At 63.9% G+C, this 57,671-nt stretch carries 42 protein-coding genes and 2 pseudogenes (2 of these 44 cut by a window edge); 30 read left to right on the top strand and 14 right to left on the bottom strand.

Translation table 11 applies throughout. The features are described from left to right. The 3 genes in view from JTE92_RS20750 to JTE92_RS20760 are tightly spaced (at most 24 nt apart) and all read right to left on the bottom strand, a layout consistent with a single transcriptional unit that may run on beyond the window. Positions 1-581, bottom strand: the 5' portion of a protein-coding gene (locus JTE92_RS20750; RefSeq protein WP_063238861.1) for an alkyl sulfatase dimerization domain-containing protein. The gene continues 730 nt to the left of window position 1, outside the view; 581 of the gene's 1,311 nt are visible here — the first part of the coding sequence; it begins with the start codon at positions 579-581; its stop codon lies beyond the left edge, outside the window. A gap of 24 nt (positions 582-605) precedes the next feature. Next, the gene (locus JTE92_RS20755; RefSeq protein WP_063238860.1) at positions 606-1,880 is read right to left on the bottom strand and encodes an alkyl sulfatase dimerization domain-containing protein; all 1,275 of its coding nucleotides are present in this window, start codon (positions 1,878-1,880) and stop codon (positions 606-608) included. Between the two features lie 23 nt (positions 1,881-1,903). After that, entirely contained in the window at positions 1,904-2,872 is a 969-nt protein-coding gene (locus JTE92_RS20760) for a Bug family tripartite tricarboxylate transporter substrate binding protein (protein ID WP_063238859.1), read from the bottom strand. Between the two features lie 133 nt (positions 2,873-3,005). Here JTE92_RS20760 and JTE92_RS20765 point away from each other — a divergent pair. Continuing rightward, a pseudogene (locus JTE92_RS20765) lies at positions 3,006-3,472 on the top strand (integrase); the annotation flags it as partial. A gap of 392 nt (positions 3,473-3,864) precedes the next feature. On the opposite strand, the gene JTE92_RS20770 reads toward JTE92_RS20765, so the two are convergent. Further along, on the bottom strand, positions 3,865-4,659 hold the full coding sequence (locus JTE92_RS20770; protein ID WP_084254555.1) for a bestrophin-like domain: 795 nt from the start codon (positions 4,657-4,659) through the stop codon (positions 3,865-3,867). A gap of 562 nt (positions 4,660-5,221) precedes the next feature. Further along, on the bottom strand, positions 5,222-6,211 hold the full coding sequence (locus JTE92_RS20775; protein WP_063239047.1) for a Bug family tripartite tricarboxylate transporter substrate binding protein: 990 nt from the start codon (positions 6,209-6,211) through the stop codon (positions 5,222-5,224). A 424-nt stretch (positions 6,212-6,635) separates the two neighbouring features. Here JTE92_RS20775 and JTE92_RS20780 point away from each other — a divergent pair, with 424 nt between their 5' ends. The 5 genes from JTE92_RS20780 to JTE92_RS30800 all read left to right on the top strand — a co-directional run bounded on the left by JTE92_RS20780 (position 6,636) and on the right by JTE92_RS30800 (position 11,362). After that, positions 6,636-7,199, top strand: coding sequence for a TetR/AcrR family transcriptional regulator (locus tag JTE92_RS20780; RefSeq protein ID WP_198065742.1), 564 nt, complete (start codon positions 6,636-6,638; stop codon positions 7,197-7,199). Between the two features lie 236 nt (positions 7,200-7,435). Then, the gene (locus JTE92_RS20785; protein WP_063238856.1) at positions 7,436-7,744 is read left to right on the top strand and encodes a recombinase-like helix-turn-helix domain-containing protein; all 309 of its coding nucleotides are present in this window, start codon (positions 7,436-7,438) and stop codon (positions 7,742-7,744) included. A gap of 41 nt (positions 7,745-7,785) precedes the next feature. Then, entirely contained in the window at positions 7,786-8,799 is a 1,014-nt protein-coding gene (locus JTE92_RS20790) for a Rieske 2Fe-2S domain-containing protein (protein WP_063238855.1), read from the top strand. A 403-nt stretch (positions 8,800-9,202) separates the two neighbouring features. Then, positions 9,203-10,303, top strand: coding sequence for a porin (locus JTE92_RS20795; protein WP_063238854.1), 1,101 nt, complete (start codon positions 9,203-9,205; stop codon positions 10,301-10,303). Positions 10,304-10,600: 297 nt separating this feature from the next. Next, a complete protein-coding gene (locus JTE92_RS30800) occupies positions 10,601-11,362 on the top strand; it encodes an IclR family transcriptional regulator (RefSeq protein ID WP_084254553.1) in 762 nt (253 codons plus the stop codon). Between the two features lie 853 nt (positions 11,363-12,215). On the opposite strand, the gene JTE92_RS20805 is transcribed toward JTE92_RS30800, so the two are convergent. Next, complete coding sequence (locus JTE92_RS20805; RefSeq protein WP_063238853.1) at positions 12,216-13,100, bottom strand: LysR family transcriptional regulator; 885 nt, start codon at positions 13,098-13,100, stop codon at positions 12,216-12,218. A gap of 128 nt (positions 13,101-13,228) precedes the next feature. Between JTE92_RS20805 and argC the strand changes: the two genes are divergently transcribed. After that, positions 13,229-14,158, top strand: a complete 930-nt coding sequence (gene argC / locus JTE92_RS20810) for an N-acetyl-gamma-glutamyl-phosphate reductase (RefSeq protein ID WP_063238852.1) — start codon at positions 13,229-13,231, stop codon at positions 14,156-14,158. 12 nt (positions 14,159-14,170) lie between these two features. Beyond that, positions 14,171-14,287: pseudogene (locus JTE92_RS30805) on the top strand (H-NS family nucleoid-associated regulatory protein); the annotation flags it as partial. A 155-nt stretch (positions 14,288-14,442) separates the two neighbouring features. On the opposite strand, the gene JTE92_RS20815 reads toward JTE92_RS30805, so the two are convergent. Then, complete coding sequence (locus JTE92_RS20815) at positions 14,443-15,495, bottom strand: AI-2E family transporter (RefSeq protein ID WP_063238851.1); 1,053 nt, start codon at positions 15,493-15,495, stop codon at positions 14,443-14,445. 79 nt (positions 15,496-15,574) lie between these two features. Then, positions 15,575-16,183 (bottom strand): glutathione transferase GstA, encoded by a 609-nt coding sequence (gene gstA / locus JTE92_RS20820; RefSeq protein ID WP_063238850.1) that lies wholly within the window; start codon positions 16,181-16,183, stop codon positions 15,575-15,577. Positions 16,184-16,751: 568 nt separating this feature from the next. Between gstA and JTE92_RS20825 the strand changes: the two genes are divergently transcribed. The 12 genes from JTE92_RS20825 (at position 16,752) to JTE92_RS20880 (ending at position 38,685) form a co-directional block, all read left to right on the top strand. Continuing rightward, positions 16,752-17,948, top strand: a complete 1,197-nt coding sequence (locus JTE92_RS20825; protein WP_063238849.1) for an efflux RND transporter periplasmic adaptor subunit — start codon at positions 16,752-16,754, stop codon at positions 17,946-17,948. Positions 17,949-17,975: 27 nt separating this feature from the next. Further along, complete coding sequence (locus tag JTE92_RS20830) at positions 17,976-21,128, top strand: efflux RND transporter permease subunit (protein ID WP_063238848.1); 3,153 nt, start codon at positions 17,976-17,978, stop codon at positions 21,126-21,128. Further along, a complete protein-coding gene (adeC, locus tag JTE92_RS20835) occupies positions 21,125-22,582 on the top strand; it encodes an AdeC/AdeK/OprM family multidrug efflux complex outer membrane factor (protein ID WP_063238847.1) in 1,458 nt (485 codons plus the stop codon). The genes JTE92_RS20830 and adeC overlap by 4 nt, the downstream gene beginning before the upstream one ends. A gap of 170 nt (positions 22,583-22,752) precedes the next feature. Next, complete coding sequence (locus JTE92_RS20840) at positions 22,753-23,889, top strand: zinc-binding dehydrogenase (RefSeq protein WP_063238846.1); 1,137 nt, start codon at positions 22,753-22,755, stop codon at positions 23,887-23,889. 521 nt (positions 23,890-24,410) lie between these two features. Beyond that, on the top strand, positions 24,411-25,223 hold the full coding sequence (locus JTE92_RS20845; RefSeq protein WP_084254552.1) for a phytanoyl-CoA dioxygenase family protein: 813 nt from the start codon (positions 24,411-24,413) through the stop codon (positions 25,221-25,223). 72 nt (positions 25,224-25,295) lie between these two features. Then, complete coding sequence (locus JTE92_RS20850; protein ID WP_063238844.1) at positions 25,296-25,787, top strand: hypothetical protein; 492 nt, start codon at positions 25,296-25,298, stop codon at positions 25,785-25,787. A 43-nt stretch (positions 25,788-25,830) separates the two neighbouring features. Further along, positions 25,831-26,541 (top strand): hypothetical protein, encoded by a 711-nt coding sequence (locus tag JTE92_RS30725; protein ID WP_151071788.1) that lies wholly within the window; start codon positions 25,831-25,833, stop codon positions 26,539-26,541. A gap of 8 nt (positions 26,542-26,549) precedes the next feature. Beyond that, on the top strand, positions 26,550-27,608 hold the full coding sequence (locus JTE92_RS20860; protein WP_063238842.1) for a hypothetical protein: 1,059 nt from the start codon (positions 26,550-26,552) through the stop codon (positions 27,606-27,608). A 4-nt stretch (positions 27,609-27,612) separates the two neighbouring features. After that, positions 27,613-35,706, top strand: coding sequence for an RHS repeat domain-containing protein (locus JTE92_RS20865; protein ID WP_063238841.1), 8,094 nt, complete (start codon positions 27,613-27,615; stop codon positions 35,704-35,706). Further along, positions 35,703-36,638: a prenyltransferase/squalene oxidase repeat-containing protein gene (locus JTE92_RS20870; RefSeq protein ID WP_063238840.1), complete on the top strand. Its 936-nt coding sequence runs from the start codon at positions 35,703-35,705 to the stop codon at positions 36,636-36,638. The genes JTE92_RS20865 and JTE92_RS20870 overlap by 4 nt, the downstream gene beginning before the upstream one ends. Then, the gene (locus tag JTE92_RS20875; RefSeq protein ID WP_063238839.1) at positions 36,635-37,516 is read left to right on the top strand and encodes an acyltransferase domain-containing protein; all 882 of its coding nucleotides are present in this window, start codon (positions 36,635-36,637) and stop codon (positions 37,514-37,516) included. Before JTE92_RS20870 ends, JTE92_RS20875 begins: the two co-directional genes overlap by 4 nt. After that, positions 37,513-38,685 (top strand): cytochrome P450, encoded by a 1,173-nt coding sequence (locus JTE92_RS20880; protein WP_063238838.1) that lies wholly within the window; start codon positions 37,513-37,515, stop codon positions 38,683-38,685. Before JTE92_RS20875 ends, JTE92_RS20880 begins: the two co-directional genes overlap by 4 nt. Before the next feature lie 32 nt (positions 38,686-38,717). On the opposite strand, the gene JTE92_RS20885 is transcribed toward JTE92_RS20880, so the two are convergent. Continuing rightward, positions 38,718-39,503, bottom strand: coding sequence for an enoyl-CoA hydratase/isomerase family protein (locus JTE92_RS20885; RefSeq protein ID WP_084254549.1), 786 nt, complete (start codon positions 39,501-39,503; stop codon positions 38,718-38,720). Between the two features lie 241 nt (positions 39,504-39,744). Between JTE92_RS20885 and JTE92_RS20890 the strand changes: the two genes are divergently transcribed. Together JTE92_RS20890 and JTE92_RS20895 are read left to right on the top strand one after the other, a co-directional pair. Further along, positions 39,745-40,713: a Bug family tripartite tricarboxylate transporter substrate binding protein gene (locus tag JTE92_RS20890; protein ID WP_084254548.1), complete on the top strand. Its 969-nt coding sequence runs from the start codon at positions 39,745-39,747 to the stop codon at positions 40,711-40,713. 96 nt (positions 40,714-40,809) lie between these two features. Further along, positions 40,810-41,424 (top strand): flavin reductase family protein, encoded by a 615-nt coding sequence (locus JTE92_RS20895; protein WP_063238836.1) that lies wholly within the window; start codon positions 40,810-40,812, stop codon positions 41,422-41,424. A gap of 85 nt (positions 41,425-41,509) precedes the next feature. Here the strand turns inward: JTE92_RS20895 and JTE92_RS20900 are convergent, their stop codons facing one another. The 4 genes from JTE92_RS20900 to JTE92_RS20915 are packed head-to-tail and all read right to left on the bottom strand — an operon-like array spanning position 41,510 to position 45,405. Next, on the bottom strand, positions 41,510-41,869 hold the full coding sequence (locus JTE92_RS20900; RefSeq protein WP_147318568.1) for a hypothetical protein: 360 nt from the start codon (positions 41,867-41,869) through the stop codon (positions 41,510-41,512). Between the two features lie 34 nt (positions 41,870-41,903). Next, a complete protein-coding gene (locus JTE92_RS20905) occupies positions 41,904-42,692 on the bottom strand; it encodes a citryl-CoA lyase (RefSeq protein ID WP_063238834.1) in 789 nt (262 codons plus the stop codon). Then, the gene (locus JTE92_RS20910; protein WP_063238833.1) at positions 42,689-44,245 is read right to left on the bottom strand and encodes an AMP-binding protein; all 1,557 of its coding nucleotides are present in this window, start codon (positions 44,243-44,245) and stop codon (positions 42,689-42,691) included. The genes JTE92_RS20905 and JTE92_RS20910 overlap by 4 nt, the downstream gene beginning before the upstream one ends. 11 nt (positions 44,246-44,256) lie before the next feature. After that, positions 44,257-45,405 carry an acyl-CoA dehydrogenase family protein gene (locus tag JTE92_RS20915; RefSeq protein WP_063238832.1) on the bottom strand — a complete coding sequence of 383 codons (1,149 nt, stop codon included), beginning with the start codon at positions 45,403-45,405 and terminating at the stop codon, positions 44,257-44,259. A 187-nt stretch (positions 45,406-45,592) separates the two neighbouring features. Here JTE92_RS20915 and JTE92_RS20920 point away from each other — a divergent pair, with 187 nt between their 5' ends. From JTE92_RS20920 to JTE92_RS20950, 7 genes are all read left to right on the top strand, one after another. Next, complete coding sequence (locus tag JTE92_RS20920) at positions 45,593-46,609, top strand: LacI family DNA-binding transcriptional regulator (protein WP_063238831.1); 1,017 nt, start codon at positions 45,593-45,595, stop codon at positions 46,607-46,609. Positions 46,610-46,749: 140 nt separating this feature from the next. Then, the gene (locus tag JTE92_RS20925) at positions 46,750-47,199 is read left to right on the top strand and encodes an acyl-CoA thioesterase (protein ID WP_147318569.1); all 450 of its coding nucleotides are present in this window, start codon (positions 46,750-46,752) and stop codon (positions 47,197-47,199) included. Positions 47,200-47,219: 20 nt separating this feature from the next. Then, positions 47,220-48,026, top strand: a complete 807-nt coding sequence (locus JTE92_RS20930) for an enoyl-CoA hydratase/isomerase family protein (RefSeq protein WP_063238829.1) — start codon at positions 47,220-47,222, stop codon at positions 48,024-48,026. Further along, positions 48,023-48,403, top strand: a complete 381-nt coding sequence (locus tag JTE92_RS20935) for a RidA family protein (protein ID WP_063238828.1) — start codon at positions 48,023-48,025, stop codon at positions 48,401-48,403. Before JTE92_RS20930 ends, JTE92_RS20935 begins: the two co-directional genes overlap by 4 nt. Positions 48,404-48,748: 345 nt before the next feature. Then, positions 48,749-49,084 carry a VOC family protein gene (locus JTE92_RS20940; RefSeq protein ID WP_169834808.1) on the top strand — a complete coding sequence of 112 codons (336 nt, stop codon included), beginning with the start codon at positions 48,749-48,751 and terminating at the stop codon, positions 49,082-49,084. Between the two features lie 113 nt (positions 49,085-49,197). Next, positions 49,198-50,427: a M48 family metalloprotease gene (locus JTE92_RS20945; protein ID WP_063238827.1), complete on the top strand. Its 1,230-nt coding sequence runs from the start codon at positions 49,198-49,200 to the stop codon at positions 50,425-50,427. Then, positions 50,424-56,003 carry an AAA domain-containing protein gene (locus JTE92_RS20950; protein ID WP_198065743.1) on the top strand — a complete coding sequence of 1,860 codons (5,580 nt, stop codon included), beginning with the start codon at positions 50,424-50,426 and terminating at the stop codon, positions 56,001-56,003. The genes JTE92_RS20945 and JTE92_RS20950 overlap by 4 nt, the downstream gene beginning before the upstream one ends. Before the next feature lie 16 nt (positions 56,004-56,019). Here JTE92_RS20950 and JTE92_RS20955 read toward each other — a convergent pair whose 3' ends face one another. Next, positions 56,020-56,817, bottom strand: a complete 798-nt coding sequence (locus JTE92_RS20955; protein WP_063238826.1) for a GntR family transcriptional regulator — start codon at positions 56,815-56,817, stop codon at positions 56,020-56,022. Positions 56,818-57,113: 296 nt separating this feature from the next. On the opposite strand from JTE92_RS20955, the gene JTE92_RS20960 reads away from it, so the two are divergent. After that, positions 57,114-57,671, top strand: partial view of an amidohydrolase family protein gene (locus JTE92_RS20960; RefSeq protein ID WP_232353284.1) — the 5' portion only. 831 nt of this gene lie beyond the right edge of the window; 558 of the gene's 1,389 nt are visible here — the first part of the coding sequence; the start codon lies at positions 57,114-57,116; the stop codon falls past the right edge of the window.

Below are 57,671 nucleotides of genomic sequence, written 5' to 3' on the forward strand. Positions count from 1 at the left end.
CGCTCCTGCGGCAGCCACACCGCAATCGCGTCGTCGGTCTCGGATGGCGCTGCGAGCAGTTCGACAGTCCGGCCTCCGCCGTCGATCACCAGCCGGCTGTCGAAGGTCTGGTCCGGCATCGGGAATTGCTCGGCCGGCGTGGTACGAAACGCCTTGCGGAACTGGCGGCTGTTCAGCCACGCCTGTAGGGGCGCCGTCTCGAGATAGCGCCGGTACCGCGCCGGCACGCCCGCCTGCCCGATCAGCAGCGGACGCGGCTCGCCACGCTCCGCGGCATGCTCGATCCACAGCGGCGCGCCAGCGTTGTAGCCCGCGTGTCCGTGGCTGTAGGCGATGGCGAACACCGGCGCGGGCGTCAGTTCGCGCAGGCGGGCGATCATGGCGCGCGTGACGCTGCCGCCCGGGCCGGCATCCACCACGATCACGCCGCGCGGCGTTTCGATAGCAAGGGAGTTACCCTGCCCGCCCAGCGTGTGCACGCCCGGCACCAGGTCTGTAAAGTACTCGCTGCGCACCAGCACGCCCAGCCCGGTATTCGGTCTGACGCGTTGCTCGATCGTGCGGTTGGTCTCTGCCTTCATGATTCTTCTCCGGATGGTGATGGTTCACTGCCACGCGTAGCCGGATTCCCCGCGCTCCCGCTCGACACTGCCGATGGAACGCCCCAGCAGCTCGTCGGCGGTGCTCAGGTACAGGTGGCGCGATACCACCGACGTCACGGTCTTCGCGCGGGCCTCGCAGAGTTCGGCCTTGAGTCGGCGGGCTGCCTGTGTTGCCGGGTCGGAGGTATCCGCGCCATCGCCGGCCAGCAGGTCGATCACGTGCAGGGCAAGCTGGACCTGCGCGTTGGCCTGCAGTTCGCGCGCGCGCGCCAGTATCGGGCGAGGATCGCCGAGCGCCCGGCGCACTGCCGCGGCCCGCTGGACCGGCGCCGCTGGATGCAGGTCACTCGCATTGCGGTTCCACCAGCCGTTTTCGCTGCGCCAGATGTCACGCATGATGTATTCGGCGCAGCCATAGGCGGGCTTCATGTAGCGGCTCCCAAAGAGCGCGTCCGGCAGCGGGACGTCGTGGATGATGTCGTCCACGTGCATGCCAGTGTTCATCCGCGCCACCACCTGCTCGCGCAGGTAGCGCAGCGCGCGGGCCGGCACGGTCAGCGCCTCGTCGATGTCGGCCGCCTCGGTGAGCGGCTTGCCGAACTCCGGGATCAGCACGGCCGGCGCGAGCGCGGCAAAGCGGTCGAGGGTCTGCGCCCAGCGGATCGGGTCACGGTAAATGCGATAGGGAGAGCCGACGTTGGGGCATGTCTTGATGAAGGCATTGGCGCCATACAACGTGCGCGCGTCCGGAATCCACATCGCCGTACCGTCATCGGTTTCGGACGGCGCGTGCATCAGTTCCACATGGCGCCGTGAGCCGTGCAACACCAGACTGCGCTCGTAGGTCAGCGTTGGCATCTGGAACCAATGCGCGGGCGGCTGTGCCGGATAGTCGGTGCGGAACTGCCGGGTGTTAGTGTAGGACTGCAGCCCGGCCGTCTCGCGATAGCGGCGGTAGCGGTCGGCGACCTTGGCGTGGGCGACCAGTTCCGGGGACGCATGACCGCGGGCGGCGGCATCGTCCAGCCATTGCCTCACGCCATTGTTGTAGCCCATATGGCCGTGGCTGTAGACGATATACGCGAGGGGCTGCTCCAGCACCGCACGCACCTCGGCAATCATGGTGTCGGTGAGCGGGCCGCCCGGGCCGGCGTCGACCAGCAGCAGCCGGTCGCCAAGGTCGGCCACGACCGAGTTGCCTTGGCCGCCGACCGTGTAGACGCCGTCCGTGTGCCGGATCAGCGTCGGCTTCGACATCAGAATGTCGTTATTGCTCATTTGCCTGTCTCCTGGGGTGACATTTATTCGAGTGCGATGCCCGCGCTGCGGATCACCTCCGACCACTTTTCGACTTCCGCCCTGATGAAGCGTCCAAACGTCTCACCAGTTCCGCCCTGCGGCTGCAGGCCAAGTGCCAGTAGCCGGTCGCGCCGGGCGCTGTCAGCCAGCACCTCCTGTACCGCCCGGTTTAGCTGCGACACAACGGCAGGCGGCGTGCCTGCCGGCGCAAGCAGGCCAAACCAGCCGTAGCCCACGATGCCCGGGAACCCCTGCTCGTTAAACGTCTTCGCATCGGGAAAGACGCTCGAGCGCTCGTTGGAGGCGACGGCCAGTACGCGCAGCTTGCCGGCCTTGATGTGGGGCAGCGCGGTGGAAATTGCGGTCAGCGTCGCGTCGGCGCGGCCCGCGAGCAATTCCGTATAGGCGGTGGCGTCGCCCCGGTATTGGACGTTTAGAACCTTGAAACCGGCTTTGGCGGCGAAGAGTTCGCTGGTCAAGTGCGGGGCGGCCCCGACCCCCGGCGACGCGAACGTCACGCCTTCCTTCTTCCCGCGCGCAAAACGGACAAAATCGTCCAGCGTCCTGATGGGCGAATCCGCATTGACCACCAGGAAGACCGGAGCAACCACACAGAGGGCGATCGGCTGGAAGCCCTTGCGGACGTCGTAGCGTGCCTTGATGCCGGCGGCCTCGTTGATGGCAAAGGGCGCCGCGGCATAGAGCAGTGTGTAGCCGTCGGGTGATGCCGCAGCCACCTGCTCGTTAGCCAGGCGCGTTGCTGCACCCGGCTTGTTCTCCACGACGAACTGCTGACGCAGTCGCTGTGTCAAGCCCTCGGCAATGATGCGGGCCGAGATGTCGTTGGAGCCGCCCGGGCCATATGGTGAGACCATCCGCACTGGGTGTGCCGGATAGCCTTGGGCGAACGCTGCGCCGCAAAGCAGAACTCCTGCCGCGATACCCACCCGCAAGACGCTCCGCAATGTCATGGCCCTCCTCCTTTCCTGTTCGGTGTGCCGGCAACCGGCGTGCATTCCACGATAGAGGGCGAGCGCACGACGCCGCAGCAAGATTTCGCATATCGAAACAGTGTGTGTACCTAGGCGGTTTCGCATATCGAAAATCAAAGTCCGCGGCCGCACGCAGGTCGCGGCAATCGATTCCGCACGCGGCTTTAGCGAGGGCGAATGGCTGCTGGTGCGGACCATTGCCGATGGCTTTGGAATGGTCGTATTGCTGGAACGCGGTCGCCGCGCGGCGCCTGCGCTTCATTTTCGATTTCGCCTACGCGACCGGTTTTCGGGCCGCCGAAGTTGGTTGGTCCCGTGCTGGTCGATATCCACACGGCTGAGCGCAACGACCGTTGGCTGCACCTGGTCGGCAAAGGTGGGCGGCCTGGTAAGGTGACGTCACCACCACTTGCACGCACGGCGCTCGATCAGTATCTGGTCCAGTTCGGATTGCCGGTGAAGGCAGCTCGTTGGGATCCGAGGGCGCCCCTAATCGCCAGCTTGGAGCCGGACAGCTCCACCTATATCACCGGCACCCGGCTGTGGGCAGTGATGCGACGCTTCTTCATCCAAGCCGCGGTCGGGCCGGAATTCGTGAAATTTACGCCAAAAATAGCCTAACCATTTGATTTGGAAATTGAATTTCGTATTCGTGTTCGCTCATCGTCAGCTCCACGGGCACTGCAATGGCTGATCGTGTCAAATCGTCCTGCCTCCGCCCCGCACATGCGTTCTGGGACCTGCCTCACGCTGCGCGCGGCAGATAACGTCATTCGGGCAGCGATAGTCGTGATAGGGTGGCCCTGCCAAGCCTCATCGCTGCCACGGGCATTTGTTGTGGTCGGCAGGGTCAGGGCATGGGGTGGATTGCTTTCCGCCGCGCGTTGACTTGGTGTAGCGTCAGCCCGGGACGCTCGAGCGCATCCAGGTGTCACTCAACCTATTTCTTGGCGCTGCCGAGTTGCTGTATTTCATCGCAATCCATTGCGGACCTCCTGCAACATCTCGTCGAAAGCATCAACGCGGATCAGGCCTAGCCGCGGAAACTCCAAGTCGACGATAACAGAGAGTGTCACCGTCAACGAGGCCACGAAGAAAAGCGCGTGAAACCAGTTCCGAGGGCCGCGGCTGGCCATACCATAGCCCGCGAACAATGCCCCAACCCAGCAAAGCGCGAAAAGCATGCCGAAGATGACACCGGGCGGATGTTCCTTTGTTGAGGCAAGGCGGGTCGATGCCGTATCGAATGCTGTATTGAGCGCTGGCAACAGAAGCATGGTGGCCGCCGTACTAGCGGTTCGCTGGGACTCCAATACGGATCTTGTCCAGAGGCGTTCGCGCAGCTCGTCCGAACGTTTCAGGGCGGCCTCGACGCGTTTGCGATCGGGGACGGATCGATAAGCGTCAAGCCGGGCATCCAAATACTGCCTGAATATCTCCTGCAACTCCCCACGTGCAGGCTGCGGCAGCAGATCCAGGCGCAGGTAAGCAGTGCCAATGTCGTTGGCTTCCTGGATGATTAGCGTACGCCGCATATCAAAGCGGCTTGCCGCCCCGGAAAAGGTGAAGGCAATCAGTAGCCCAAGCAATGCGAATATCGCGCTTGCGACCACACCGACGCCCGTTGTCTCCGGTTCGCGACCGGAGGCAACCTGCCATCGCCACACCAGTCGTCCGAGTTCCAGGGCGATCAGGATACTTGTGAATAATCCCACTGCAACCATCAGGCCGCCGGCCCAACCGGCATCATAAAGTAGTGATGCCAAAATCGCCTCCGGTGCTTTGCCGCGCGATGCGGGCTTTCAACGTTGACGAAGTTATTGAGAAGTTTCGCCACCGTCAGTGCACTTCCGCACAGACGTCCGATAAGGGTAAGACGCTTATGCTTTCAACGTCAGCGTTGCGGCATGGGCCAACAGCCGTAGATGGTCGCGAACGGCCCGGCTAAGGCATCGCGATTTTTGGGTTTCCCGATAGCGCCCCCACCGCAGAGCGCCTCGCCATCGTCACAGCCGGCCGAGCTTGGCTGCGGCCAGCGGCTGGCCCCGACCCGCCTGAGACATCCGACTGCTTCGAGGCGGGCAGCCGGTTCAGCCGATGAGCGGTCATCCAACCCAACAGACGGCGATTGCATAGCCAACTCTTATAGGACGCTTGGCCCTGCCTGATAGAAGTTCCGAGTCGGTGACCAATTGGCGTCCGTCAGCCCTCAGCAAACTATCGTCACATGCTTCAACCCAGGCTATCCGCCGGCAGTTTGGCGCTGTCGGCGGATAGCTTGAAGGTCTTCAAACCGCCATGGCAGCGTGAGGAAGCGATTCCGACATGCTAGTCGGGCTGGATTGCGAACTCCTCGACTAAGCTCTTGTATCGCTCGAAGTTTGAGGCAAGTGTCTTCGCAAAGGATCCGGGCTCTCCGCCAACAGGCGTCATTGCCAGCGTCCCCATGCGGTCCACAACCTCCGGCATCCGTAGAACTTCGTTGACATGCCGGTTGATGGTGAGGACCAGATCGGACGGCATACCACGTGGTCCGAGAAGGCCTTGCCAGGTGCCCATCTCCGCGTTTTTGAGCCCCGACTCAGCGAGCGTCGGGACCGATGATGCGAATGGAGACCGTTTTGTGTCAGCGACAGCAAGGGGAACCAGACTACCGGATGGCATGTACTGTGCAACAGCCTGGAGGGTCGAAAACATCATCGGCACTTGCCCCCCAAGTACGTCGGCAAGTGCAGGTGCTGTGCCGCGATAAGGAACCTGAGTCAGTTTCACTCCAGCCGACTTGTTTAAAAGTTCACCAAGGATATGCATTGGCGACCCGTTGCCTGGACTGGCGAAGGTAGTGACCTCCCCCTTCTTCACTTTTGCAATCAACTCGGGCATGCGTTTTACATTCACGCCCTTGTTGACCACCACGAAGAGAGATTGGTTGCAGAGCTGAACAATCGGGGTGAAGTCCTTCAATGGATCGTATTTCGCCCCGCTTCCCGGTTTCAGCACCAATGGTGCGGTCAGGAGCGTGTTGGGTGCGGCCAATAGGGTGTAGCCATCGGGTGGGGCCTTCGCAACATACGCACTTCCGATCGTGCCGGCAGCACCATTGCGGTTTTCGACAATCACGGGCTGATGCAGGCGGGCGGATAGCTTCTCGGCGATCAATCTAGCCAGGACGTCAACTTCGCCACCAGGAGGGTATGCGACCACAATGGTTACTGGCTTGCTTGGGTATGGCTGGGCCCAAGCGACGGCACCGTTGCCAAGGAGCAAGGCGGCGCCGAGGGCGCATTGGGTGAAAAATCTTCGTTTTGCAACGTTCATCGAATCGTCCTCAGTCTGGTGAGCAGTGTTCAGGGGGCGTCTCACGGATCCGAAAGATCGGGCGAGCATCTGAGTGGACGAAGCATAGCCGATTAATTCCTATTTGTAGGAATATAGTTTACCCGAGGTTTGCTGCGCGGCTCGCCAAGTTCCGACTGCCGCGGGTCCCTGGCGATAGCGAAAGCTCCAGGTTGCCCGGCCACAATTGATGTATTGAGCACGTTGCGGCAGGAGCGGGAGAAGGGAGCGGAGTACGGCTCGCAGGCCTCGCAAGGGTGATCGCGGCTACACTAGCGGAATACTACAAGTGGCGTTGACGGATATGGTTACCAAAGCAACAAAGGTCAGGAAGCCGCGGAAGCGGTCAGCCGGCCGACCGTTTGAAAGCGGGACGGTGGGAACTGGAGCAATCATCGAAGCCGCAGTGCAACTGCTGCGAGATAGAAGCCCTTTGGAGTTGACCGTGGTGGAGGTTGCCCAGCAGGCGAACGTCGATCCTGCCCTGATTCGCTACTACTTCGGCAACAAGAAGGGCTTGCTCCGCGCCGCTACCGAGCACCTGATGGAGGAGGTGCAGGAGCGAAGCCGGATCATGCTCACGGAGAAGGTGCCGCTCAAGGAGCGGGTACGTAAGCGCCTTAGCCTGCTGTTGGCAGTCCTGCAGGAGAATCCGCGATTCTTCCAGTTGGTCATGGAAGAAATTTATAAGGACGAGGACGGCGAGCGTGGAAGGGACGGTTTGCGGTCGGTTGCTAATCGGGGTCTTGCGCTCAGTGAAGCCCTGTTGGAGCCCGTTGCTGGCGACCCAGCGCTGCGCGCCGTCGACGCGCGGTTGCTCCATGTCGCGATCCTGGGCATGTGCACGTTCTTCATGGATGCCAAGCCGCTGCTGACGATTCTCTTTGAGGACGAAGCCGGCGAGGATGCGTACACGGAACAATATCTGGACTTTGCCACCGGCTTGCTGGTCCGCGGGTTAGCAGCCTGAATTTGCTAAAGGCATCGCACTAGCGGCGCGTCGTACCCACCGCGCCGCGTATTTTCCCTCTGTTCTTTCGCTGTAGGCGGCTGACCCTCGCTCAACTTGACAAGCGAGCCGAGTGGAACTACTCTGACCTTAATTCCCAATAGTAGGAATTAAGTAGATGACCCCACAACTGCTCTCCGTCTGGCACATCACGAGGATTGGGCTAACGGATGCAACTTCAGAGAAGGTGGTTCCCCATGCAGTATGAAGATCCGGCCAACCCGTACTTGGTCCGTTGGCGCAAGCCGATTCCAAACAACACTGCCGGAAAGGGCTACGTCGAGCAGCCCGGCGAGGGCATCAACATCCGGTGGCAGACGCGTGACGCGGCACCGTCGGACTACGAGAACGCACTCGCTGACGCGTTGGAAATTGCCTTTGAAGCGGGTGCCCGCTCGCCAGAGGACATGGTGGAGAGCTTTTCGACGCACGGCTTCCGGCAGCGCTCTGGCGATGCATGGACCGTCCAGGCGCTGGTGGCGGAGATGCGGGCGCTGGGCAAGTGAATTTCCACGGTACATGTAATCACAAAGATAGAGAGAACGAAATGAGTAATCAGGAGACGGCAAAGGATCGTGTCGAACGCGGCCTGAAGCAGCTTTGGTATCCGGTTCTGCCCAGCTATATGGTGAGCAATGCTCCAGTTGGCATCACCCGCCTGTCTGAGGAGATCGTTGTCTGGCGCGACGGCGGAGGCAATGTACGCGCGGTCGAGGATCGTTGCCCGCACCGCGGCGCTCGTCTGTCGTTGGGGTGGAACCTGGGAGACCGCCTCGCCTGCTGGTATCACGGTGTACAGGTGGACGGCGCTGGCATCGTCGCCGATGTGCCGGCCATGAAGGAGTGCAACTTCACAGGGAAGAAATGCTTGAAGAGCTATCCGGCTATCGAGCGCCATGGTGCGATCTTCCTGTGGTTCGCTGACGACGAAAGTGTGCCGCCCGCCGAGTTTCACGTGCCGGATGAAATGTTCGTCGATGACTGCTCCGGTTTCCTGTGCATGCAGAACTGGAAGTGCAACTATCGCTATGCCATCGACAACGTCATGGATCTCATGCACGGATCCTACCTTCACGCGGTGTCGCACTCCATGGCAGAAGGGGACAAGCAGGCAGAGATGGCCGTGAAGCCGACTGAACACGGTCTGATCTTCGAGAAGGTGGGACAGAAAGGTGTCAACTTCGACTGGGTGGAGTTCGGACATACCTCGACAATGTGGGTACGTCTCACCGTGCCATATCGCAAGCGCTATGGCGGAGGCGAGTTCTTCATCATTGGATTCGTGACGCCCGTTGATGAGAAGAATTGCCAGGTCTATTTCTGGCGCATCAAGAAGAGCGACGGGTTCGAGCGGGATACGTGGCGCTTTCTCTATCGCAACCGCCTTGAAGGCCTGCACTGGGACGTGCTCGAGCAAGACCGCATCGTAATTGAATCATTGGTCAAGAATGCTCGCTCACGTGAACACCTGTACCAGCACGACATCGGTCTGTCGCGCGTGCGACGAATGATGGAGCAGGCCGCACGCTCGCAGGTCGAAGCGTTACCGCAATCCGCGTGATCGCCGTACGGCCTGCTGAATCACACGCCCGGACGCACGTACTCAATTAGGACCGGGCTGGCCTGCTGGGCGCACGCGCGTCTTTGCAGAGTTCCGGCGCTCGGACGACCAGGCCCGTCCAACGACCGATCGTTCCGGCACCAGGGCCTGGCGCAGTGATGCCGGCGAGCATGCCGAATCGCGCGCTGTGCGACCACGTGGACTACGCCACCTGGCACGTGAGAGCACGCCTATCAGAGGCTCGAGGCCTAATCCTGCCGCACTGCTACCGGTGAGAAGGCAATAACCTGACTGGTAGGAAGGAGAGGCCATTTCAAGCCTTGAGCCCCTTGGGCAGTGCATCGGGGCAGGTCTCTGGTGGCCGTATCGCAGCGAACCAAAAGAACAAAATGGGAGACAATAGATGAAATATGCACGATTTGCTGCAGCCTCAGCCGGAGTGCTTGCAGTTGTACCCTTGTTAGCCTCGGCGCAGTCCGTCACGCTGTATGGTGTTGTCGACACCGGTGTCGAATACGTGAGCAATGTTGGCGCCAATGGTCAGGGCCTGGTGCGCATGCCCAACCAGACTGCGACGGTCCCGTCGCGCTGGGGCCTGCGTGGTACCGAAGACCTGGGTGGGGGCCTGAAGAGCATCTTCGTATTGGAATCGGGTTTCTCGCCTGACTCCGGCGTTTCCAACCAAGGCGGCCGACTTTTTGGCCGGCAGGCACTGGTCGGCCTGAGCAATCAGTACGGTCAAGTTTCCTTCGGCCGCCAGTACACAATGCTGTTCTGGGCAACGCTCGACAGCGATATCTTGGGTCCCAACGTGTACGGCTCGGGTTCGCTCGATAGCTACCTGCCCAACAGCCGCGCCGATAACGCCGTGGCCTACAAGGGCACCTTTGGCGGCCTGACCATCGGCGGGACGTACAGCCTGGGTCGCGATGCAGTCAATGCCGGCCCGAGCCCGGCCGGCACCAACTGCGCCGGTGAGAACCCGGCTGACAAGAAGGCCTGCCGCGAATGGTCCGCACTAATCGGCTACAGCACGAAGACGTGGGGTGTGAACGCTGCCTATGATTCGCTACGCGGAGGTCCAGGCGCCTTTGGCGGACTCACCAACAGCAATCTGACCGATGACCGTCTGTCGCTCAGCGGTTACATGATCCTCGAACGCGCCAAGGTGGGAGCAGGTTGGATCCGCCGCGACAACGAGGGCAGCCCCACGCCGGTCAGCGATCTTTACTATGGCGGCGTGGCCTACGACATCACGCCGGCCTTCACGCTGGCCGGACAGGTGTACTACCTGAAGTACCACGGGAGCGATAACAAGGCGACACTGTTCGCGCTGCGAGGCATGTACAGCTTCAGCAAGCGGACATCGGTGTATGCCACCGCCGGCTTTATCGACAACGGGGGGCAGCTCGCTATGTCGGTCAGCGGCGGCGCGCCTGGCTCGAGTCCGAAGCCGGGTGCCAACCAGTTCGGAACCATGGTCGGCATCAAGCACATCTTCTGATCAAGGGCACGGCGCAGGCGCGGTGAGCATACAGTTCGGGCACACCGAGGCGAGTGGATTCGGGTCGCGCATTCAGCCCGCATCTGGTCGGGAAAACCGAGCTGGCACTGCGCTCGCCTGCGCCTTCTTTTACGTCCACAGGCAGCCCCCCGGCCATTCCATTTTCAGCGATTGCGACCCGGCTTTATTGGGTTTCTCTACGTTGTGCGCTGCCTGCGCTGAAGATGGCTGACCCGGTGAATATTGAAGTAGCAACCTCGCAATGAGCACGCGGGGGAGTGATTTAAGTAACCAAGTATGACCGGTTTCACAGACATCGAGCGCGGGAACATAGAGAAGGGCAACGTGCCTGCCCTCACGCGGGGCTTGCGGCTGTTGGCCCAATTCAATCGAGAAACGAAAACACTCACGGGAGCAGAACTCTCTCGACGGCTTGGGCTCTCACGGACCACTGTGTTTCGCTTGCTTGCAACTTTAGAGGCGCAAGGCTGCGTTGAGCGAGTTGAGGGTGAGGCCGCATATCGCTTAAGTCTAGGTGTGTTGCGGCTGGGATTTGACCAGCTTGCAGTACTCAGTCCATCGGAGCTGACTCAACGGATCTTGAATCGTCTGCGAGATGAAACCGGGCTGAATTGTAGCGTGATGGTGCGAGATGGAATTTCTTCGCTTTGCGTCGGACGTGCTTCCGCACCGTCGTTTGCGATGCCTTGCGACGTTGGGTCAAGAATTCCTTTACACCAATCAGCGTGGGGCATGGTACTCCTGGCCGACCTGTCGTCAAAGGAGCTTGCCGCGGTTCTTCGAGCAGTCTTGCAGAATGACGCGACAGTTGCCGAACTTGAGGAGACACGCAGGATTGGCTTTGTGCTGAGGAACTCGTCAGACTCCCCAGCGGCGTCGTTGGCAGTGCCAGTGCGAAGCCGAAACGGAAGGGTGACCGCATCACTGGGCATAGCCTTGCCAATTCCTGTCACCGCGAAACATGCTCGAGCAGGGTACGTACCCTTGCTCGCTACTGCAGCCGAGCAACTAGCGCCATTGTTTGAGGAATGCACCTAACAAGCACGCTTTCTGCGTCCAGCTTTGGCACGTCGGTATTCATAGTTGATAGAAGAAACTCCTGTAGTTTCGATGAAGAACACGATCTGATCGCACGGATGGCGTAGCGGTCGGCTGCCTGTCGAAAGGCGGCTCTTCCCTCGTGAACCGCCTTTCGTGAATTGATCCCGACGGACCGTTCATGGCCGGGAAGCGACCTCCGTCAGCCGCTCGGGTCCTTGCCGACCGGACCAAGGCGCGGCGATAAGGTTCGATAACGTTGCGCTTGTCGTCCGTGATCGTTTAGGTGGCCAGGGAACGCGAAACCACGCTGAGACTCGGGTTGACGCAAGCCTTCGCGCACAACGCACAGTTACTGTACCTTGTCAGCTTCGATGTGTCGCTCGCCCTTCGTCCACTGTGGCCTTACTTTGCCTGAAGAACGGCTGCACCGTATGCCACGGCTCTGGCGTAGTTTTTAGAAATACTCCGGGTAATACGAGTTGATCGTCCCGAATCTCAAACGTGCTATCTACCTTTCGTAGCACAATCCTCGAAAACAATGAAGGCCATGCGCCTGGCGGGGGCGTAAGCACCCATTTGGGCTCAAAGAACGGGCTGAGGATCGCCCTCAGGGGACTATTAGCGCTGTTCGCACCGCTTCGACGTCATCCCACGACCGGATTGGCCGAAAATTCGATAAGGCAGGCCACGCCCCGGAGGGGACTTGCATTGGTGCGATTCGAGAGACGTTTCCACACGGCCTCGACCCATTTCGGTCAATCAAATTTCTACAAACCGGCCATTCATTCGCCGTGGCGTGCAATATGGCTACCGTCCCAGCGAGAACGAACCGAAGCTGCGACGGCAACTACTACACCAATCGCAGATCCCACAGCACATCCAGTACGTGTTGGGTAGAGCGTTCAACGTACCCCGCACGATGTGCGATGCCGAGCCGACGCCATAACGCCGGGCGCAGCGGACGCATGACGATGCGCTTGTCCGGCAATGGCGTGGTAGTCTCGTGGGGCAACAGCGCCGCGCCGTAACCCGCCGCGACCAGACTCTTGATCGCGTCGTTGTAGTTGAGCTGAATGCGTGGTGCGGGATGGTGTCCCGCGGCCGCGAACCACTCCGCAGTCTGACGCGAGAGGCGCGTGGTCGCGTCATTGAGAATCAGAGGCTGGGCGGCGAGCCATTCCGGCGTGACGCGGGCCGGGCACTGCCAATGCGCCGGCACGAAGGCCATCACGGGGTCGCGGCGCCAGGGCTTTATCACGAGTCCAGCCACCGGGGGCTGAGGCAGTGCGACCAGCCCAACATCCAGCGTTCCATCCGCCAGTCGGGAGAGCGTTTCATGCGAAGTGAGTACTGCAATCTGAATGTCGATAGCGGGATGGTGCTGGCGCAGCACCTCAAGCGCTTGCGGCAACAGGTGCGCGATCACGCCAGTCGACGCACCGAGCCGCGCGCGTCCTTCGAGCCCCTGCACCTGGCGTTGAATATCGTCTAACGCTTGCCCCGCATCGGCCAGCAGTCGACGCGCGCGCTCCACCAGCGCCTCTCCGATCGCCGACGGCTTTACCTGTCCGCGTTTTCTCGACAGGAGCGGTGCTCCGATGCGGTGTTCCAGTTCAGCGATGTGGAGGCTGACCGTGGGCGGCGCAAGGTGCAATGCACGCGCCGCCTCGGCGAATGAGCCACGGTCGGTAATGGCGACCAGCGTGCGCAGGCGGTCCAGGCTGATCTCTCGCATGTCGGCTCCAGATTCGGGAAAACTGAATGTCAAGGTTGTGAAATTCAACTTTCCCTATTCTAGTGGTCCATGGAAGATTGGGGCTCCTTCGATGTGTTACCCCCTTCAGTCACCGGAGTATTCCTCGCATGAGCTCTCCCCTGGTTTTCATCGACGGCGACCAAGGCACCACCGGGTTGCAAATCCACGAACGGCTGCGCGGCCGGACCGACCTCAGCCTGTTCACGCTTGCCGCGTCGGAACGCAAGGACCCACGGCGTCGTGCGGAAGCCATCAATGCCTGCGACATCGCCATCCTCTGTTTGCCCGATGCCGCCGCACGCGAGGCGGTGGACACCATCGTCAATCCCGCCGTCAGGGTGATCGACGCAAGTTCAGCCCACCGCACGCATCCGGACTGGACCTATGGCTTTCCGGAAATGGCACCGGGACAGGCCGCGCGCATTGCGAACGCGCGACGGGTCACCAATCCCGGCTGCTATCCGACCGGTGCGATTGGCCTGCTGCGTCCCCTGGTGCAGGCCGGGCTTGTCCCAGCCAGCTACCCGGTCAGCATTCATGCGGTGTCCGGCTACTCCGGACGCGGGCGTGCCGGCGTAAAGGAGTTTGAGGAGCCGGATGCCGTCAGCGCGCCGGCATTCCAGGTGTATGGCCTGGAACTCGCGCACAAGCACCCCCCGGAGATCCAGCAGCACGCCGGGCTCGCGCAGCGTCCCATCTTCGTTCCCGCCTATGGTGCGTTCCGCCAGGGCATCGTGCTGACGGTGCCCTTGGAGTTGCGGCTGCTTGCACCCGACGTGGATGGCGCCACGTTACACGCATGCCTCGCACGCCACTATGCTGAGACGGCCCACGTATGTGTCTTGCCGCTGCACGAATCGTGCGTTTTAAAGCACCTGGATCCGCAAATGCTGAACGGTACGAACGACATGCACTTGAGCGTATTTCCTAACATGGAACACGGGCACGTCCTGCTGTCCGCGGTTTTCGACAATCTTGGCAAAGGCGCATCCGGCGCCGCAGTGCAGAACCTGAACCTGATGCTTACGCAGCAATAGTGGCCGATGGCTGCGGCGGGGCAGCGCTGGGACGGGCAGGGCGAGATGCCCGACTGGCTGCAGCGGGCGGTCGATGCGGGGCAGAGCAAGGAGTTTTTTCCGGGCCAATTAGATTCAACGATTGGATAATCGTTGGTCGTGAAAATATATCATTATTAATTTTTTCGCATTTGCTGGCGCGGCAATTCCCCCGGCTGCGACTTGCGGCCACGTTTGCGGCCTGCGGGCTTATCGCCATGGGCGTTTGATACCGAAAATGGGGCCGCTTGCAGAATCGGACCGATCTAACCCGATGTCGAGTCGTCGTGGTCTTCAATCACCGAAATATCCCAGCAGGAGATGAACAATGCAGCAATCAGCGGGCCGATCACAAAGCCGTTGATGCCGAAGACGGACATTCCGCCCAATGTCGAAATCAGGACGACCCAGTCTGGCAACTTGGTGTCCTTGCCAACAAGGATAGGACGTAGCAAATTGTCCACCGCGCCGATCACCAAGGTTCCGATGGCGATGAGCGCGATCCCTTTCCAGAGTGGGCCTGCCAGCAGGAAATAGACTGCCGTGGGACCCCAGACCAGCGCAGCGCCGACAGCCGGCAGCAGGGAAAGGAACGCCATCAGCGTGCCCCACAGCAATACTCCGTTGATGCCCAGCAGCAGGAAAGCCAAGCCGCCCAGAACCCCCTGCACAATGGCCACTGCGACATTACCCTTGACCGTGGCGCGGACGACGTTGGTGAATCGGCCGATCAGCCTGCGAGTGTGTGCTTCATCCAGCGGCACCGCCCTCCGGATGCGGTGCGAAACGACGGTGCCATCCCGCAACAGAAAAAACACCAGGTACAGCATGACGCCGAAACCGATGGCGAACTGGAGCGTGTTCTGGCCAATCGAAACAGCTTGGGCCGCCATGAACTGACTTATCCGGGCCGCGCCTTCGGTCAGTTTCGCTTGCAGCCCCGCCACGTCAGCCAAGCCGATTTCAGCCAGCCAGTTCTGAGCGAAAGTCGGTAAGGCCTGTACCGCTGTCCGGAAATACAGACCGAAATCCCAGTGGCCCGACTTGATCTGGCTGTAGGCGAATGCGACTTCCTGTGCGAGTGTGGCAATCAACAGGAAAACCGGAACGATGACCATCAGCAAGCATAGAAGGAGGGTGGCCAGGGCTGCGAGATTTTCTCGGTTGCCGAATATCACCGTTAGCTTGCGCTGCAGCGGATGAAACAGAACCGCAAGTATCGTGCCCCAGAGAATCGCACTGAAGAAGGGGAGCAGGATCCAGACGAACGCAGCAGTGACTGCGAACAAGAGGATGTAAAAGCCTTTCAGATTGAGCATCGGATTTGCCGGAGTGGCTGCTGACCCAAAGGGTGCGCCGAGACCAGGATCGCGGGCGAGACGGTGGTGGCGCTGCAGGCTAGCCGATGCCCTCGTCCTTCAATGCTTGCTGCACCGCTGGACGCGCCGCGACTCTCGACCGATACGCTTGCAGCGCGGGCCAGCGGTCAAGCGGCAGCTTGAAATGGTCAGGCCACCTGAGGATGGTGAACAGATAGGCGTCCGCGATGCTGAACTGGCCCATCAGATAGTCCTTGTCTGCAAGCTGCGGCGCCAGCCAGTCGAACCGCTGCGACAGGCGCGCCCACGTCGCGTCTTTCTGTTCCTGTGGCGTGTCCGGTTTCCAGAATGGCCCGAAGCCCTTGTGTAACTCGGCCGAAATGAAATTCAGCCACTCCTGCACGCGGTAGCGCTCGAACGTATTGCACTTGGGGGCGAGGCCCTTGTCGGGCGCTTGGTCGGCAATGTACTGGACCACCACTGCCGCCTCAGTCAGCACATCGCCGTTGTCGAGCGCAAGCGTCGGCACATAGCCCTTGGCGTTGAGGGTCTTGTAGTCAACGCCGCTCTCGGTTGTGTGCGGCTGGGCGCGCAAGTCGACGCGCTCGGTGGAGAAGGGAAGGCCGGCCTCGAGGAGGACGATGTGCGGCGCCAGCGAACACGCGCCGGGAGCGTAGTACAGCTTCATGATTGGTGTCTCCTTGATAACGCTGCTCCAGCGTTGACAGTGGATGATGAGGTGCGTGCAAGGTCGCGCAGGCGTTACGAGTGGGTGAGCAACGAACGTGCCCGGGGCCTGACGCGGGGCGCGGCAGCAAACCACCAGGTACTGGCGCCCAATATCCCTGCCATCACTCCGCTCAGCCAGCTGACCAGCGCCAACGGAGCCTTAATCATTTGCGGTGCCTGATTCATCACATTCTCCTTGGAGCCTGACTCCAATTATGGTGAAGAAGTAGGGTCCACGGGGCAGAGCGTGGAGTTTCTTTCGGATCGCGTAGTTTTTGCCGTGCGGCCATGCTGCTGTACCAGCCTGGTTCTGTCAGGCCACCACGTAAGTGGTTGAAATATGAGCCGCCGATAATCGGCCTAACCAATTCGTCGAGTCGCGCTAGACTTTGTCGGCTGCGCCTGCAATTGGCGCTGCGGCTGGACCCATTGCGGGCATGGCGTGTGCGTCACCTGGATCGCTTCGCCGGCCAACCGGTTCGCCGGCGACATTCTGACTCGGCTTCATTCCTACGCGGGACATCGCAATGCAACGATCACGCGGCTGCAGCGCCCGGGTTTCGGTCACGCTGGCCATCGCCATGTCAATGCTTGCCGGATGCGGCAACAAGAAAGAGGCCGCGGCCTCGCCGCCACCGCAAGTGAGCGTGGTCACGCTCAAGGCCGAGCAACTGACACTGGATACCCAGCTGCCGGGGCGCACCACGGCGTACCGCATTGCCGAAGTCAGGCCGCAGGTGGACGGCATCATCCTGCGCCGCCTGTTCAAGGAGGGCAGCGACGTCACGCAGGGCCAGCAGCTGTACCAGATCGACGCGTCTACCTACGAGGCCACCTACAAGAGCGCGAGGGCGACGCTGGAATCCACCCGCCTGCTGGCGGAGCGCTACGGGCGCCTGGTCGGTGACGAGGCGGTCAGCAAGCAGCAGTATGACGAGGCCAGGGCCGCCTGGCTGCAGGCGCAGGCCGCGGTGGACCGCGCCGAGATCAACCTGCGCTATACCAGGGTGCTGGCGCCGATCTCCGGGCGCATCGGGCGCTCGAATGTGACCGAAGGCGCGCTGGTCACCAACGGCCAGGCCGCCGCGCTGTCAGTGGTGCAGCAGCTCGACCCGATCTACGTCGACGTGACCCAGCCATCTTCGTCGCTGCTGCGGCTGCGCCGCGAACTGGCCAATGGTGCGCTGCAGAGTGCCGGCACCAACGCGGCCCAGGTCAGCCTGGTGCTCGAAGACGGTACCCGCTATCCCGAAACCGGCCGCCTGGAGTTCTCTGAAGTGGCGGTGGACCAGGGTACCGGCTCGGTGACGCTGCGCGCGGTGTTTCCCAACCCGCGCCATGAGCTGCTGCCGGGCATGTTTGTCCATGCCCGCCTGCGTGAAGGCGTCAAGACCGATGCGCTGCTCGTGCCGCAGCAGGGGGTGACGCGCGATCTCAAGGGCCAGGCGACGGCGCTGGTGGTCAATGCCAGGGACGAGGTGGAACTGCGCCAGATCCGCACCGAGCGCGCCGTTGGCGACAAGTGGCTGGTGTCCGACGGCCTCAGTGACGGCGACCGCGTCATCGTGGAGGGCCTGCAGTTCGTGCGGCCCGGGGCCAAAGTGCGCGTAGCCCAGGCCGGGAGCGGGGCGGGCGCGCCGGTGGCTGCTGCCTCCGGCCCGTCCGCACCATCCGCACCATCCGCACCATCCGCTCCATCCGCTCCATCGGCGGCCAAGCGCTGAGCGCACCGTCCGGGCAAGGGAGTCGCCATGTCCAACTTCTTTATCGACCGGCCCATCTTCGCGTGGGTGATCGCCCTGGTCATCATGCTGGCCGGCGTGCTGTCGATTCGTGCGCTGCCCATCAGCCAGTATCCGGCCATCGCGCCGCCCACCATCGCCATCTCGGTCAACTACCCCGGCGCCTCCGCCGAGACGGTGCAGGACACCGTGGTGCAGGTGATCGAGCAGCAGCTCAACGGCCTGGACCGCCTGCGCTATATCTCCTCCGAAAGCAACGCCGACGGCAGCATGACGATCACGGTGACCTTCGAGCAGGGCACCAATCCGGATATTGCCCAGGTGCAGGTGCAGAACAAGCTGGCGCTGGCGCAGCCTCTGCTGCCGCAGGAAGTGCAGCAGCAAGGCATCCGCGTGACCAAGTCGGTGCGCAACTTCCTGGTCATCGTGGGCCTGGTTTCCACGGATCCCAAGGTGGCGCGCGAAGACCTGTCGAACTACATTGTCTCGAGTCTCCAGGACCCGCTGTCGCGCACCTACGGCGTGGGCGACTTCCAGGTGTTCGGCGCGCAGTATGCCATGCGGGTATGGATGGACCCGGCCCGGCTCAACAGCTACCAGCTCACGCCGCTGGACGTGAGCAACGCGATCAGGGCGCAGAACGTCCAGGTTGCCTCGGGCCAGCTGGGCGGCCTGCCGGCGGTGCGCGGCCAGCAGCTCAACGCAAGCGTGATCGGCAAGACCCGGCTGCAGACCAGCGAGCAGTTCGGCAACATCCTGCTCAAGGTCAATCCGGACGGCTCCCAGGTACGCCTGAAGGACGTGGCCGAGGTGGGCCTGGGCGGGCAGGACTACAACATCAACGCGCAGTACAACGGCCAGGCGGCCTCGGGCATTGCCGTGCGGCTGGCCGCGGGGGCCAACGCGCTGGAAACCGTGCGCGCCATCCGCAAGACGCTGGACGGGCTGGAGCCGTTCTTCCCGCCCGGGATGAAGGTGGTCTTTCCGTATGACACCTCGCCGGTGATCGCAGGCTCCATCCAGGAAGTGGTGAAGACGCTGATGGAAGCCATCGTCCTGGTGTTCCTGGTGATGTACCTGTTCCTGCAGAACGTGCGCGCCACGCTGATCCCCACCATCGCCGTGCCGGTGGTGCTGCTGGGCACCTTTGGCGTGCTGGCGGCGTTCGGCTACACCATCAACACGCTGACCATGTTCGGCATGGTGCTGGCCATCGGGCTGCTGGTGGATGACGCCATCGTCGTGGTCGAGAACGTCGAACGCGTGATGGCCGAGGAAGGCCTCCCGCCCAGGGAGGCGACGCGGCGCTCGATGGGCCAGATCCAGGGCGCGCTGGTGGGCATTGCCATGGTGCTCTCGGCGGTGTTCCTGCCGATGGCGTTCTTCGGCGGCTCGACCGGCGTGATCTACCGGCAGTTCTCCATCACCATTGTCTCGTCCATGGTGCTGTCGGTGCTGGTCGCGCTGATCCTGACGCCGGCCCTGTGCGCCACCATGCTCCAGCCCATCGAAAAGGGCGATCATGGCGAGAACAAGGGTGGCTTCTTTGGCTGGTTCAACCGCAGGTTCAGCGCGGCCACCCAGCGCTACGAACGCAGCGTGTCGGGCATCCTGAAGCGCCGCCTGCCGTTCCTGCTGATCTACGTGGCTATCCTGGTGGTGATGGGCTTCCTGTTCACGCGCATCCCCACTTCATTCCTGCCCGAAGAAGACCAGGGCGTGCTGTACGCGCAGGTGCAGACGCCTGCCGGCGCCACCGCCGAGCGCACGCAGAAGGTGCTCGACCAGATGCGCGAATACCTGCTCAAGGAAGAGGGCGGCGTGGTGGCATCGCTGTTCACCGTCAACGGCTTCAACTTTGCCGGCCGCGGCCAGAACTCGGGCCTGGCATTCATTCTGCTCAAGCCATGGGCGCAGCGCAGCGGGGACAGCACCAGCGTATTCGACCTGGCCGCGCGCGCACAGCGCAAGTTCATGAGTTTTCGCGATTCGATGTCGTTCGCGTTCGCCCCGCCCGCGGTGCAGGAGCTGGGCAATGCCACCGGCTTTGACCTCTACCTGCAGGACCAGGCCGGCATTGGCCACGTGGCGCTGATGAACGCGCGTGACAAGTTCCTGGCGCTGGCCGCGCAAAGCCCGGTGCTGCAGCGCGTGCGTCCCAACGGCCTCAATGACCAGCCGCAATACCAGTTGGTGATCGACGACGAGAAGGCGCGCGCGCTCGGCGTTTCGCTGGCCGACATCAACAGCACGGTGTCGATCGCCTGGGGTTCCAGCTACGTCAACGACTTTATCGACCGCGGCCGGGTCAAGCGCGTCTACGTGCAGGGCCGCCCGGATTCCCGCATGAACCCGGACGATATCGACAAATGGTTTGTGCGCAACGACAAGGGCGAAATGGTGCCGTTCTCAGCCTTTGCCGACGGCAAGTGGGGCTATGGCTCGCCCAAGCTGCAGCGCTACAACGGCGTGGCCGCTGTGGAAGTGCTCGGCGAGCCCGCGCCCGGGCGCAGTTCCGGCGAGGCCATGAACGCGATCGAGCAGATCATGAAGCAGATGCCGCCAGGCGTGGGTTATGCCTGGACCGGCCTGTCCTACGAGGAACGGCTGTCGGGCTCGCAGGCGCCGGCGCTCTATGCGCTCTCGCTGCTGGTGGTGTTCCTGTGCCTGGCCGCGCTGTACGAAAGCTGGTCGATCCCGTTCTCGGTGATGCTGGTGGTGCCGCTCGGCGTGATCGGCGCACTGCTTGCCACGCTGGGGCGCGGCTTGTCGAATGACGTTTTCTTCCAGGTGGGTTTGCTGACCACCATCGGCCTGTCAGCCAAGAACGCCATCCTGATCGTGGAATTCGCCAAGAGCGAATACGAACAGGGCAAGGGCCTGGTCGAGGCCGCCGTGGAGGCATGCCGCTTGCGCCTGCGCCCCATCGTGATGACTTCGCTGGCCTTCATGCTCGGCGTGTTCCCGCTGGCCGTGTCGACCGGGGCCGGGGCCGGCAGCCAGCACGCCATCGGCACCGGCGTGATCGGCGGCATGATCACTGCCACGGTACTGGCGATTTTCTGGGTGCCGCTGTTCTTTGTCGTTGTCACCTCCATGTTCGGACGCAAGCGCAGGCCGCAGCCGCATGACGCCTCCGTGGAAAAAGGCGCGCTGGAATGAAGACAACCGTGCTCTGCGCTGCCGCCGTGGCCATGCTGGCCGGCTGCAGCCTGATCCCCAGGTACGAGCGCCCGGCCTCGCCGGTGGCGGCAGCGTACCCGCAGGGCCCGGCCTACCTGCCCGCCGATGCCGCCGCCGAAGCCGGCCAGGTGCCCGCGGTGGAGCTGGGCTGGCGCGAATTCTTCGCCGATGCGCGCCTGCGCCGTCTCATCGAACTGGCGCTGGAGAACAACCGTGACCTGCGCGTGGCCGTCCTTAACGTGGAGGCGTTCGGGGCACAGTACCGCATCCAGCGCGCCGACCTGTTTCCCGCCATCGGCGCGGCCGCACAGGGCACGCGCCAGCGCATTCCCGCCGACCTGTCCGCCACCGGGCAGCGCCTGATCAGCAGCCAGTACGGCGTGTCGCTGGGCACCACGGCGTGGGAGATCGACCTGTTCGGCCGCCTGCGCAGCCTCAGCGAAGCCGCGCTCGAACAGTATTTCGCCAGCGGCGAGGCTCGCCGCAGCGCCCAGATCTCGCTGGTGGCGGCCGTTGCCAGCGCCTACCTGACCCAGCGCGCCGATGAAACCCTGCTGCGGCTCACCCGGGAAACCCTGGCCAACTATGAGCGCAGCTATGGCCTGACCCGGCGCAGTTACGAGGAAGGGATCGCGTCCCGGCTGGACCTGCGCCAGGCGCAGACCGCCGTGGAAACCGCCCGCGCGAGCCTTGCGCGTTACACCCGGCTGGTTGCCCAGGATGAGAATGCGCTGGTGCTGCTGCTCGGCACGACCCTGCCAGCGGACCTGCCGGAAGGCCTGGCGCTGGAGCAGAAGCTGTTCGCCGATGTGCCGGCCGGGCTGCCCTCAGACCTGCTGCAGAACCGTCCGGACGTGCTCGCGGCCGAGCACCGGCTGCGCTCCGCCAACGCCGATATCGGCGCCGCGCGGGCGGCCTTCTTCCCCAGCATCAGCCTGACCGCATCGGCGGGCACCGCCAGCAGCCAGCTTTCCGGCCTGTTCGGGGCCGGCTCCGGCACGTGGCTGTTCCAGCCGCGCATCGATCTGCCGCTGTTTACCGCCGGCAGCCTGCGGGCCAGCCTGGACTACGCCACCATCCAGAAGGACGTCAACGTCGCCCAGTACGAGCGAACGGTGCAGACCGCCTTCCGCGAGGTGGCCGACGGGCTGGCGGCGCGGGGCACCTACACCAGCCAGCTCCAGGCGCAGGTCCGTTTCGTGGAAGCTGCCCAGGACGCCTATGGCCTGGCCGACCGGCGCTACCGCACGGGTGTCGACAGCTACCTTGCCGTGCTGGACGCGCAGCGCTCGCTTTACAACGCGCAACAATTGCTGATCGAAGCCCGGCTCGAGCAACTCTCCAGTGAAGTCAACCTGTACAAGGCCCTGGGCGGCGGCTGGCACGACCAGACCGGCACGCGCACCGAGACGAGGGTTGGCCGGGATTCGTAAGTATGTGGCGCGATGCATGATCGCCAGTCGGCCGATGCATGACTGAATTTCCGGCCCAGTACGGGATTCGCAGGAACTTGCTACATTGCAGACTGCTGACGAAAACAGCCCCACGCTGCTGCCCCGCTCATCGCAAATCATCGCAAATCTACAGACCAAGGAGACATCGAATGCGCACCGCACTTCAACTTCGTTCGCAAATCAAGAGCAGCGGTGAACTCGAGCTATCGCTAGCCAGCATCGACACGCCGAACCCTGGCCCGGATGAAGTGCTCATCCGCATTGAAGCCTCTCCCCTCAACCCGTCCGATCTCGGCCTGCTGTTCGGTGCGGCCGACATGAGCACTGCCAGGGCCAGCGGCACGGCCGAGCGCCCCATCGTCACCGCGCGCGTTCCGGAAGGCGCGATGCGCAGCATGGCGGGCCGCCTGGATGCGTCCATGCCGGTTGGCAATGAGGGCGCGGGCGTGGTCATCGATGCAGGCTCGTCCCCTGCGGCGCAAGCCTTGATTGGCAAGACCGTGGCTGCCATCGGCGGCGCGATGTACTCGCAGTACCGCTGCATGCCCGCGGACCAGTGCCTGGTCCTGCCGGAAGGCGCCACGCCTGCCGACGGCGCGTCGTCATTCGTCAACCCGCTCACCGCACTGGGCATGGTCGAGACCATGCGGCGCGAAGGACATAGCGCCCTGGTGCACACCGCCGCGGCCTCCAACCTGGGCCAGATGCTCAATCAGATCTGTCTCAAGGACGGCATCAAGCTGGTGAACATCGTGCGCAAGCAAGAGCAGGCGGACCTGCTCAAGGCACAAGGCGCGGTCTACGTCTGCAACGCCGCGTCGCCCACGTTCATGCAGGACCTCACCGAGGCACTCGTCGCCACTGGCGCAACCATCGCGTTCGACGCCACGGGCGGCGGCAAGCTCGGCGGCCAGATCCTCACCTGCATGGAAGCGGCCTTGAACAAGACGGCCCGCGAATACAGCCGCTATGGCTCGACCACCCACAAGCAGGTCTACCTCTACGGCGGCCTGGACACAAGCCCGACCGAGTTCAACCGCAACTTCGGCATGGCGTGGGGCATGGGCGGCTGGCTGCTGTTTCCGTTCCTGCAGAAGATCGGGCGCGAGCGGGCCAACGCGCTGAAGCAACGCGTGGTGGCGGAGCTGAAGACCACCTTTGCCAGCCACTACGCGAAGGAGATCTCGCTGGCCGAGGTGCTGGACCTGGAGATGATCGCCGTCTACAACAAGCGTGCGACGGGGGAGAAGTACTTGATCAACCCGAACAAGGGCCTGGCCGGATAAAAAATTGCTGGTGTGCATGTCATCTGCCTGTTTGCTCCCCTCTCCCGCAAGCGGAAGAGGGAGTCTCCAATCAGCACGTTCGCGCCACCGCAGTGCCCAAAGCGCGATGCATCACCATCCCCGCAAATCGGCGAAGGCCCCAAAAAATCCGCCACGTTCCCCCAAGTCCGCGGCAATCTCAATCATCGGCCCCATTGCCAATGAAGGCCTGACAAGACGGGGCCGTCCATGGGCTTCGAGTTGACTGTGGGCACTCTCCAATTCCCTGTGCCCTTGCCTTACCGACGCCCGCGCCGGATACACCGGATCACGATTCCAGGGCGGATAACGGTCGACTCTTCGTTCTTGCGGCGCACTGTTTCATCGATGTAACGAAGTAAGGCCGTCGCATATCTGATCTAGAAAGGCGTACGTTGCGCTTTGCTTTTGGCACCATATAGTGACTCTGCCTGACAAGATCAGCGCGTTTCTGGCGCGCTGATCGCAGCACCAGTCAACGCGGGATTTCGTGGGAGTGCGAGATGAGACGCGTATTCAGATCGGCAGAGCACAATGAAACGTTTCTCAGGGATGGGGCCGTTCTCGCACAACTCCTGACGGAAGAGGAAGCGCACGCATTGCAGCGATTTTATTGGAATGAGGCGCCATCTTCCGGACCCGGATTTCACGCCACGATGTTCAGTCACGACGCGGAATATCGCGCGCGTGTCGACGAAAAAATAAAAGAATATCTGAGTCATCGTCTTGCAATGTTCCTCGACGATTATCGCTGTGTGGTTGGAAATTTCGTCGTCAAGGAACATAGCCGCCCGGAAACCGAAGTTTCCCTGCATCAGGACTGGACCTTTGTCGATGAGCGCCTGATGCGCTCGGTCAATGTCTGGTGTCCTCTCATCGACACCGATGCCTCGAACGGCGGGCAATCGATCTTCAAAGGCAGCCACCGGATCGTCGACGTTCTGCGCGGCCCCTATTTTCCGAATCCATTCGTGACGCATGCCGCGACGATCGCGGAGAAGTATCTGATGGACGTTCCGCTGCGCGCCGGGCAGGCGATTATCTACGATCATGCGCTGGTCCATGCCACGCCACCAAACCAGAGCCGGCAGACGCGCGTCGCGGCGAACATGGTGCTGGTTCCCGGAGAGGCGCAGCTGCTTCACTGCTATCTCGATCAGGACGCCCCACGCGCGCGGCCGGAACTGTTCGCCATCGATGACGGGTTTTTCCTTCACAACAAGATTGGCGATCGGCCAGGCGGCCGCTTTCTTGGTTATGTCGACAACGCCATTCCGGCCATCGCGCTCGACCAGTTGGCGTTAGTCACGGCATGACCCGGTCCAGCCGGCTGTCGCACCCGGCTCACGGTCAATTATCCCAACGTTGCGACAAAGGAGTCGTACGCAATGACTAACGAGCAAATGGAAGAATTCCTCGCCATCGGCGAGCAGTTTGGGCATAGCCGAACCCACCTCCTGGCGCGCGGATCACAGGCTTCCACGGTAACGGTGACAGATATCGAGCAGCTCCGCGCCCTGGTGCGTCCGCGCAACCCGCAACAGTTGCAGGACCGCGAAGCCGATATCAGCCAGCGTTCAGCGGGAAGAGCAAGGACGCTTGCGGAACACATCGAATCGTACCTGTACGGGCAGGGCGAGCTTTCCTCGTCGCAAGTGAAGGCGGCAAATGGGGGGCTGCCGGTGAACGTGCGCCTTGTGTCCGAGGGCACCTCCACGATGCCGCATGGGGAAACCGTGATCGGACCCAGTGCCGATCCCACCGTCTGGAATTGCGGAACGCTGAATTTCTACAGCGATTCCGTGCTGACGGTGAAGAACACGTACTTCACCCTTAACGTGCAGAACCTGGTGATGCAATACGTGGACCCCAAACATTAAGTAGCCAGCTAAGCAGCCAGCACGGATCGAACGGGAGAGTCATATGCCTACCTATGGAATCGGAATCATGGGCGCGGTTCAGGATCCGCCGCCCAAGCCCGCGAAACAATCCCAGGGAAATACGCCGCCACAGGCAAAGGAAGGAAAGTGCGTGTGGGGCGATTCGCATTGCATGCAAGACGGACAGAACGGCGGCGATGGTGCCATGGGCAACGCTGGAACGAACGGCACCAACGGTGTCCAGGGCCTCGGCGCGCTGGCCGCGGAACTCAATATCACGACCCTGACAGGTTTCCTCGTCGTGGCATCGCAAGGCGGTCCCGGGCAGGACGGCGGTCCGGGAGGGGATGGTGCCGATGGCGGAAATGGCGGCAAGGGCGGTAACGGGCCTTCATGCCAGGCCGTTGGCTGCAGCGCGGGCAACGGCGGGAACGGCGCCAATGGCGCTGCCGGCGGGAATGGTGGCAATGGTGGGAATGGCGGCAACGCGCAGAAAGTCACCATCAACATCCCGTTGACGGGGGGCGGCACGATTTCCACCAACCCGGTGGCAGGCATTGTCGGGCAAGGCGGTATCGGTGGCCTTGGCGGCAACGTCGGTGCTGGCGGAGAGCCCGGAACGCATGGATATGGCGGGCACGACGGCAAGCGGGGTTCACCGGGCACGACCGCAGGCGCGCGTGGAAATCCGGGCAATCCGGGCGCCACGATGGGCAACATAGGCATCATTGCCGTTGTGCCGCCTCGTAGCTGACAACGGTCATGCCGGAGCCCGATGCGGTTGCGATGGCGCGTTACACGGACCGTGTGTTTCGCGGGCTGTTCGGCGCGGTGGCATCACTTCTGCCGGAGGCAGCGGTACATGCGCGCCAGGTCGCGGAGATACTGCTCCATCATCCTCCGGTCGATGCGGAAGCCTCGCACCCGCGCTCCGATCTCAACGTCAACGGCTCGCCGCTTCAGTTGCTGTTGTCGGCGAGGCCGGCACGTTGGGAAGCCCGCCTTATCGCAGATCCGGCATTCCATGAAGCGGATCCGCTGGTCCGATGGCGAAAGAGCCTGGCGGCACTGGAGGCGACACTGCGCGCGACAGGCGCTGAAGGACTACGGGAACTGGTTCAACTGACGGTGAAGACTGTCATCCCCCAGGATGAGCCGGCGCTCCGCCAGTACCCGACCGGCATGATCCGCCTCGCCGCGGGACTCGCTTCGCGCGGCGCCGCAGTCTATATGGGGGCGCCGCATCGGGTGGACCGCTGGGACGTGGCACGGAGATGGGCCGCTTGCGTGCTCGGCTCGGCCGACACGGCACATGCGCTGATCGGCCGGCTTGAGCCGAATGCGGCAGTCTTCGGCATGGGTGTGGAAGGGGTGAGCCTGCCGCACGCGCGGGCGAAGCTGTACTGGCGATTGCGGCAGTCCGTCCCGATCGATGCGTTCGGCATGCCGTGGCTTGCCAGCCCGGCGATGACCCGCTTTCTCGCCGCGGTACTTGGCGACAGGAGCATACCCCTGAACGCCCTCACGTTCTCCGCCGGGTTCGACGTCGTGGATGGCACGCTGACGGATGTAAAGACCGATGTGTGCATTGCGAACGCAGGTCTCGGCCTGCGCGATGCGCTGCAGTGTGTCAACGAGCAAGCCGCACTGCTTGGCCTGTCGCCACGGCCGCTCGACCGATGCAGTGAAGTGCTCGAGCAACATCGCGTCGATATCGGCTGCCTGGGGCTGGGAAGCGACAGTCGCGGCACGCACCGCCTCAATATTTACCTGCACCAGAGATACCCGGCTCCGAGCATTCCCCGATCAGACAGGTGGTGACGCCATGAGCATCGAAACATCAGCCAATCCCATCGGCGTCGAGGAGGAATCGACAGTTCCGGAGCTACGGACGTTCCAGACGCTCGACAGTTCGATCGGACGCATCTCGGAGAACGTCAATCTGTTTCGCGGCGACGTGACCCTCTCGCTGGCATTGCTTGCGCTTGCAAATCGCGGCGGACTCGAGGTGGATGTCAGCCTGAACTACCAGAGCGACATTGTTTGGGAGGTCAGTACATGGAATCTCGAAAGTCCGACGTCGATCGTCGGACTGGGCTGGCAACTGCCCTACGAGATGATTCAGCTCGATATCCATCACTCGGTCTCGCCATTCGACGACGCGTACTACCTCAGCAGCACGGACGGATCGCAAAGCCAGCTCCGTCTGACGTCGCAGGCCGCCGATGTGTGGACTTTCGAGGCGGAAGATTTCGACTTCTCCACCATTCTTTACTACCCGAAGAAAGAGATCTGGAAGATCACGGATACGTCCGGCCTGACTCGCATTTATGGCGCGGACGTTGCCGCGGGCGATAGCCCGGCAGCGTTGCGCAATGCGATCAAGTGGGGCGGGGCGGACGGCAACTGGACCGACAGCAGCGTCCAGCTTGGGCAAAGCAACTTCCCGATCAGCTGGAATCTTGCCCGTGTGCGCAATCAATGGGGTGACGAGATCCAGTTCGGCTACTCGCAGTTCCCCGACGATGCGATCCAGATCGGCGGCGCCGGCGGCAACTACTTTACACGCGCCTCTTATCTGACAAGGATCACCGATCCGGCGGGACGTATCGTCACGTTCAACTACGCGGCCAAGACCTACAACGACACGATCCGCGAATACGAGGCGCCGCACGTCAGTCCCAATCCGGCGGGGCCTTACGGCTTCCAGGACCGCTATGAAACGCGGTTCCTCGACAGCATCGAGGTCAGCCAGAAAACCGCAGGTGTCGTGCATGACCTGTTTACCATCCGCCTTGCCTACCTTGTTCAAAATCTCGCCGATCCGGCGACACCGGGTGATCCGCGTTACCTGTACAAGCGGTATCTCGCCGGCATTACCACGGTGAATGCCGATGGCAAGATACTGCCCGGCTTGCAGTTCACGTATTACGATGGCTCGCTGGCGACGGGGGACAATGCGGCGGTAGTCCATCGCGGCGCGATCGAGAGCATCACCTTTCCGGATGGCGGCGTTGCAACCTACAGGTACACCTGGCAGCCGGTGCGCAGTACCTCCCTCGACCGCACGATGCAGAGTTCGGATCCGGACTGGATCGCAGGCGTCCCGCGCTTCTGGTTCGCGCCAGATTATCTGGTCATCACCTACTACGACGAAGTCAACTCGAACAAGCTGACCGTTGCCGTCTACGACTGGAACGGTCAGTGGCTGGTCTCCAGGCCCGTCGTCACGAATCTTCCCTTTAGCCTCGACCTGGATTCGCTTCAGGTCAATCTGCAGGAGGAGAACTTCACGGTCTCATATCGCCTGACCGGGGCCGGCACGAACGGTGTGCTGCAAACCTACGCGGTACGCCGCGCTTTCGGCCAGTACGGACGATGGGAAGCCGTTCAGTTGGCGATGCCGGATCTGCTGGCGCCCGATGCGCCGTACCAGGTGGTAACCGGCCGTGGATTCGTTGTCGCCGCCGCCATGGGTGTCTCGGCGCTTTGCCGGTACACCTGGAATCCGCGCGCGAAGCAGTGGGTGTCCAATCCGCTTTATATCTCCACGGTACTCGCCGGCGAATGGGTGCTCGGCGCGGCCAACAACGTCTTCACGGTTTGCCAGTATCAGCCCGGCGCACCGCTGTCGTTGTCGTTCTACTACTACGATGTGGCGACGCTCGCGTGGAACGACAATCTTCCTCCGCTCGACAGTCTTCCAGCCTATGTCTGGCAGAAGGACCTGCCGAAGCTCTCCTGGAGTCTTTCCGATACCTTCGCGACGGCCACATACATCACCAGTGCGAACTCGGTTCAGGAGACCTTCAACTACGAAGTCCGCATCTATCCGTGGGATATCCATTTCCAGGCTTTGCCGTCGCCGAATCCGATCGTCGGCACGGATATTCCAGCGAGCACGCTGGAGCCGGTTGCGGTTTCGCTGGCCGACGGCAGCATGATCGGCAATGTGGGCAACCTGCGCCGGTTTGACGGCATCCACTGGAATTCCGGCACGCTCGGGCAATTCGGTTCGGGCACGGACGTTGCGCAGTTTGCGTTCGGGGACGATCTGGCGGTCGGCATCAGCTCGGTCCATGGCGTGATCGGTGTCTACAACGCCTACCAGGGCACGTTCGCGCAAGTCCCGGTCGCCGCGGGATCCGGCGGGCCGGCTGCGCCGACCATCAACGCCCCCTACGTGACGGTGCGCAACCTGATCTATCAGCAGATGCCAACCGGCGACCTCAGGTTGCTGAATGAGCAGCTGCCGCTGGATGCCGTGTCGGTCTCGAACCAGGCGCCGCTGTTTCTCGCCTATGGGCGGGCCGACGGCAGTTCCTTCGTGTGGACGATGAAGAACGGCGTGCTGGCTGCGAATCCTGTGCAAGTGCAAGGCAGCATTTTCCCGAACAACGATGGGCCGGGTACGGACCTTACCGGAGCCTTTGCCTTCGCCACGTTCGCCGGCGTGTCATTCGACACGCCCAGCAGCATTACGCTGCACCGGGTGTTGTTCCAGTCGTATCGCGGACCGATGTACAGCTTCGTGGTGTCGTCGGTCGAAGTGACGGATGGCATGGGTGTCACATCGGGCTCCGTCTTCGATTACAACCCTCCGGGGGCAACCGGAACAGTCAGTCCCTATGGCCTGTCGACACAGTTTTCCTGCGTGAAGGCAGCGATGGGCACGACCCAGGCAGGCACCGCGCCGTTCGGCTATTCGATATACCGCTACTTCGACGGCATGAGTCCGCATCCGGATTCGGATACCACCCTGTATTCGATGCTCAACGGCTTGCTGCGCGAAGTTGACGGCTACGACAGCCACGGCAATCAGGTGGCGCGTACCAGCAGAAGCTGGGACGTCGTCCGGACCGCCGTCAACGCTTCGACAGGAGCAACCGTCAATCTGATCGGCGGTTACGTACGGATGCGCCAGTCCGTGGAAACCATTTTCGACGTCAATCCGATGTCATTGCCGGCGCAGCCGCCACTGGATGTCCCCACGACGCTCATCTATAACGACGCAAACGGCCAGCCGCGCACCAAGCAGACCCAATATTACGATGGGACGCTGGGCCAGCTTGTCCAGGTTCAGGAGAGCTATACGTTCGCCTATGAGAAATATCCGGCACTGGCCGCGCCGGAAGTCAACCAGATTGCACCGTCGGTCCTCAAGACCGTCACCGTGGGCAACACCGTGACGCAGGTCGAAGCGACCACGTGGAGTACCGCCAATCCAGGTTCGGCCTGGGCACCCTACCGGCGGTACCGTGCGCTGTCGGCCAGCGCGGCCTTCACGCCGGACAACTGGAACAACACCTCCGACCCCGACCCCCTCGCATGGCGCAGGATGTGGCAGATCACCGCGCGCGACAACCGGGGGGAGATTGCCGAGTATGTGGCGACGGACGGGCGCTCCAACTCGGTGATCACCGATACCTCGCAGGAGTTGGTGCTTGCGGTGGCGGGCAACGCAAGTGTCACGAAACAGCAGGTTCTCTCTCTCGGATTCGAGGTCTACGAGGACCTGGGCGGGTGGACGCTCGCGGGTAGCGCATCCAATCTGCCAGGCGCGATCCAGGCCGAAGACTCGTTCACAGGCTCCCGCGCCCTGGTCATGGGCGGGGCCGGTGTCGCCAACTCGTCGCCGCTGGCACGGACCCTGGCCGTCACGGAGACCACGGGCGGGCAATATGTGCTCACCTGCTGGTTCAAGACGCCTGCCGGATTCGGAGCGCTTCCGGGCACCGCCAACTGGACCGTTAGCGGCACGGCAGCGGGAACCGTGACGGCAGAGGTTCCCGACACGGAAGGTGCATGGCAGACGTTTTGCGTGTTGTTCGACCTGGCGGCCAATGCGTCGCCGCAGAACATCGCGCTGACGCTGACCAATACCAAGGCGGCAGCAGTCAAAATCGACGATCTGCGTTTCTCGCCGTCCCGCGCGGGATTTACAGCGAACGTCTATAGCCCGTCGTGGCTCGTGACGACAGCCTCCATGGAGAGTTCCAGCCGGACGACGCGAACCGTGCGTGGCGACTTCGAAGAACTGCTTGCCTATATCGATGCCGAGGAATCGATCGGCACGATCACGGACGCCTATCTCTCGCGCAGGGGAAACCTCGGCAGGTTCTCGGCGGTGGATCCGAACGCCATGCTCACGATTACGCCGCGTGAGTTCGCCTTCTATCAGCGCTTCAACATCGGGGATATCTTCGAAGGGGACTGGAGCAGCACCGCCCAATCCAAATGGTCAACGGGAAGCGGGAAGCTGATCCACAGCGCTGGCGCACGAGACAGCATTTCCTATACCGGTTATCCGAAGGCCGCGGCAGGCATCAATGCCTTCGGCGCGTCGATGCGTGCAATGCCGCCAGGCGCGGTGACGGCCGCCACCGGCATCGAGATCAGCACAGGGTTCCAGATTGCATGGAGTCCGCAGACGGCGGCCTGGACGTTGACGGATAGCGCGTCGAATACCGCGGTAACGGCGAGCGTTCGCTCCTTGCTCGATGTGTCGTTTGCCACGTACGCCGCCAATCTGAACGCCAGCGTGCTGCCCAGTGATTTTCCGTCGTTCTTTTCGGCCGCCGGACTGCCGCTTGCGCCGCTGTCTACGGTCACGGCAGTCGTCGCCGATGCCCAATGGCGCGTCAGTGATGCCGTCAGCGCACTGGTCTATTACCTGGTGCGTTCGTCATCGGACAACACGAAGATTCACGTTGTGGCGTTTCCGCGGCAGTGGACGGTGGTGGTGGTGGACAAGAACATTGCGTTCTTCGCCGATGGCGGCCGCGTGTTCAGCTATCGTGCCCCGACCCCGCCGGCGCGCAGCTTCGCGCTGTTCGCGACAGACGCGATTGGCTTCGACAACGCGCTTTTTTTCGCAGGTCACGAGGTGCAGATCAGCTATCTGGATGGTGATGCCCGGATCCGGCAGGAACTGGTTGTCTCCGGCACGCAGGCGGCGCCAAATCAATGGACCGCCAAGGCCACGATCTACGATGCGCTGGGACGCGACGCCATCCATACCCAGGGCGCGACGCTGACGCCGACGGCAGCGACCTGGGGCGGCTACGAAGCAGACCTCGCGAGCTTCGACTGGACATCGATGACAATCACCGGGCTGGTGAAGACTGACAATCCGCAGTCGGGCGCCTATCCATACTGGCGCACGCGGTACGAGGACTCTCCGCTCGGACGCAAGGCTGAACTGGGTCTGCCCGGCAATGACTACGCCATCAACCCGGGCAATGTGCCCGCGCATACGGCGCGCTTCTACTATGGGCTAAACAACGGTGCACTGGGATACGCAGCGGGCAAATACACGCACGCCACCACGGTCGACCCGAATGGCACGACGGGCGTCGAGCTGGCCGACGAGCGAAAGTCGACCATCGCGAAGGCGGTGCTGACGAATCCGGGGGCTGCGAATCCGCAGTGGAGCGCTACCAGGCAACAGTTCGATGCATTCGCCAATCTCGTCACCACCACCAGTCCGATGGGATGGAGCGATACGTTCACCTATGACTATCTCGGCAACCCGATCACAGCGAACCGGGCCAATGAAGGGCAGACGCGGTCGATGTATGACTCGGCGGGGCGCCTGCGATTCCAGATGGATGCACGGGGCGCGACAGCGGCTTCGCCCTATATCAAGTACTGGAAGTACGATGCGCTCTCGCGTGTCGTCGAGGAAGGGTGCAGCATACAGACGTGGCCCGGTACGCTCCCACAACACATCGATGACCAGGGTTTTCCGGTGGCGGCACCATCCAACCAGTATGGGTACGACTTCGAAGTCAACGAGGGAAATGCGCCAGCATCGATGATCGCGGCCGGCAAGCTGACGAAGATCGTCAGTGCCAATGAGGTCGCCGTGCCGGGGACGACGGATCCATTCTCGGCGACGGAATGCCTCTATTACGATATCTGGGCAGAGGTCATCCAGCATTCGATTGCGTTTGCCGGCAACGCAATCCCGTACGTCACGAACTACTCGTTCAACTACCAAGGCGAAATCGTCGAGATTGCGTACCCGGGTCCGAGCGCGCTGACGGCCCGGTATGAGCTGGATTCGATCGGGCGTGTCACGTCGATCGGCGTCGATGGCAACCGGTGCGTCGCGTACACCTACGACCAGAACGGAAAGGCCGACACGGAAACGATGTTTTCTTCCGGTGGCCAGCAAGTGGGGGCAACGCGAACGCTGCAGTATGCGCCACCGGGGTGGCTGTCGGACACTGCCGGTACGGGGTTCACGGAAACGACGGTTTATGCACCGGCGAACGAGGGGGCGCCTGGATACTTCGATGGCTCGCCGACCCAGTCCATCACCGCGCCACGCGAATCCCGCGGTCAGACCACGGCCAGCTATACCTACGATCCACAGGGACGTGTCCAATCGGCGCAGTTCAATGCGGGGGCGGCAAGCGCCTACAACTACGACGCGAATGGCAATATCAGGCAAGTCGGGGCGGCCACCAACGCCTACCTGAGCGCGACGAAAGACCTGGTGCAGTCGACGCAGGCGCCTGGAAGCCAGCGGACGTACCAGTATGACGCCGCCGGCGAACTGAACGCCCGCATCTCCAGCGATACCCCGGACGTCGGTCTTGCGCTCTCGTGGGATGGCTTCCGCGGCCTCCCGCTGCAAGCGGTGGTTGGCCCGGCTGGCACGCAATCGACCTTGAGTATCCGCTATGGCCATCGCGGACGCCGTGTCATGAAAGCGATCGCAGCGGGTGGAAACCCGGCGAGCACGCTCTATTACCTGCGCGGTGCCGGCGACGATGCACTGGTCGAAGTCAGTTCGTCGGGGTCGGTCAGTCAGTATGTCGTCGGACCTGCCGGGCTGGTTCACTTCCGGCAGGACGGCAGCGAGTACTTCGTGTCGAGGGACCGGCTCGGCTCCGTTCGCGCGGTTCTCGATCCTTCGGCGAACCTGGTCGCCGGACTCGACTACCTGCCGTATGGATTGGACAATGGCACCGCCCTCGGCTCGAATCCGGGCCTCCTGCGCTATCGGTATCTGGCGCGCGAGCTGGAGGAGACCGGACTCTATGACTTCCGCGCCCGGCTGTACGACGCGCTGCAAGCGCGGTTCCTGTCGCCCGATCCGCAGCGGCAGTACCTCAGCCCCTACCTGTATGCGGGCAACAATCCCTTGCTGCTGTCGGACCCGAACGGCAGCTTCGCGTTTATCCCGCTGATCCTGGCGTTCCTCGCGGAGGCTGCGGAAGTCATCGAGGCAATGGCGGTGATCGGTGCAGGTGTCGGGCTCGTGACCGGTGTCGTGCAGGGCGCGGAAGCGATCGTGCAGAACGATCTCAGCGGCGCGGAGGCCGCAGGGGTATTCTTTGGCACCGTGGTGCTCAATACCATCGGCGGCGGCCTGAGCGGTGGTGCGGGCGCGGTGACGGGTGCACTGGTTGAGGGCGTCACGCTCGCCTCGGCTGCGGCGATCGCCGCGGGCGTTGTGACGCAGGCTGCGCTTGCCTCCGCCCAGTCGGCCGCACAAGCGGCACTGGTGGGTGACGATCCCGGCGACGCCGCCTGGAAGAACGCTATCGCCGGCGGGACATCGTTCCTGGCCGGGAGCCTGGTGACAGCGGGAGTCAGCACCGGGCTTGAACGGGCCGCGTTCTCGGCAACCTGGAAGGGGACCACCAAGAGCGTGATCACCGGGGCGACGTCGGGAGCGGCGGGTGGCGTGGTCGGCAGCAGCGTGACATCGGCGCTCAATGATGCAGATGCCGACGTCGCACTCTCCGACGTACTGCACGGGATTGCCTTTGGCGTGCTGGGAGGTGTCTTTCCGGAAGTGGTTGCCTACAAGCTTGAAAAGCGCAACCGCATGAACCTTCTGCTCCAGCAACGGATACAGGCCGCACAACGGCTGGAGTCCAACCTCGATCTCTACCAATTATGATCAACACCTGCGAGGCTGCCATCGACAGAGGCGTCGCGTTCCTGCGCGCACGGCAACGCGAGTGGGGCGAGTTCGCCTGCCACAAGTTCACCGATGCGCAATTGCGCGGGGAGGGGCGCCTCGATTCCTCTCCGTTCACCACGACGCTCGTGCTGCACTCGTTGAGCTTCGTCAGGCACGCCTCGCTTGACGAGATGCGATCGAAGGCGGTCGGCTTCCTGCTCGATGAACGGGAAGAGCCGGGCGTCTGGCGCTACTGGTCCTCCCGCAACTGCGCCCCCATCGACCCCGATCTCGACGACACCTGCTGCGCTTCCTTTGCACTGAGGCAGGCGGGCGTGGACGCGCAGAGGCTGACGTCCAATGTCCGCTGCATTCTTGACAACCGTCATGGCAGCGGCCTGTTCAAGACATGGCTGCGCTGCGCCGAGGCCGACAACGATGTCGACGGTGCGGTGAATGCGAATGTCCTGCTGTATCTTGGCGAGCGTCAGGAGACGATCGCGGCGCGCGATATCGTCATCGAAGCCATCCTTGCGGATCGCGAAGACGAGGCATCGTGGTACTACACCAGCCCCCTGGCCCTCTACTATATGGTGTCCAGGGCGTGCTTCCATGGCGTCACGGGCTTCCGCTCATGCCGTGATGCGGTGATTGAAAAGACAAGGGTCTACGCACGCGGTGCATCCCAGGAGCCGATGTCCGTGGCGCTTGCGCTCTGCATCTTGGCGAACTACGGTGTTCCGGACAGCGGTATTGCGGCAGGTATCCGTTTGCTCCTCCAGCAGCAGGAAGAGGAGGGGGCATGGGCGAGGTCGGCATTCTACAGAGGGCCTGAACCACCGATGGCGCATTCGGTCTGGTGGGGTTCGGAGGAACTCACCACGGCACTGTGCCTCGAGGCACTCGCACGCTCGCTGGTGGCCCGATGACCGGCACGGTGATTGCGTTCTCGGGATGCACGCCGATCCGGCGGGAGCCGATGCGATCCCTGATGCAACGCGAAGCGCGCTTTGCAGAAATGATCGAGCGGTGCGATGCGATTCTCATGGAAGAAGCCGGTTGGAGCATGCGGCAACTGTGGGAACGGGATGGCGAAGTAACAGACCTGCCGAGAAATTTTCCGCTGATGGTCGCTTTCCAGATTGGCCTGTTTGAATTGCTGGTGCATCACGGTATCCGGCCCGATGCGGTGATCGGCATGAGTTGCGGCGAGGTATCCGCTGCCTATGCCACCGGCGCGATCGGACTTCGCGACGCGTTGCGAATCGCCGTGCACGGCGGGAAGTCGATGGAGCCCGTGGCAACGCAATGCCGCATGACCCTGGTCTGGTTGCCTGCCGCGGCGTGTCGGGCAATCACGGATCGAATCAGCATCGCGGCGGTCATGGCGCCGGAACTCACGGTCATCTCCGGTTTGAAAGAGGACGTGATGTCTGCCAGTCATCGCTTGGTGCAAGGACGTGTACCCGTCCATCCTCTTCCCCTGCCGTGGGGCGTTCACACGCCGCTGCTACCGCTGCGGCATCCGCGGTTCGAGGCATCCATAGGCAAACTCGCCACCGGCCCTGCACGGTGCCGTGCGTTTTCGACTTCGGGGGGAGACTGGACGTCTTTTGATTTCAATGCCGCGCGATGGTGGCACATGTTTCGGGCGCCGGTGCTGTTCGCCCCCGGAATTCGCGCGTTTGTCGAACGGGGCATAACGACATTCATAGAAGCCGGGCCGTCTCCGACGCTCGATTCGCTGTTGCCGCGATTGGGAGCCTCGGCGGTTTCAGTTACGGATGCGTTGGCGGTGGGCTCATGACGGCAGCGCAATCGCTTCGCACGTTGCCCGAGCCTTACCTGGAGTACGCGAGACTGCGGCGAGAGATGCCGGTCTTCCATGACGCTGAAGCCGACGCCTGGATTGTCAGCCGGTTTGACGATGTCCGGACCGTACTGCGGGATCACCAGCATTTCAGCTCCCGCATCCTGGCTCAGGACAGTTTTGAAATCCGGTCGCCGGTAGATGGCTCTGTCCTGCCGAATGAGGAGACACTCCTGGCATCCGATCCCCCTCGGCATGATGCGTTGCGCATGCATGTCGGACGGCTGTTTGCACCGGAACGGCTTGCGGCGTGCGAGGCCGCTGCGCATCGCGAACTGGATCGCATTGTCGTGAGGCTCGTGCAGGGCAAACGATTCGAGATCGTGCAGGATGTCTGCGAGCCGGTCGTGGCTGCCGTGCTGGCCTCGGCCTTCGGCCTCGAATCGGGCTGGCATGCATGCGTCGCACAATGGCTGCAAGTCAGCGGCCACTGCAATGCGCGTTCCCGGCCCGCATCGCTCAAGGCAGACTTTGACGCCATGCTCGACGAGATATGGCGCGCCGCTGCGCATTGTCCCGATGCCGGCCTGGGTATTTTCATGGCGGCCTGTCGCCGTGGCGAAGTCGATGCCAGACACGTGCTGGACCTGACGGTTACGCTGTTGAAAGGCGGGGCAGATACGACGACTTACCTGGTCGGGAATGTTCTGGCGCTGCTGGCGGAACAACCTTGCCTGGTGTCCGACATACGACGCGACCCGGCGTTGATTCCCGCGCTGATCGAGGCGTCGCTGCGGCGTGATTCGCCGGTGCAACTGACGATCCGGGTGACAACAGCGGATGTCGAGCTGGACGGACACCGCATTCCCGCAAACTCGCGGGTGCTGCTTCTGCTCGGTTCCGCCAATCGGGACGAGGCAGTGTTCGGCAGCGAGGACGACATTCATCTTGGCCGGAGGGAGAAGTCCCATCTCGCATTCGGAGCGGGTCCGCATCGATGCCCGGGCGTGGCGCTGGCAAGGATGCAGGGCAGGGTGATTATTCAGGCGCTGACGACACGGCTGCCCGATTTCAGGTTGGTGCCAGGGAATGCCCGGGAGGTCGATCTCAGGGCCCTGCGTGGCTTCGAGCGCATGGAGGCGGAGTTCATGGCTTTGTCGCGGTAAACGCCGGCGGAATGGGCACCGTTGCTATTGGTTCATGTTCCGGTATAGGCAGCCGCGCGCCGCTCGGAAAACGCGGCGATGCCCTCGTGTGAATCGCGCGTCATCAACAGTTGCCGCTGGAGGGCAGATTCGTCGAGCAGCGTTGCTTCGAGCCCCGCGCCATAGCTGGCCAGCACGGCACGGCGCGCGGCCGCAACGGCAAGTGGACCGTTGCGCGCGATCTGCCGCGCTATTGCCAACGCTGCGGGCTCCAGCGCGTCGCGCGACACGAGTTCGGTCACAAGCCCATGGCCAAGCGCGAAGTCCGCGTCAAACGTATCGCCGGTCAGGATCATCCGCAGGGCCACGCCAAGGCCCGCTACCTTTGCGAGCCGCTGCGTGCCGCCGCCCCCCGGCAGAATGCCAAGGCGCACCTCGGGTAGCCCGAAGCGCGATTCGGGCGTGGCGATGCGGATATCGCACGCAAGCGCCAATTCGAGGCCCCCCGCCACGCAGAAGCCGTCGATCGCGGCTATCGTCGGCTTGGCGAGGTCGTTCGCGCCAGTCATCCCGCCAAAGCTGATCACTGATGTGGGGGCATCGCTGGCGGCGAGCTGGCGCCGGTATGGCAGGTAGTCCCCGATATCGGCGCCCGTGCAGAATGCGCGTCCGCCCGCGCCTGAGAGAATGGCGACCTTCAGTTGCGGATCGCCGTTGTAGCGCCGCCAGGCGCTGGCCAGTGCCTCGTCGTGCTCGACGTCCAGCGAATTGTGGCGCTCAGGCCGATCGATGACGATATGGGCGATGGTGTTGTCGATGATATTGAAAACGATGGACATGGGCTTGCGCTCCAAAAGGAGAAGGTGTGTGGTCTTGCCCGCCGCAGGCCAACAGTCGAAACGGGGATGACATGGCCATCTCCTTCTGTCTGCATCGGAAGCAAGCACTTTACCGAAAACGTTATCGTAAATGTGAGTCCGTATTTTCCCTGATGCTTTTGTCGTCTGTATTGACTAACGCCGTCTGGCCGCCTACTGTACAGTCGCTCTGACCGAAAACGATTTCGATGCGAGGTGAATAATGAGACGTCTGAAGCTGTTGTGTGTAGTAACGATGTGCCTTGCGGGAAGCGCCGGCGCCCAAACCGCATGGCCGACCAAACCGGTGCGGCTGGTGGTGCCCTACGCTGCGGGCGGGCCCGTGGACAACCTGGCCCGCGCCTTGTCGGCGCAGTTGTCGCAGGTGTGGGGCCAACCGGTGGTCGTTGACAACCGGCCAGGCGGCAACGAGGTGATAGGTGCCGCGGCCGTGGCCAAGGCGTCTGGCGACGGCTATACGCTGCTGCTGGCTACCGATGCTGCGGCGACGCTGAACCTGTACGTGTTCCGGAAGCTGCCCTACGATCCTGTCAAGGAACTTGCGCCGATCACGCGCGTAGCCATGGCCAACATGGCGATTGCCGTGTCGAACACGCTGCCCGTCACGGACCTGCGCAGCTTCGTGGCCTATGTCAAGACGCATCCCGGGCAGGTCAGCTACGGCTCGGCAGGTGTCGGCAATGGCACGCACCTGTCCCTGGCGTGGTTTGCGAAGGAGAGCGGGATCGAGATGGTCCATGTGCCGTACAAGGGCCTCGCGCCGGCGCTGCAGGATGTGATGGCCGGCACGATCCAGATGACCATCGGTGCCGGCTCCGTGGTGGGGCCGTTTGCGCAAAGCGGCAAGGTCAGGGCGCTGGCCATCAGCGGGAAGAGCCGTGCCTCGATCCTGCCCAATGTGCCAACGTTCGCCGAGGCCGGCTTTCCGAAGTTTGACGCGAGCTTTCCGTTCAGCCTGCTGGCGCCCGGCAATACCCCCGAGGCGCTGCGCCAGAAGATATATGCCGATGTGAAGAAAGTCGTCATGACCGAGCAGTTTCGGCGCGAGAATCTGGAGAAGTACGCCCTCGACCCGGTACTCGACTCGCCCCAGGAATTCGCCAAAGCCCTGGTCAAGGACCGCGCGCTTGCCGCAGAAAAGGTGAAGGCTTCCGGCGCGCAGCTCGACTAGGAACTGATCAAGCCTGAAGGCCGATACTGAACGACTACGGCGCATCCCTCTGGACGGAGGCATGCGCCGCTTCATGACTTTTTAACCGACATCCCCATGGAAGACGACGTTTATTTCTTTCGCCCCGATGCAGGGCATGGCTTGCCGCATGACCCGTTCAAGGCCATCGTTGCGCCGCGGATCATCGGCTGGATTTCGAGCCTCGATGGCTCAGACAACGCCAACCTCGCGCCCTACAGCTTCTGCTCGGCCATGTGCTCGAAGCCTTATGTCATCGCGTTTTCGAGCGAGGGCTACAAGGACAGCGTCCGGAACATCGAAGCGACGCGCGAGTTCGCGTGGAATTTCGTCAGCCGCGAGCTGGCCGAGCAAATGAACGCCACGTCAGAACCCGTAAAGCACGGTGTCGATGAGTTCAGGCTGGCCGGCATCGAATCATCGCCGGGACAGGCGATACAGGTTCCCCATGTGGCGGCCTCGCCCGCCGTCATGGAATGCCGGCTGCTAAATGTGCTGGAACTCAAGAACCTCGACGGCGCATCCACCGACCATTGGGTCGTCTTCGGCCAGGTCGTCGGCGTCCATATTCGGCGCAAGTACCTGCGCGACGGACTGTTTGACACCTTCCTCGCTGATCCGGTGCTGCGTGCAGGCTATCGGGCCGATTACATGCATGGCGGAAAGCGGATCGAACTCTACCGGCCGTCCTGAGCGGATTCCTGCATAGGAAAAGGCTCATCGTCTCGCGACGGTGAGCCTTTCTTCTTCTGCGAAGCGGCTGTTGTTGGTTGCGCCGCTAATGTGCGCGTTTCAACTGTGCCCGATACCTGGCGTGACGATGCCTGACGGTCCAGACCAGCGCCCGCAGCACCGATGAACCCGACGTGCGGAGCACCTCGGTGCAACGTTCGAGGACCGATTCATCGGGAAAGGCGCGCAGTTCTGCGGCACTGCCCAGCACAACCGCGATTTCCGGCAGCGACTGGGTGGCGATGGCATTGCGCAGCAGGCGGTCCAGCTGTTGCTGCACCGCCTGGTCCAGATCGTCTTCGCCCCGCGCATGTGTGGTGACATCCCTCACGCAAGCGCGTATCCGATGCAGCAGTTCGCTGGTGGACAGCATATCGCGAGGATGAGCGGGCGGGACGTTGAGCATTCAAATACCTCTTGCCCGGCAACCGATGAAAAGGTCAGCTTTGGTCCGCGGGCCGCAGATGCGCGCCAGCCTCGTGCTCGATGCGCAGGTACAGCGTTTCAGCCATTGGCTGGCGCATCTCCTCGAGGATATGGCCCACCAGGCCCACCGATCGGGCGGCCACGGCCAGACCGCGGCAGATCCTCCACGAGATGCCCATCTCCGACGCCACGGCGGCCATTGCACCTGTGACGTTGACGGGCAGGGCGCGGTTGGCCTGCCTCTCCGCCTCCCTTCCCAAGGCCTCCATCAGCCGGATATAGGGACCGTCGAAGCCGGTTTCCCTGGCCACCTTGAACAGCGCCGGCGTGCGTGGATCGATCGGCTTGTGGAACGGGTGGCCGATGCCGGGAATGATTTCCTTGCGGCTGCGATAACTTGCGACGATCTCGCTGGCCAGCGCGCTGATATCGAGGTCGGCATCGTTGCCTTCGGGCAGCGATTCCTGGAGCAGCCGCGCAGCATTGTCAAGCGAGCCCACGAACACGGATCCAAGCCCGAGCAGGCCGGCTGCCACGGCGGCCTGGACCGATTCGGGAGCGCCGCAGTACGTCATGCGCGTGGCCAGCGAAGACGGCGTGATGCCGTGCTCAACAAGGATCACCATCATCGCGTTGAACATGCGCAGCTCGTTCTGTTCCGGCATGCGGCCGAAGATCTGCAGGAACGCCATCTGTCCGAAGTCGAGCTTGCCGACGATGTCTTCGCAGAGGTCGAGCCCGTGGATCACCACCTGCTTTGGCGTGGCCCAGGCGATGTCGGATCGGATTTCTTTCTGTTTCATGATGTCTTCCTTGTGTTGTCTTGGGGAGCGGATGCGGTTTGCAGATGTCCCTTGGCGATATCGCGCAGCACGTGCTTAAGAATCTTGACGCCGTTAGGGCCATCGACCTGCGGGAAGCTATCGAGCGCGACGATGCGGCGCGGTACCTTGAACCCGGCGATGCCGCGCTTGCAGAAGTCGAGCAGTTCGGCCTCGCTTGCGTGTCCTTGTCCAGTGCGGATGAAGGCCACAGCAACATCGCCTTCGCCTTCCTGGTGCACGCCCACCACCTGCGCGGCAGCCACTGCAGGATGCGTGACCAGGAATTCCTCGATCTCGACCGGATCTACGAGATAGCCTCGCAGCCTCAGCGTGTCCTTGAGTCGCGACAGGTATTGGAACGCGCCGCCTTGCGCGCGTGCCAGGTCGCCGGTGCGCAGCCAGCCATCCGCCGTGAAAGCATCGGCCGTGGCGGACGGATTGTTCAGGTAGCCGGCCATGGCGTTGTAGCCGCGCAGCTGCAGTTCGCCCTGTTCACCGTCGGCGAGCGGTTCGCCGGTCACCGGATCGGCAATGCGGAACGAGATATCCGGCGAAACGGGCAGGCCGCCGGCCAGCCGCCGCTCCTCGGCATCCGTATCAACATCGCGCAGGGCAGCGAGGGCGAAGCACTCGGACATGCCATAGATCGCCGTCAGCGGGACGTTCCAGTCAGCCCATGCTTTCTGGGTGATGCGACTGCCGAGTCCGGCAAACTCGGCGAAACCGCCACGGCGCCAGCTGGCGAGATTGCGGCCCGGTACACCAAGTACCATATCTAGCATTGCGTCCGAACCGTAGAAATGCGTCACTTCGTGCCGTTCGATCGCCTCCGCCGCGGCTTGCGCCTTGAACACGGGCAGGAACACGCAGGCAGCGCCGGCTGCCAGGGTTGAGATTGCAAGCACGAAGCCCATCACGCCATAAAGCGGCAACGCGCAGAGCGTGGCATCGCCGGGCTGCATGTCCGTGGCCCGGGCGACGTTGAGCGCGTGTGTCACGATGCCGGCCTGGGTATGCATTGCGAGTTTCGGCTTCCCCGTGGTGCCCGACGTGCTGAACGTACACCATGGATCGGTGCCATCGCCGGTGCCATCGCCGACTTCGCGCGGTGCGAAGGTGCCCCACATGAACTCGCCGCTGACAGGCACGTCGATCACATGCCTCACGGCGGCCACCGATTCCTGGATGGCCTGTGCCGCCTCCACGTAATCGAACTCGAGGAACCGCGTCGGCACCACGAGCATCCGGGCCTGCGCCGTATTGACGATGTGCAGTGCTTCGGCCGTCCGCAGCCGCGTGCTCACAGGCACCACGAGCACGCCCAGCTGCGCCGCTCCGAACAGTAGCTGCAGCCAGATCGCGCCATCTGGCAGCCATACCGCCACGGTGTCGCCCCGGCGCAGGCCCATCTCCCAGAGGAAGCTGGCAGCTTGTTGCGATGCGGTGTTAAGTTCGAGCCGGCTGACCGCTTTCCCGGCTTGGTAGAACGCCGGAAGGTGAGGGTCGTGTGCGTCCAGGATCTGCTGATGCATGTCGACGCCCCTCACTGCGCCAGCGCGGCGCGCGCAATCTGCAACCGCTGCATCTCCGAGGTGCCCTCGCCGATACGGAAGGCCCGAGCATCGCGGTAGAAGCGCTCGACCGGCAATTCGCACATATAGCCCATGCCGCCGAAGATCTGCAGCACGCGGTCGGTCACGCGGCAGCCCATCTCGCTGGCAAACAGCTTGGCGCGCGAAGCGGCGATGCGCGCGGTGGCGTCGCCGACATCGATCAGTTCGGCGGCTCGGCCGATCAGCAGCCGCGCGGATTCGATATCGACATCGTTATCGGCGATCATGAACTGGATGCCCTGGTGCTGGCCAATCTGGCTGCCGAACGCCTTGCGCTCGTTGGCGTATTCACACGCCATGGCCTGCGCGCGCGAGGCCAGGCCTAGCGAACGGCTGGCCGACAGCAGGCGGTCCTGGTTGATCGAGCTCATCATGCCGAGGAAGCCGGCATTCGGCGCGCCGAGCACGTCATCGTCCGGAACGAAGCAGTCTTCGAGCGTGAAGCCGTTCAGGTGGTAACCGCGCCAGCCCATCTTCTTGTACCGTGTCATGCCGACCAGGCCGGGGTTGCCCTGGCGGACGATGAACGTGCCAAAGCGGTCCTTCAGCGAAGCGGCGGGGTCCGTCACCGCCAGGACGATGATGTAGTTGGCCGTCTCGGCATGGGAAATGAAATGCTTGCTGCCAGTGAGCTTCCAGCCGCCCGGCACCTTGACCGCGCGTGTCTTCAGCCCCCCAAGGTCGGAGCCGGCATTCGGCTCGGTCAGGGCATAAGTGATCGTCTTCCGGCCCGCCAGGATATCGGGTAGGAAGGTCTCGCGCCGCGCCGCATCGACCTGCGTCAGCTGCAGCGGCAGATGTCCGAAGACTTCACTCAACGGCACCGACGTGTAAGTCAGTTCTTCCAGGACGACGACTTTGGCCGCCGCCGAAAGGCCCGGTCCGCCAATCGACCCTGGCAAATTGAAGCCATAGAGACCGAGCTCGGCCACTTCAGCGCGCAACTGTGCAAGCAGGCCGGGATCGACGTCGTCGTCGGTCTCGATCTGCTGCTCGAGCGGTACCAGGCGCTGGCGCACGAAGCGCCGGGCTGTCTCACGAATCATCGACAGTTCAGGATCTTGGGAAGAGTGATACATGTGTGCTCCTCGCTGGGTTCGTATGGAAATCCGGCAAACGTTCGAAAACGTTTTCGATAAGACTAGGGCTTGCGCAAGGTTAAGTCAAGAGCCAAGGAAAGAAGTGGCGGAAAACGGTTTCGCGGTGGCGTACTCACATACCGCGCTGTGAGCGATAATGTCGCGCAAAGCACCCGAGGGAACGCAATTGGACATCAAGGAATTTGCCGCTCACCTGAAGCTGTCGGTAAGCACCGTTTCGAAGGCTATCAACGGACGCGCCGACGTAAGCCGCGATACCCGCGAGCGCGTGTTGAAAGCCGCGGCGGAGCTTGGGTTCAGTCCTGATCCGGCAGGGCGGCGGCTGCGGCGGCAGTCATCGGACACGATCGGCTTCGTGATCTCGGCGCCTCAGACCCAGTTCGCGCATCCGTTCTTCCTCAACATGCTCGCGGGCATCGACGAGGCACTCGATGGCACGAATTTCCAGGTCATCATTGCATCCGGACGGACCGTGGAGACCGAAATCGATGTCTTCAGGCGGCTCGTCGAGAAACAGCGTGTGGATGGATTGCTCTTTGGCCGTACCCGTCGCAAGGACGCTCGTATCGAATACTTGCTGGAGCGGGACATTCCATTCGTGGCGTATGGCCGCAGCGAAAGTTCGCAGGACTTTCCATTCGTCGACATCGACCACACGGTCGTGGGCCGTGATGGTTGCGCCCGCTTTATCGCGCTGGGCCACCGCCGCATCGCGCTGATCCACTCGCCCGAATTCCTGATGTTCAGCTACTTCGAGCGGCTTGGCTACGAGCAGGCGCTGCGCGCGGCGGATATCGAAGTCGATTCCGCATTGTGTGTCGAGGAAGCGATGACGGAAGAGGGCGGACTGCGCGCCGCGCGCCGACTGCTGGCGCTGCCTAAGCCGCCCACGGCTATCGTCTGCGGCCATGACATGGTGGCGGTCGGCGCGATGCGCGCGATCGCCGAGGCCGGCAAGGTGGCAGGGCAGGATATCGGCGTGATCGGCGGTGACGATCATCCCGTGGGCCGCCTGATCACGCCGGCGCTGACCACGTTTTCGGCCGAAACTTACCGTGTGGGCAAGCGTATGGTGGAGATGCTGCTGGCCCGTTTCGATGGCGCCGACCCAAAGACCTTGCAAGAGGTCTGGACGCCCGAGTTGATCTTGCGCTCCTCTGACGGTCCGCCTCGGACGCGTTGACACCATAACGCTGCACCAAGGCGCTGCACCAAGGCGCTGCACCAAGGAGCACACGCGTCGCTTGTGCTTTGCCGAGGCCCGTGCTACCTTATTTTCGAAAACGTTTTCGATATCTTTTGAGACGAAAAGGAGGCACTGAAGTGGCTGACAACACATTTATGGGCGAAGGCACACCCGCGCGGTTTGCCACCCGCCTGAAGCTGCGCAACCAGGACACCGACCAGTTCCGGCACGTCAACAACGCGGCCATCGCAACATTCTTCGAAGAAGCACGGATGGCCATCTTTATGCAGGACACGCTGGCTGATTGCATGGAAGACAGGCACGTCGTCGTCGCACATCTGGCCATCGACTTCATTGCGGAAATCTTTTACCCCGGCGAGATTGATGTCATGACCACGCCGATCCGCACCGGCAATACGTCATTCGAGCTGACCCAGGCACTCTACGCAGGCGGAAATCTTTGCGCGCGCAGCAGCGCGACGTGTGTGCTGATGGACTCGAAGCAGGGCCGGCCCACGCGCCTGCCCGACCCGCTTCGCCAGCAACTCGTGCCGCCCGTGCCTTCCGCCTGCTGCGACGCGTCCTGATAACCGTCCGGAGATCCGATATGGAAATCTTCACAACCCTGACCCTCGAACTCCGTGATGGCATTGCAATCGTCACTCTGAATGACGCGCCGCGCCGCAATGCGCTGTCGCGATGCATGGTCGGCGAGCTGTTCGCGGCCATCGACCAGAGCCGGGCGCTCGGCGCCCGGGCACTGGTGATCGCTGCTAACGGCCCGACGTTCTGCGCGGGCGCCAATATCGACGACCTGCGCGACGGATGGATGGAAAGGGCCGACCCCCGCACGGATCCCGCGTTACTGTTCCGCAGGCTCGTGGAAGATGACCGCGTCGTCGTCGCAGCGGTGCAGGGGCCTGCGGTGGGCGGCGGCTTCGAGCTGACGCTGTCGTGCGATCTTGTCATTGCGGAAGAGGGCGCCTGGTTTGCGCTGCCCGAAGTCACGCGCGGCGTGATTCCCAATACCGGCCTGGCGCTGCTGCCGCGGGTAGTGGGCACACGGCAGGCGCTGCAGCTGGTGCTGACCGCACGGCGCGTATCGGCTGTGGAGGCGCTGCAGCGCGGTCTCGTCAATGAAGTGGTCGGCAAAGGTACGTCGCTTGAGCGCGCCATTGCGCTGGCGCGGGCGATCGTCGGCAGTGCGCCGCCGGGTGCGCTGATCGCGGCCAAGCGCCATCTGCACGCCCATGCCGGTCCCGACTGGAAACGGGTGGTGAATTCGGTAACGGACGTGCCGCGCGCCGAATGGCAGGAAGGGCTTGACGCCTTCACCGAAAAACGCAAGACCGATTTCGAGCCGCTGTGGCAGGACCATCAGTGCCGCATGGGCCGCGTGGAGCAGTCGTCATGATCGAATATATCAACCACGCCAGCGCGCCATTGCCTAGGGGTCATTATTCGCAGGCCGTGAAGGCCAATGGTTTCATATTCGTGTCAGGCCAGCTGCCGATCCTGCCTGGCGATGATCTCAGAATTCCACCGGGGCTCGACGCACAGGTACTGCAGGTCTTCGAGAACATCGATGCCGTATTGCGTGCCTCGGGCAGTGCCATGGCGAAGCTAGTCAGTGTGCAGATCTTCTTGGCCGACATCGCGAACTGGCCGCGTGTCAACGAGCTGTATTCCCGCTTCCTCGGCGATGGCCCTGCGCCGGCCAGAACAGTCGTCCCTTGCCCGGCGCTGCACTATGGCGCCGAACTTGAGGTGAATGCCGTGGCGGTGGCGTGAGGCTGTCGTCTTCAAGATGGTGCTCCTCCGTGGAGCTCTTGGCCATCCCGTAAGGGATGGTTTTTTTGATGCTTCGACGAATTGCGGGGAAGGTATTTCTCATCACGGTAGCCACGAGTCCCGCGTAATGACGGGTTGCCCTGTTGCTACTGCCAATCTCAAGCAAGCGACTCGGGTGCAATGCGAAAGCCCGTTTACACTTGGCATAGGGTTGTCGGCTATTTCTTGCTTCAGTGAACTTGCTGGCCTGGTGACAACCAATAGGGGATTGCCATGACAAGCACAAGGGTTCCGCAGCAAGACATGAACGTCACGAGACTGCTTCCGAATATATGCACTGACCTTATGACGGAAACCCGTGATTTCTACGCAGAGTTGCTTGGATTCGTGGTCGGATTCGAGCACCAGGGTTGGTATATTCAAATGGCGTCGCCGATTCATCCTCAGCTTCAGATCGGCATCGTGCGCCGTGACCATGCGTTTACGCCCACAGCATTCCAACACCCCTCACAAGGTGTCATCATCTCTGTGCAGGTAAAGAACGTCGATGCCGCCTACACCGACGCGCTCAAGCGCGGTTTTCCCATCGCACAGGAATTGCGCGATGAAGACTTCGGCATGCGGCGTTTCATGGTGCCCGATCCGAATGGCTTGCTGGTCAACATTTTTTCATTTCCCTGAGCCGGCAGCAGGGTTTCGGTCCCGACATGGGCTGAGCCGCTGGGGTATGGGCCGCAATGCCGACTGAGGCCACCCTGTAGAATCGGCTACCACTTAACCCTGGAACGTCCCGCATGGACTCTCACGCCCCGGATCGCGGCGCGCTGGTGCCGCTGGCCTATCACGCAACGGTGGTCGACTACCTGCGTCGCCACGAGCCCGAGGTCTGGCACTGGGCCGGCCCCCGCGCGACCGGCGCCGATCACCGCGAGGCATTGCGCTCGATGCTGCTGCGCGACACCTACCGCATCGGGGCGGACGCGCACGCCGACGTGCACGCGGCGCTGGCCGAGGCGATGGCGCGGCTGGGCATCGACGCACCCGCGACGCTCTACCAGTCTCCGGGCCAGGACATGAACGCCTCGCTGGTCTACGTGCCCGGCGAGATCCACATCGTCCTGCAGGGGCCGCTGCTGGAACGGCTGTCGCCGCCGGAGTTGCTGGCGGTGTTCGGCCACGAGCTGGCCCACTACCTGCTGTGGTCGCGCGACGACGGCCAGTTCCTGGTGGCCGACCGCATTCTGAACGACGCACTGGCCGCGCCCGGCGCCAGCGCCAGCCATCGCGAGACCTGGCGCCGCTACGCGCTGCACACCGAGCTGTTCGCCGACCGCGGCGCCGCCGTGGCCGCCGGCGCGGTGGCGCCGGCCGTGTCGACGCTGGTCAAGGTGCAGACCGGCATGGGCAGCGTGGACGCGGCCGCCTACCTGCGCCAGGCGATGGAGATCGAAGCCCACGAAGCAGGTGCGAGCGCCGCCCACAGCCATCCCGAGACCTTCATCCGCGCCCGCGCGCTGGCGCTGTGGTGGGAGGGCGCGGCCGATCTCGATCCCTGGATCGAAACCCGCCTGCACGGCCCGCTGGCGCTGGAGAAGCTGGACCTGCCCGGGCAGGTCCGGCTGCAGGCGCTGACGCGCGGCTTCCTCGCCCACTTCCTCGCCGGCACGGCGCTGGCGAGCGAGGCGGTGCTCGCGCAGGTGCGGATGCTGTTCCCCGACTGGCGCGACGACGAACCGGCGATCGGCCCCGAAGGGTTGGGGCAGGACGGGGCCGACGACAGCGTGCGCGGCTACCTCAACGCGCTGATGATGGACCTGGCGCTCGCCGACCCCGACCAGCAGGACGCGGCGCTGCTGCGCGCCGGCCAGGTGGCGCAGGCGCTCGGCAGCCTGGAGGCGCTGCAAGGCAACCTGCGCCGCGACGCCGGCTTCGGCAAGCGCGAACTGGACCGCTACCATCGCCAACTGCAACGCCAACCCGACCGCCAACTTGACCGCCAACTGGCCAGGGAGGGCCGGGCATGACTGACAGCACCACCCACGGCCCGAACACGATCCCCGGTACGACCGGCGGCAGGGAGCCGCAAGCGCCGCAAACGCCGCAAACGCCGCACGCACCGCGACCACTGCGCGCCCTGGTCGACGCGCAGGCGGGCGCGGCGCTGCCCACCGACGACGTCCTGGTGCTGGTGCTGCCGCTGTTCGCGCAGGTCGCCGCGCTGCACGCGCAGGGCAGGGTGGCCGCGCTCGATCCCGACAGCATCCTGGTGGACCAGGATGGCGCGCTGCGCCTGCGCCGGCCCGATGGCGAGGCGCCCGTCATGGACCTCGGCGCGGTGCATCGCGTGCAGCCGCATCCGGCCTCGGGCCTGAACATCGTCGGCGCGCTGCAGCTCGGCCACGCCGATGACGGACAGCGTGGCCAGGCCGACCTGGCGCTGCAGCCAGACGCGACGGCGCCGGTCGAGCGCCCGGTCTACCTGCCCGGCCCGGCCAGCTGGGAACGGCTCGTCGGCCACCACGACGAGATCGGCGATGTCTTCCTGCTCGGCATGGTGCTGGCGAGCCTGGCCTGCGGCCTGGACTTCGCCGACGAGGACGACCTGCGCAGCTTCGTGGCGCATCGCCGCAACCTGTTCCTGCTGCACGAGCGCCTGCATCCGATCGTGGCCGCGGTGATCGTCGAGATGACCGAGCTCAACCGCCACGACCGCGCGACCGATGTCGCCGCGCTCGCGACCCGGCTGCGCACGTGGCGCGAGCAGCCGGTCGGGCTGGACGTGGAGCGTGCGCTGGCCGGCACGACCGGCGCCACGCCGCGCCGCGCCGCCGTGCTCACGCACCTGCGCGACCGCCTGTTCGATCTCTCGCGGCGCAACCGCCTGCTGCACTTCCGTCCGACCGCGGCCAGCGTCAACGTGACCGTGGCCAGCGTGCCGCTGATGCTGCAGATCGAAAGCGTGCGGCCCGAGCATATCTGCACCTGGGGCGGACCGTTCGCCGCCGAGCTGGTGGCAGGCAAGCCAGTGTCGCTGCAGCAATGGCTGCGCTTCGACGACCAGCCGTACCTGCCGGCATCGCTGGACCGCCTGATCGCCGAGACCCGCCGCGACCGCGCCGAATACGGCTTCAGCAACCTGCGCCTGGTGGTGGCGTTCCTGCGCTGGCACAACCTGAAGGAGGCGCCGGACGAGCGCATCGTCACGCCGCTGCTGTGGCTGCCGGTGGAGCTGGTCAAGCGCAAGGGCGTGCGCGACCAGTACGTGATCCAGTGCGCGGGCGGCGAGGCCGAGTTCAACCCAGTGCTGCGCCACTACCTGAGCCAGCTGTACGACATCCGGCTGGACGAGACCGTGGATCTCGGCAAGATCTCGCTCGAGGAGATCCATGCCGGCATCCTCGCGCAGATTCGCCGCTCCGAGCCCTCGGTGGAACTGCGCCTCGTCGACAAGGCCGCGGTGCGGCTCGTGCGCCAGAAGGCGCTGCAGCGGATGCAGCAGTTCCAGCGCCGCAGGCCGGGCACGGCCGCCGCGCGCACCGGCGGCTGGCTGCCGCCGTACAGCTATGCGCGGGACGACTACCGGCCGCTGGGACGCGCGCTGTTCGAGCATTGGGTGCGGCCGAGCGCGCTGCCGCAGCGCTTCGAGGCCGGCGCCGCGCCAGCAGCCGGTCCGCGCCAGCCGCACATGAGCAGTCCTGCCGCGGCGGAAAGCGAAGAGCGCCAGGGCTACGTGCTGGAGGCGTCCGAAGGCCACCGTTATGCCTGGGACCTGGACCTCACGCAGGTGACGCTCGCCAACTTCAACTACCGCAAGATGTCGCTGGTGCGCGACTACGCGCAGCTGCTGGACCAGCCCGGCGCCAACCCGGCGTTCGACCGCGTGTTCTCGATCGATCCGCGCGACGTGGAGACGGCAGCGCCCGCGCCGCTCGCACCGGCCGAGCAGTGGAACGTGGTGGCGGCCGACGCGACGCAGAACGCCGCGGTCGGCCTGGCGCGCAGCCAGCGCAGCTTTATCATCCAGGGCCCGCCGGGCACGGGCAAGTCGCAGACCATCACCAACCTGATCGCCGACTACGCCGGACGCGGCAAGCGCGTGCTGTTCGTCTGCGAGAAGCGCGCCGCGCTCGACGTGGTGTTCCATCGGCTCAAGCAAAGCGGGCTGGACTCGCTGTGCTGCCTGATCCACGACTCGCAGACCGACAAGAAGGCCTTTATTGCCGACCTGCGCGCCTGCTACGAGCAGTGGATCGCGCAGCCGCACGACGGCGACGCGCTGGCGGCGCGCCGCGCGCAGGTGGCCGGGGCGCTGGCCGCGCAGCAGCAGCGCATCGATGCGTTCGAGGCGGCGATGGCCGCCGCGCCCGAGGCGCTCGGCGACAGCGTGCGTGCGCTGCTGCGCCGCGTGGCCGGACTGCCTGCGGCGCCGGACGTGGGGCCCGCCATGCGCGAGCGCCTGCCGGCGCTGGCCGCATGGGACCGGCAGCGCGATCTCGCGCAGCGCGTGCACCGCGCGATGCGCGAGCGCTTCGGTCTCGACAGCCTGGCCGCGCATCCGTTCGCGCGCCTGACTGCGCAACTGGTGGCCGACGAGCGCGCATACAGCCGCGCCGAGCAGCTTTGCCAGGACACCGAGGCACTGTTCGATGCACTCGACCCGCTGCTGGACAGTACCGCGAGCCTGACCGGCCAGGACACCAGCCTGGAACAGGCACGCGCGATCGCCGCCGACAGCCAGTGGCTGCTCGACACGAGCCTTGCCGCACACCTGGACCTGCTCGACCCGGCCTCGCCGGCGCAAGCCGCGCTGCGCGAGATCCGCGCCGACCTGGAGACGCGCGCGCAGGCACTCGCCGACGCGCAGGCCGCAACCTCGAACTGGCAAGACAAGCTCAGCCCCGGCGATACCGGATCGGCGCTGGCGCTCGTGCGGCGGCTGGAGCCGTCGTTCGCGCGCTGGCTGCAGCCCGCATGGTGGCGCCTGCGCGGCGAACTGAAGCGCCGCTATGACTTCGGCAAGCACGCCGTCCATCCGGGCTACGGCAAGGTGCTGGAAGCGCTGGCCGCCGAGCACGCCGCGAGCGCGGCGCTGGCGGCGGCCGATGCCGACAGCCGCCGGCGCTACGGCGTGAGCGAGATGCAGGCCTTCCTGCGCGCGCTCGGCGAACTCGAGCAGCGCCTGCAGTCGGGCGCAGGCCCGCGCGAACTGGTCGCGCATCTGCGCCAGTCTGTCGATCCGGTCGCGGCGGCGCGCGCCGAGGCCGGTGCGCGCGAGGCGCTGGAGACGCTCGCGCAGCGCGTGCGCGACGGGCTGGCGCTGGCCGCCGACGCGCGCCTCGGCGACATCGCCGAACTGCTGCGCGACCTGCGCGAGGCGCTGGACGACCTGCCCGACCTGTTGCCGCTCTTGCGCGCGGTGCACGCGGGCGACCCCGCCTGCGCCGCCACGCTGCAATGGCTCGACCATGCGCCGGCGCAGCTGGAAGCGCTGGTGGCCGACGAGGCGCTGCGGCGTCTCGCGCGCGAGAACCCGGTGCTGGCGCGCATCGGCGGCGCGGCGCTGGCGCAGGCCGCGCGCGCCGTGGCGCAGGCGCAGCGAGAGCTGCTCGCGCTGAACGCCCGGGTGGTGCGGGCCACGCGACACCAGCAGTTCGCCGAGCACGTGCGCGTGTCTTCGCTGTCGGCCACGATGCTGGACGCCGACGGCAAGGCGTTCAAGAAGCAATACGCCACGGGCCGCCGCGAACTGGAGCACGAGTTCGGCAAGAGCATGCGCCACCGCTCGATCCGCGATCTCTCCGACGACGAGACCGGCATCGTCATCAACGACCTGAAGCCGATCTGGCTGATGAGTCCGCTGTCGGTGTCCGACACGCTGCCGCTGTCGCCGGACCTGTTCGACGTGGTGATCTTCGACGAGGCCAGCCAGATTCCCACCGAGGAGGCCGTGCCCGCGCTGAGCCGCGCAGGCCAGGTGGTGGTGGTCGGCGACGAGATGCAACTGCCGCCGACGAGCTTCTTCACGGCCGGCGGCGCCGAGGGCGACGGAGAGATCGTGGTGGAAGAGGAGGGCGAACGCATCGCGATCAACCTCGATTCGGACAGCCTGCTGAACCAGGCCGCGCGCAACCTGCCCGCGACGCTGCTGGCGTGGCACTACCGCAGCCGTCACGAGTCGCTGATCAGCTTTTCCAACGCCGCGTTCTACGACGGTCGCCTCGTCACCATCCCCGACCGCGTGCTGGAACGGGCCGAGGACGAGGCCGCGCCGTTGCGCTCGGACCAGGAGGATGCCGGCATCGCGGGCGCGCAAGCGCTGCTGGCGCGCCCGCTCAGCTTCCACCCGCTGGCCGACGGCGTCTACGCGGACCGCCGCAATGCGCCGGAGGCGAGCTACATCGCCCGCACCGTGCGCGAGTTGCTGCGGCGCGAAACGGGTCTGAGCCTGGGCATCGTCGCCTTCTCCGAGGCGCAGCAGGGCGCCATCGAGTCCGCGCTGGAGGCGCTGGCCGCCGAGGACGCGGACTTTGCGATGCGCCTCGAGCGCGAGTACGTGCGCGAGGACGACGACCAGTTCAACGGCCTGTTCGTCAAGAACCTGGAAAACGTGCAGGGCGACGAGCGCGACGTCATCATCCTGAGCATCTGCTACGCGCCCGGGCCGGACGGCAGGATGCTGATGAATTTCGGCCCGATCAACCAGCGCGGCGGCGAGAAGCGCCTGAACGTGATCTTCAGCCGTGCGCGCCATCGCATGGCGGTGGTATCGACGATCCAGGCCGAGGCGATCACCAACGTGCACAACGACGGCGCGGCCGCGCTGCGCGCGTTCCTGCAGTTCGCGCAGGCCAGCGCGCGCGGCCAGTTCGAGCGCGCCCAGTCGGTGCTCGGCGCGCTGACCCCGGGCGCGCGCGATGCCTTCACGCGCGAGGCCAGGCCGGACAGCATCCGCGACGCACTGGCCGAGGCGCTGCGTGCGCGCGGCCACCAGGTGCACGCCAACGTCGGCCGCTCGCAGTTCCGCTGCGACCTGGCCGTCGCCGATCCGTCGGGGCAAGGCTACGCGCTGGCAATCCTGCTCGATACACCGTCCGAGGCGGTGACGGACTCCGCCGAGCGCTATGTGTTCCGCCCCGGCATCCTGCGCAGCTTCGGCTGGCGGGTACTGGACATCCCGGGCAAGGACTGGCTCGACGACCGGGACGCGGTGCTGGCCCGCATCGAGGCCATGCTGGCCGATGGCGAGGACCGTGCGCTGCACGTGGAGGTCGGAATGCCGGCGCCGTCGACGCAGCCGGCCGCGGTGCAGGGCGCGGCGCCAACGGCCGGGGCAGCCGAGGCGGCAACGCAAGCCCGGACGGACGCGGCGACGGCGTCGGCGGCGCAAGCGGAGCTGGTGCGCGCGCTGCGCTTCGAGCAGGGCACGTCGCGCAAGTTCTGGCGCGCCAGCGTGCGCGGGGCGGAGCTCTGCGTCACCTATGGCCGCATCGGCAGCGCCGGACAGACCAGCGTGAAGGCGTTCGACAGCGCCGAGCGGGCCCGGCGCGAGATGGACAAGCTGGTGGCGGAGAAGCTGCGCAAGGGCTACGTGGAGGCGTAGCCCCGAAGGGGTAGCGCTACGCCGGCAACCCCGTCAGGATGCCGGTGAGGTCATCGTCGGCAGCCTCGGCCTCCACGCAGGCGAGTACACGGGCCTCGACCTCGCCAAGGTGGCCGATCATCGCCGCGACGGCCCGCTCGGTGGCGCCGGCGGCGAGCGCGGCGACGATCTCGCGGTGCTCGTCGGGCGCGCAGTGGCTGTCCGCCTTGGCTTCGTAGAGCGCGACGAAGAGCTGCGTGCGCGCGATCAGCCGGCGCAGGATGTCCGTCACTTCCGGGTTGTCGAGCAGCTCGGCCAGGCGCAGATGGAAGGCGCCGGCCAGCCGTACCGACTCTTCCCGGTCGCCCCGGCGCCAGGCCGCTTCCTCGGCCGCCACGTGGGCGGTCAGTGCGTCCAGCGCGGCCGTTCCGCGCGTGCCGGCGAGCTGCGCGCCCAGCACCGCGACCAGTCCTGCTTCCACCACCTTGCGTACGCCATAGACTTCCGATACGTCCCGGGCGGACGGCTGCGGCACGAACGCCCCGCGGTTCTGGCGCAGGTCCAGCTTGCCTTCCTGCCCCAGCAGCGCCAGCACCTTGCGCACCGCCCCGCGGGTGGTCTTGAACATCTCCGCCAGGTTGCGTTCGCGCAGTGCGGTGCCGGGGCGCAGCTTGCCGGACAGCAGCGCGCCCGAGATGGCGCGGTAGAGGCGCTGTTCGGCGTCGTTCTGTGTGTCGTGCGGCGTGTTGCTGCGGGCATCGCTCCCGATACCGCTTTCCCCGATGCCGTCCCCGGTGCCGCGGCCTGGGCCGTCGTCGTGCCTTGCCGCGGTCACGGGCGCGCCTCTGCAGGGGAGGTTCGGCTGCTACGGAAGGCGGTGCGGGGAGGGGAGCTGTTCATGGTCGATGCGCGTTGCGGGCTGGGGTCGGTGCGGCGGGCAGGCGCAAGAAGGGCCGCCGCCGGCATGCCTGCAGATTATTCTTGCCTTCGCCGCTATCGTCAACCAGAATGGTCAACCAGAATAACTAAATATGGTTAACCAAAATAGTGCAGATGGCGCACCAAAAAGGAGGGCCATGCACCGCTGCGCGATACTTCGAGCCGCTTCCAACGTTTGACTTCCACCGGACCATGCCGACCATGCCAGCCATGCCGACCGAGCGCGAGCCCGCTCCCGAATTCGACCTTGTCTTTCGCAACGCCACCCTCCTCAGCCCGGGCGACGGTCCCGCCGAGCGGCGCGACGCGGTGCTCGGCGTGCGCGACGGCGCGATCGCCTTCATCGGCCAGGCGCTGCCGCAGGGCGCACGCGCGGCGCGCACCATCGATGCCGCGGGCAAGGTCATCATTCCCGGCCTGATCAATGTGCATACGCACGCGATCCTGTCGATGGTGCGGGGCGTGGCGGCCGATGCCGGCTTCGCGCCGTCCTATACGCCTGGCATACCGAAGGGCACGCAGGTCAACGCGGCGCAGGCGCGCGCGATCGCGCGGCTCGGCGCGCTGGAGGCGCTGCTGTTCGGCTCGACGCTGATCGGCGACAACTTTGTCCATGCCGACGTGACCACCGAGGCCATGGCCGGGCTCGGTGTGCGGCTGGCGCCGAGCTGGCGCATCCACGACGTGGATTTCGCCCGCGTGGCCGACGGCCATTGGGAGTACGACCCGGCGATCGGCGCGCGCACCCTG

The organism is Cupriavidus oxalaticus (genome assembly GCF_016894385.1).
In the GTDB taxonomy this organism is placed as follows: domain Bacteria; phylum Pseudomonadota; class Gammaproteobacteria; order Burkholderiales; family Burkholderiaceae; genus Cupriavidus; species Cupriavidus oxalaticus.

What these genes read in the sequence shown, in the direction of transcription:
- JTE92_RS20865 (WP_063238841.1), top strand. Translation starts at nt 27,613, where the DNA reads ATGAGCATCGAAACATCAGCCAATCCCATCGGCGTCGAGGAGGAATCG.
- JTE92_RS20775 (WP_063239047.1), bottom strand. Translation starts at nt 6,211, where the DNA reads ATGAACGTTGCAAAACGAAGATTTTTCACCCAATGCGCCCTCGGCGCC.
- JTE92_RS20785 (WP_063238856.1), top strand. Translation starts at nt 7,436, where the DNA reads ATGCAGTATGAAGATCCGGCCAACCCGTACTTGGTCCGTTGGCGCAAG.
- JTE92_RS20945 (WP_063238827.1), top strand. Translation starts at nt 49,198, where the DNA reads ATGGACTCTCACGCCCCGGATCGCGGCGCGCTGGTGCCGCTGGCCTAT.
- JTE92_RS20860 (WP_063238842.1), top strand. Translation starts at nt 26,550, where the DNA reads ATGCCGGAGCCCGATGCGGTTGCGATGGCGCGTTACACGGACCGTGTG.
- JTE92_RS20905 (WP_063238834.1), bottom strand. Translation starts at nt 42,692, where the DNA reads ATGAAACAGAAAGAAATCCGATCCGACATCGCCTGGGCCACGCCAAAG.
- gstA (WP_063238850.1), bottom strand. Translation starts at nt 16,183, where the DNA reads ATGAAGCTGTACTACGCTCCCGGCGCGTGTTCGCTGGCGCCGCACATC.
- JTE92_RS20840 (WP_063238846.1), top strand. Translation starts at nt 22,753, where the DNA reads ATGCGCACCGCACTTCAACTTCGTTCGCAAATCAAGAGCAGCGGTGAA.
- JTE92_RS30725 (WP_151071788.1), top strand. Translation starts at nt 25,831, where the DNA reads ATGCCTACCTATGGAATCGGAATCATGGGCGCGGTTCAGGATCCGCCG.
- adeC (WP_063238847.1), top strand. Translation starts at nt 21,125, where the DNA reads ATGAAGACAACCGTGCTCTGCGCTGCCGCCGTGGCCATGCTGGCCGGC.
- JTE92_RS20890 (WP_084254548.1), top strand. Translation starts at nt 39,745, where the DNA reads ATGAGACGTCTGAAGCTGTTGTGTGTAGTAACGATGTGCCTTGCGGGA.
- JTE92_RS20830 (WP_063238848.1), top strand. Translation starts at nt 17,976, where the DNA reads ATGTCCAACTTCTTTATCGACCGGCCCATCTTCGCGTGGGTGATCGCC.
- JTE92_RS20900 (WP_147318568.1), bottom strand. Translation starts at nt 41,869, where the DNA reads ATGCTCAACGTCCCGCCCGCTCATCCTCGCGATATGCTGTCCACCAGC.
- JTE92_RS20950 (WP_198065743.1), top strand. Translation starts at nt 50,424, where the DNA reads ATGACTGACAGCACCACCCACGGCCCGAACACGATCCCCGGTACGACC.
- JTE92_RS20815 (WP_063238851.1), bottom strand. Translation starts at nt 15,495, where the DNA reads ATGCTCAATCTGAAAGGCTTTTACATCCTCTTGTTCGCAGTCACTGCT.
- JTE92_RS20910 (WP_063238833.1), bottom strand. Translation starts at nt 44,245, where the DNA reads ATGCATCAGCAGATCCTGGACGCACACGACCCTCACCTTCCGGCGTTC.
- JTE92_RS20885 (WP_084254549.1), bottom strand. Translation starts at nt 39,503, where the DNA reads ATGTCCATCGTTTTCAATATCATCGACAACACCATCGCCCATATCGTC.
- JTE92_RS20930 (WP_063238829.1), top strand. Translation starts at nt 47,220, where the DNA reads ATGGAAATCTTCACAACCCTGACCCTCGAACTCCGTGATGGCATTGCA.
- JTE92_RS20870 (WP_063238840.1), top strand. Translation starts at nt 35,703, where the DNA reads ATGATCAACACCTGCGAGGCTGCCATCGACAGAGGCGTCGCGTTCCTG.
- JTE92_RS20940 (WP_169834808.1), top strand. Translation starts at nt 48,749, where the DNA reads ATGACGGAAACCCGTGATTTCTACGCAGAGTTGCTTGGATTCGTGGTC.
- JTE92_RS20880 (WP_063238838.1), top strand. Translation starts at nt 37,513, where the DNA reads ATGACGGCAGCGCAATCGCTTCGCACGTTGCCCGAGCCTTACCTGGAG.
- JTE92_RS20755 (WP_063238860.1), bottom strand. Translation starts at nt 1,880, where the DNA reads ATGAGCAATAACGACATTCTGATGTCGAAGCCGACGCTGATCCGGCAC.
- JTE92_RS20915 (WP_063238832.1), bottom strand. Translation starts at nt 45,405, where the DNA reads ATGTATCACTCTTCCCAAGATCCTGAACTGTCGATGATTCGTGAGACA.
- argC (WP_063238852.1), top strand. Translation starts at nt 13,229, where the DNA reads ATGAGCTCTCCCCTGGTTTTCATCGACGGCGACCAAGGCACCACCGGG.
- JTE92_RS20895 (WP_063238836.1), top strand. Translation starts at nt 40,810, where the DNA reads ATGGAAGACGACGTTTATTTCTTTCGCCCCGATGCAGGGCATGGCTTG.
- JTE92_RS20805 (WP_063238853.1), bottom strand. Translation starts at nt 13,100, where the DNA reads ATGCGAGAGATCAGCCTGGACCGCCTGCGCACGCTGGTCGCCATTACC.
- JTE92_RS20845 (WP_084254552.1), top strand. Translation starts at nt 24,411, where the DNA reads ATGAGACGCGTATTCAGATCGGCAGAGCACAATGAAACGTTTCTCAGG.
- JTE92_RS20795 (WP_063238854.1), top strand. Translation starts at nt 9,203, where the DNA reads ATGAAATATGCACGATTTGCTGCAGCCTCAGCCGGAGTGCTTGCAGTT.
- JTE92_RS20790 (WP_063238855.1), top strand. Translation starts at nt 7,786, where the DNA reads ATGAGTAATCAGGAGACGGCAAAGGATCGTGTCGAACGCGGCCTGAAG.
- JTE92_RS20875 (WP_063238839.1), top strand. Translation starts at nt 36,635, where the DNA reads ATGACCGGCACGGTGATTGCGTTCTCGGGATGCACGCCGATCCGGCGG.
- JTE92_RS30800 (WP_084254553.1), top strand. Translation starts at nt 10,601, where the DNA reads ATGACCGGTTTCACAGACATCGAGCGCGGGAACATAGAGAAGGGCAAC.
- JTE92_RS20850 (WP_063238844.1), top strand. Translation starts at nt 25,296, where the DNA reads ATGACTAACGAGCAAATGGAAGAATTCCTCGCCATCGGCGAGCAGTTT.
- JTE92_RS20760 (WP_063238859.1), bottom strand. Translation starts at nt 2,872, where the DNA reads ATGACATTGCGGAGCGTCTTGCGGGTGGGTATCGCGGCAGGAGTTCTG.
- JTE92_RS20825 (WP_063238849.1), top strand. Translation starts at nt 16,752, where the DNA reads ATGCAACGATCACGCGGCTGCAGCGCCCGGGTTTCGGTCACGCTGGCC.
- JTE92_RS20935 (WP_063238828.1), top strand. Translation starts at nt 48,023, where the DNA reads ATGATCGAATATATCAACCACGCCAGCGCGCCATTGCCTAGGGGTCAT.